Below are 57,671 nucleotides of genomic sequence, written 5' to 3' on the forward strand. Positions count from 1 at the left end.
CTAGTGGCAAACTGGTTTACAAAACAACCAACAAACAGGCTTCGGTTAGCTTACTTTATGAAACGCCTATTACAATAAACGAACCCTGGGACTGCATCGATTTTTGGACGTATGCCGCTCATTTCCCATGGGAACACCCCAAACCAAATCCGGCATTCAGGCACTATGCAATAATTGAAGGAGCCGATGGAACAATGCACGAACTGGATTTTTCGCAAAATGGTTTTGGAGGTTTAAATTACGAATATTGGTTTTTAAGCCATATTAAAATGAACCAGGAAATTGCAAGGCCTGCCAAATTCATCGGGATAAAACTTAAAGGCGACAATGCTATTCCGGGAGAAGTTGTTAACATCTTTTTGGGACCGATATACATTTATAACGAATTGTTGGAAGATTTGTCCTTCAAAGAATTTCCCGAGAAACTTCCTTTTCCTTTACGAAAAGAAACAATTTTACCTGTAAACAAAGAATCGGTTTTTAAGAATCGCCTTCAAAAAGACGGGACAATCTACCGCCTGAGCTATAAAGGCAAAGACATGAAACTTGAATATTCCGTTAATCCTGCTGCTGGAATTCTGAACGGAATTAAACTGGCCCCGGAAAACGGAGGTTACGATTTGTGCAAAGGGGCTGAAGTGAGCTTCACATCAGGGGAGCAGGCCGTTTGGACTGTAAAAAATGAAGTACAGCGCCACGACACACTCTTTGTCGATTTTACGGCTACTGTTAATACGCAGGAATATGATTTCTCCTGTTGGTACACCATCAACCAGAAATCATTAATTGTTGGCATTCACGAGATTTCGGAGGTAGGCCACGTTAAGGAGATAACCCTGGGAAAAACAGGAAAGCTCAAAAATGGCAAACTGGTTACTCTTCCTTTTATGCCATATAACTATTCCCGACATCCCAAATTGTTGTATGCCGATGATTTGTTCTTCTTTAAACAATTTGACTGGTATTACACAGATGCCTCTGTTTTTACAACAGACAATAGCTTAGCTGATGGCTGGGCTGACTACAACAAAGGTGTGGAATACACCCCAAAAACCGATGGCAAACGTAATCCGATAAGGGAAAAACTGTTCATTAATGTATCGAAAGATGTTCTTGAGGTTTTACCGACAATAGATAATCCGGCTTCGCCAATGCGTTCGTACCAGGCCAATCGTTTGTGGATGATTGATGGTAGTCCGGATTATGAAGCAAACAAAAAAAAGGTTAGAAAGTACCGGGCCTTGGGGCTCGAAAATGTTACTGTGCGTTACCACGAAGGCTTTTGGCGCGATAGTGGAGAAAGTTATACCTTCCGGAAAAATACGGCTCCGGGGAGAGGCGGAAACTACGCGGTAAAAGAGTTTGTAAAGGAAATAAAAGACCAGGATTGGCGGGTAGGCTTATATTCGAATTATACCGATTTTGCGCCTGTAAATAAAAACTGGAACCCCGACTGGATACTTCGTAATGCCGACGGAACCTGGAATATCAGCTGGTCGCGCTGTTACGCTCCCAAACCGATGGTTGCCTGGGAGCAGCAAGCCATATACGCTCCACACATTCATAAAACATTTGGTTCGAATCACAGCTATTGCGATGTGCATACGGCAGTTTCTCCAATGTCGCGGGTCGATTACGACTACCGGGTTCCCGGGGCTGGAACTTTCAGGCGTACTTTTGAATGTTTTGGGTTGTTATTATTGAATGAAAAAGAAGCTTACAGGGGGCCTGTTTATTCTGAGGGTGCCAACCATTGGTGGTATGCCGGACTTGTCGATGGCAATTATGGTAATTTTTCTCCGCGGATAAATACAATTCCGATACTGCCTGAATTTCAACTTTACAAAATACACCCTCTTGAAATGGATGCCGGAAACCTTCCTGTAGACGGGGCAGAATACCTTGCATACACCCTTGCATACGGGCATATCGGAAAATTGGATGGCGAAATATCGGAAATGATTAAACGCTACGCTTTTCTCCAGCCTCTTCAGGAGTATTACTCGATGATACCCGTAAAGCAAATAAGTTATTTTGATAATCGAAATAATGAATTCGATTCATCTCGATCAATAAAAAAAGGACTTAATGAGAAAGCCCGATTAAAAATCGAATATCAAAACGGATTTACGGTTTTCATTAATTTCTCTGACAGTGACTGGAGAATAAATGCAATGGATAAAACATTTACATTGCCTCATTTCGGAATACTTGCTTATACAAAAGACCATAAAACTTATGCTCTGTCCGGGCAATGCGATGATTTTGTTTCTTCAGATAAAAATTATCGAGTCGACTTTGCGGTAAGCCCAGAACAATATTATTTCGACACTTACGGAACAACCATTAAAACGGAAAACTTCGAAGCACAAGGGAAAATATTCTTTAAGAAAGAAAAATTCGGATGGGAAATTATACCTGCCGAAGACTTCGATTCTTTTTCGTTTAACAAAGAACTCGTTGGGTTGAAAAACCTGAATGCCATTATCGAAGGAGTTAACGTAGATGATTTGCCGGTTGAAGATGCAACGGTAACTTATAATGATAAATTGATAAACATGAAACACGTTAATAAATCAATTTTTAAATACCGGGTAGTGCCGGCAACAAATTCAATTGGAAACGCCGGTAAAAGCAAATAGAAAAATGTGATTCTAATATGTCAGAAGAATAAGAAAAGAATCGACCAAAAATTTTAATAAATAATTAGAAAGTGAAAAAAATAGAATTAGTTGTGACACTGCTATTATTTGTGTCACTTTGGGGTTCATGTGGGGAAAGAAACAAAGGAAAACATTTGTTTATACTCTCCGGACAATCCAATATGGCTGCCTTAAGGCCCGAAGAATCCTTTACGCCTGCGATTGAAAAGAAATTCGGTAAAGAAAATGTGATTATCATAAGGGATGCATTGTCTGGCCAACCAATCAGGCGTTGGTACAAAAACTGGAAACCTTTAACAGGCGATGAACCTCAGGCAAATCCCGATTTATACGACTCGTTAATGGTAAAAGTCAATACGGCAATAAGCAGTCAGGATATCAAAACTGTAACATTTATCTGGATGCAGGGAGAGCGGGACGCAAGAGAAAAATTGGGGGAAGTATATGAACGCAGCTTAACAGGGCTTTATCATCAACTTTCAGGTGATTTAAAAAGAAATGACATTAATTTTGTGATTGGGAGGTTAAGCGATTTCGACATGACCGATGAAAAATATCCCCACTGGACAATGATACGGGACATTGAGGTTAAAGTGGCTGAGTCGAATCCCCGCTTCGGATGGGTGAATACTGACGATCTTAATGACGGTTACAACCGTGCAGGGAAGGAGATAAACAACGATTTACACATGTCAGCAGAAGGGTATGTGATTATGGGCAAACGCTTTGCCGAAGAATCAATCAGGCTGATAAGAAAGAATAGATAACACCACTTGTTTCTCATAAGGGGTCAGGCTAATCACTCTAAAAAAGCATGAGATTATGTCTTGACCCCTGCATATTATCATGATTATGAGAGTTTGAAAATATTAACTATATATGGTAAAAGCCCTAAATTTGAAAGGCCGAAAATTTTCAATATAGATGAATTCATAAAATATAAAGATGAAAACAAAACAGTACGTCACTTTTCTGATAGGATTATTATTGGCGATTATTACAAATGCCCAACAGCCTAATTTCCTGTTTATTTTAACCGATGACCAAACATACAATGCAATCCATGCAATGGGAAACGGCGACATAAAAACTCCTAATATGGATAGGCTGGTTGAAGAGGGCGTAACGTTTACCAATTCCTTTAACCAGGGGTCGTGGTCGGGTGCGGTTTGCCTGGCAAGCCGTTGTATGCTGAACACGGGGCAGTCGGTATTTCGGGCGGCTCACAATTTTTCTTACTTGCCCAACTGGGGGAGAGTAGAAGGAGAGAAGACCAGCGTTCCGTTATGGGGCGAGGTATTAAGGGAGAATGGTTATGAAACATTCCTCTCGGGAAAGTGGCATCTTTCTGACACAGCGGTACTTAATAGTTTCGATTTTGCCCACGCCATTGGGGAAGGTATGTACGAAACTTTTGATAAAAACGGGGACAACCAACCCGGCTACCACCGCGAAAAGGCCGATGATACTCCCTGGAGGCCGTGGTCTCCTGAATTTACCGGACAGTGGACTCCTCATGTGAAAGATATTTTATATGACGAAAACGGACAGAAAAAGATAAGTGCCACTTACACGGTGCAGGAACATACTTCAGAATTGTATGCCGACAATGCAATAAACTACCTTCAAACCAGGGCGAAAAGCAGCGATAAACCGTTTTTTATGTACGTGGCTTTTAATGCCCCTCACGACCCACGCCAATCGCCCAAAGAGTTTGTTGATATGTATCCTCCGGCAACTATCACTATTCCGCAAAATTACCTGCCCGAACATCCTTTTGACCAGGGCGACAGCAAAATTCGCGATGAACAGATAGCTCCTTTTCCCCGCTCGAAAGATGCCGTGCAGTTACATCTAAGTGAATACTATGCTATTATAACACATGCCGACCGTGAAATCGGACGGATATTGAAAGCTTTAAAAGAGTCTGGTAAAGGGGGAAATACGTACGTAATTCTTACTTCTGACCATGGTTTAGCAGTAGGGCAGCATGGTTTAATGGGAAAACAAAACCAATACGACCATAGTGTGCGAATGCCCTTGGTTATTGCAGGCCCCGGACTTAAGCCGGGAAAAAAGGTTGAAGAAATGGTGTACATGCAGAGTATGTTTGCCACAACCTGCGACCTGGCTGGGATTAAAATTCCGGAAACAGTTGATTTTAAAAGCCTCAAACCATTAATGACCATGGAGCAGGCAAAAGGGGAGGATTATATTTTGGGGGCTTACAAGGATTTACAAAGAATGGTACGTTCTCAAAAGTTCAAATTGATTGTTTATCCGAAAGTTGGAAAAATTCAATTGTTTGATGTGGCCAACGATCCTCTGGAAATGAATGACCTGGCGAACGAACCAACCTTTCGTTCAGTTAAAAAGAAACTGATTACAAAACTCAAAAAACAGCAAAAGGAAATGGGTGACCCACTGGATTTAAAGCCTTACTTTCCGGATAGCTTTTAACTTAATCCCTCGTAAATCAAAATCTCATTAAAATGGTAAGAATTAAAATTCAATTTCTTGGTTTCATGATAATCGCCCTGGCTTTTGCATGTACCAACAAACAAAGTCCTCAGTCTGAACTTAACCTTTGGTACAATCAACCTGCCGACGCCTCGGTTGCCGATGATCCCGATGGTTGGAAAGATGACCCGGAATGGTTAAATGCATTACCATTAGGCAATGGTTCTTTGGGGGCAATGGTGTTTGGCGATGTGAACAAAGAACGCATCCAGCTAAGTGAAGAAAGCATGTGGTCGGGCAGTCCGGCCGATAATGACAATCCCGAGGCTCATAAACATTTGGGGAAAATACGTCAGCTTTTGTTTGATGGAAAGTATAAGGAAGCAACAGAGCTGACCAATAAAACCCAGGTGTGCAAAGGAGTTGGAACCGGTCTGGGTAATGGAGCCGATGTTCCTTTTGGGTGTTTTCAGACATTGGGAAACCTTTGGATTGACAATGGGAAAGACTCTCCCTACGATAATTATTACCGCGAACTGGATTTAACAGATGCAGTTGTCAGGGTCTCCTATTCTCAGGATGGAGTAAATTACCAACGCGAAATATTTACCAGCCAGCCCGATCAGGTAATGGTAGCCCGTTTTACTGCTGACAAACCGGGGCAAATATCGTTTTCATGTACCCTCGACCGCCCCGAACGTTTTCATACCTATTCAGAAAACGGACAGCTTATTATGAAGGGCGCTTTAAATGATGGAAAAGGAGGCGAAAACCTTAAGTATATAGCAAGGCTAAAGGCGGTTAACAAAAACGGGGACGTGAAATATTCCGGCTCGAAACTCATTGTAGAAAATGCAGATGAGGTAACTCTTTTCTTAACTGCTTCTACAAATTATGTCCTCAAATACCCTTCATACACAGGCAGAAATTGTGAATTACTAACGCTTGAAAATATCGAAAAAGCCATTAGCAGGCCGTATCAAAATTTGTTGCAAGCACACCTGACCGAATACCAGCAATATTTTAGCCGGGTGAGCCTGGATTTAACTCCTGGAAAATTGGAGCCAATTCCTACCAATGAACGCCTGGCAATGTTTCGTAAGAGTAAATCAGACCCACATTTAGACGAATTGTTGTTTCAGTACGGCCGTTATTTGTTGATATCATCTTCGCGTCCTGGTACACTTCCGGCAAACCTGCAGGGAGTTTGGGCCAACAAAATTCAAACTCCCTGGAATGGCGACTACCATACCGATGTGAATGTACAAATGAATTACTGGCCTGCTGAAGTAACTAATCTTTCAGAAATGCACCTTCCGCTATTCGATTTAATAGAGGAAATGGCAAAACCCGGCAAAAAAACGGCATCTGTTCAGTACCAGATGGATGGGTGGGTGGTTCACCCGGTTTCCAATGTGTGGGGATATACTTCGCCCGGTGAGGAGGCCAGTTGGGGACTGCATTCGGGAGGTGGTGCCTGGATTAGTACTCACATATTTGAACACTATGCTTTTACACTTGATAAGGAGTTTCTGAAAAGGATGTATCCCGTATTGGAAGGTTCTGTGCAGTTTTACATGGACTGGCTGACCGAAGACCCTAAAACAGGCAAGTTGGTGTCTGGCCCGGCAGTGTCGCCTGAAAATACTTTTGAAGCACCAGACGGCAGCCTTTGCCAAATCAGTATGGGCCCTACCCATGACCAGCAAGTGATTTGGCAGTTGTTTTCCGATTATATTGAGGCTTCGCAAATCCTAGGTGTTCAGAATGAATTTACAGGTCAGGTTATTAATGCCAGGGAAAGATTGGCCGGAAGTAAAGTCGGCTCTGATGGTCGGTTAATGGAATGGCCCGAGGAATTTCCAGAAACGGAGCCCGGTCATCGGCATATTTCCCATTTATTTGCGCTGCATCCCGGGGCACAGATTAACAGGAAAGATACACCTGAATTGATGAAAGCTGCCCGCAAATCGTTGGATTACCGGATTGCCAATGGCGGCGGTTACACCGGTTGGAGCGCTGCCTGGTTAATAAGCCAGTATGCCAGGTTAAACGATGGAGAAATGGCAAAACAAAGTTTAAACACTGTTCTTGCAAAGAGTATATCGAATAACCTGTTTGGGCAGCACCCGCCTTTTCAGATGGATGCTAATTTTGGAGCTACGGCGGGAATCGCCGAAATGTTGATACAAAGTCACGCAGGGGCAATTCACCTTTTGCCGGCAATACCCAACGAATGGTCCTCAGGGGAAGTAAAAGGACTAGTTGCCAGAAATGGTTTTGAGATTGATATGGCATGGGAAAATAACGAACTGACAAAAGCTGTTGTCTATTCAAAATACGGGGCTGAGTGTAAAATTAATTATAAAGGAAAAACCTTGGATTTCAATATTAAAAAAGGCGAAAAGAAAGAATTGACTGTGTCTGATTTTGAATCTTGAAAATGATTTCAAACAGTCTCAACATTTTTAAACGGAGTTTATTGAATGCTTTTTTGCAGGAGGCAGAAGGGTAAATATCTCGATTATTCTCCGGATTTAGGTGCGGATTTTCAGGTGCTGTTAATAACTCTCTTTTTCATTACAAACGGATTCCTTGTATCTTCGCAACACTTATGATTGTTTGTATTGCAGAGAAACCAAGTGTCGCCAAAGAAATTGCCCAGGTGATTGGGGCAGGTTCCCGGAAAGATGGTTATTTCGAAGGAAATGGTTACCAGGTAACCTGGACCTTTGGACATTTTTGTACGTTGTGGCCGCCCGAGGATTATAAAGCCCAGTGGAAACGCTGGGACTTACATACCCTGCCCATGTTGCCCAAACATTTCGAAACCAAAGTAATGAAGGGCGATGGCGGGGTGACCAAGCAATTTAATACGATTAAGAAATTACTGAGTAAAACCGAACTGGTGATTAACTGCGGTGATGCCGGGCAGGAAGGGGAGCTTATTCAGCGCTGGGTGATGAAAGAAGCCGGTTACAAAGGCGAGGTGAAACGTTTGTGGATTTCGTCGCTGACCAACGAGGCCATAAAAACCGGGTTTCAAAAGCTACAGCCTGCAACTAATTTTGATAACCTGTTTTACGCCGGCAGTTCACGTGCCATTGGTGATTGGTTGCTCGGAATGAATGCCACCCGGTTGTACACCCTGAAATACGGCGGTTACAAGCAGGTATTGTCCATTGGGAGGGTGCAAACGCCAACGCTGGCCATGCTGGTAACCCGTCATTACGAAATCGAAAATTTTAAACCGCAGCCATACTGGGAGTTACAAACCACTTATCGCGATACGGTTTTTAGCAACACCGAAGGAAAATTCTTCAAAAAAGAAGACGGTGAAAAATTGTTGAACCAGGTGTTGGGCAAAGATTTGTTTATCACCGATGTGGAAAAGAAAGACGGAAAAGAATATGCGCCCAAGCTATTTGACCTGACCAGTTTACAGGTGTATTGCAATACTCGTTTTGGATTGACTGCTGACGAAACCTTAAAAATTATTCAGCGGCTGTACGAAATGAAAGCCGTTACTTATCCGCGTGTTGATACCACGTTTTTGCCCAACGATTTATATCCTAAAATACCCGGAATTTTAAAAGGACTGAAAGGGTACACGCAATTTACCGGGAAGCTTTTGGAGAAAAAGATCAGGAAATCGGCCAGTGTTTTTAACGATAAAAAAGTTACCGATCACCACGCCATAATTCCGACAGGTGAAGAGAAATTGCTGGGTGGCAACGAGAAAAATGTTTACGACTCTATTACGCGCCGTTTTCTGGCGGTGTTTTACCCCGATTGCACTGTAGCCAAAACACAGGTAAAAGCCGAAGTAGACACGGTGCAGTTTGTGGCTAACGGCAAGCAAATTCTACAACCGGGCTGGCGCGTTGTGTTTCAGGATGAAAATAGCAAAAGCGGCGATGGCGACACAATTCTTCCTGTATTCGAAACGGGAGAACACGGTCCGCACGAGCCCGCCTTTACCGAGAAAGAAACCAAGCCGCCGCGTTATTACACCGAGGCATCATTGTTACGTGCTATGGAAACTGCCGGTAAAAATGTGGACGATGAGGAGTTGCGCGATTTGATGAAAGGCAATGGAATTGGGCGCCCTTCAACACGAGCGGCCATTATTGAAACCTTGTTTAGGCGAAAATATATTGAGCGGAAGAAAAAGCAAATTCATCCCACAAAAATGGGAGTTCAGTTGATTGATACCATTCAGAATGAGCTGCTGAAGTCGGCCGAATTAACCGGGCAGTGGGAGAAGCGTTTGCGTGAAATTGAGCAGGGGGAATACAGTGCATCGACGTTTATTTACGAAATGAAACGGATGGTTTACGATTTGGTGGTGGAAGTGCTCAGCGATAGAACAACGGTGAGGCTGGCTGCTCCCGAGTCGAAATCAAAGAAACCGGCAGCAAAGAAAAAAACGACAAATGCCACTGCCGGTAATGAAATGAAATGCCCAAAATGTTCAGAAGGGCAAATTCTGAAAGGGAAAAATGCCTACGGATGCAGCCGGTGGAAAGATGGTTGCGATTTCAGGCTTCCCTTTGTTTTTCTGGAGAAAAAGCTTACCGAAAAGCAAGTGGCCCGACTGCTTGCAAAGGGTGCTACCACAAAATTAAAAGGCTTTAAAATGGGCGACAAAAAAGTGGATGGAGTACTGAAGCTCACTGCTGATTTTAACGTGGAGTTTGTAAATAAAACTCCGGTAAAAAAGAAAGTAATTGATTCGACACCCAAATGTCCGAAATGTGGCGGCACTATTCTAAAAGGAAAAACAGCTTATGGTTGCAGCAACTGGAAACAAGGTTGCGATTTTAAAATTACATTCGATACCATTCGCGAAAAAGCCGCCGGAAGAAAGCTAACCAGGGAACTGGTATCGGAAATTATTGCTTCCTGAGGAAATAATATTTTTAATCTCAAAAGAAAACGAAATGGTTTTGCTCGCATTAAGAGTCGGGTTGTAAATTCAGAATATCTGTATTTGTTTTGTGAAGAATAAAAACAATTGTCTTTTGCAGGCGAGTTTTGAAAAATATCAATAAGTTTACCTAAAATTTAAAACAATATTAAAATGACTTCCAATAGAAGAACCTTTCTCAAAAACATTGGACTGGGAACGGGTGCAGCAGCAGCTGCGCCAATGTTAACTTCTTTTAGCGCTGGAACAAAAGAAGAAGCAAAATACATTCGAAAATCAGCCGAACGTGCTCCCAAAATGGCTTTCAATATGTGTGGGTATGCTGCACCTAAACTTGATAAGGTGCGGGTTGGTTTTGTGGGAATTGGCGACCGTGGCTCAGGTGCCGTAAAACGTATGACTCACATCGAAGGTGTTGAAATTGTTGCACTTTGCGATGTTCGACAGGCGGCTGTTGATGGTGCTCAGAAGATTCTAAATGACGCCGGACTTCCTAAAGCGAAAGAATACACTGGTAGTGAAACTGCTTTTGAGAAATTATGCGCAGATGGAATTTGCGACCTTATTTATACCGCTACACCCTGGGAATGGCACGTGCCAGTGGGAATTGCAGCCATGGAGGGTGGCGCTCATGCTGCGCTGGAAGTTTCGGCAGCAAAAACCATGGACGAGTGCTGGCAAATGGTAGAGACTTCAGAAAGAACAAAAAGGCATTGTGTGATTCTTGAGAATTGCTGTTACGACTTCTTTGAATTATTAACCTTAAATATGGTACGGCAAGGCGTTTTTGGCGATTTAATTCACGGTGAAGGAGCTTATATTCACGACCTCGATTACTGGCATTTTAATAAGCCAAAAGATGCTAAAATGACGGACGGCGCATATTATAAAATGTGGCGTTTACATGAAAATAAACGAAAAGCTAATGTTTATCCTACGCACGGTTTGGGGCCGATTTGCCAGGCAATGAATATTAATCGTGGCGATAAAATGGATTATCTGACTGCGATGATCTCTGACGATTTTACGTTGAAAAGCAGGATTGAGGAAAAAGCAAAGGAAGATCCTTTTTTTGAACAGTTTTTGGGTTGGGATATGCGTGGAAATATGGATATGCAAATGATTAAAACATCTAAAGGCCGGACGATAATGATTCAGCATGACATTTCATCTCCCAGACCCTATTCAAGAATACACATGCTTAGCGGCACTAAATGCTTCGCGCAGAAATATCCGATTCAGCAAATTGCTTTTGGACATGCTGTGGCCGATGAAGCCCAGATGAAAGAACTACAGGAAAAATACACACCTGAAATAGTTCGCAGAGTTGGCGAAATGGCAAAACAAGTTGGAGGCCATGGCGGAATGGACTTTATTATGGATTGGCGGTTGATTGACTTACTGCGCAACGGATTACCTATGGATATGGACGTATATGATGCAGCTGCCTGGAGCAGTATTACTCCACTAAGTGAATGGTCGATTGCAAATGGTTCAAAACCTATTGAAATTCCTGACTTTACCCGCGGTGCATGGAAAACAAATAAACCTTTAAGTCTAAGTATGGAAGTTGGGGGAACAACAGGCGTTAGAAACATTAACAAAGTAGATTCCAAAGGACAACTGAATGTTAATTAAAAAGGCAGAAAAATAGTAAACATAACAACTTTTTCTGTTCTGAAGCGTGAATTATCCAATCAGTGATTGTATATGTAATTAGCGCATGTTAAGGGGTGTGCAGTCTCGTTATCCAGTAGTTTTTACACGAATGGGTAAGTTAGCATTAGAGCTAGCAATTGCTGATTGGGTAATTTTTTAATTGAGTTTATCGGTTTTGGGTGTGTCACTTTGGCTATAATCTGATAGGTATATGTCAATTCCTTTTTCAATTTTGTTTTCTAAAGCTTCTACTTTTGCTGGAATTTTGGTTGTTTGAAGAGCGTTCGGGAAATTTAGATAAACTGTTTCAACAGAAAATCTAATGTTTTTTCTATTTCTATATGAAGATAACCTATTTATGTAGTCCTCTGCAATTTAGGAATAGGGTTCAGTAAGCCAAATTGAATCTGTTCCGAATGGAATTTGGAGGTTTATTTTTAATCCTTTTATTCCGGATATTTGGAACTTATATAAATATCTCAAGTTAATTTGATAAGAAACTCTATTTTTTCTTGGAACTTTCCTGTTAAAAAAAATCCTGTAATTCATCGAATTACAGGATTTTTGTGCCCAGTAAAGGACTCGAACCTTCACATCCAAATGGATACTAGTCCCTGAAACTAGCGCGTCTACCAATTCCGCCAACTGGGCATTTGCTGAAAGAACTCATTAAGCTGCGATTCGTATTGTCGCACTTGCTTAAATTCGCGGTGCAAATATATAAAAAAACGCCACTGTCAGCGCAATTTCTGACGAATTTTTTATTGCATGTTGATTTGTTCTCCAACAGTATGCTTTTCGCAGTATTTGCACTTCAGCGCAATGGGAGAAGTACTTATTACATCGAAGCAGGTCGTTATTTTTTCGTGGTTGGTTATACACTTCGGGTTGAAGCACTTAACAATTCCAGTAATTACTTTCGGAATCTCAACAACTTTCTTTTCAACAACACCGTAGTCCCTGATGATATTTAGTTTGGCATGGGGAGCAATCAATGCAATTTTGTTTATTTCGTCGTCCTCAAAAAATTTATCAGACACTTTAATAATTGCCTTGCTTCCTAATTTTTCACTTTCGAGGTTGGTGCCGAATGTTATTTGGTTGGGAATTTTATTTAATCCGAGTATTGAAATTACTTTAAACAGGTTCTGTGCCGGAATATGATCGATAACAGTACCTTCTTTAATGGCACTTACTTTTAATTTGAGTTTTTTCTTTTTTTCGTCACTCATGGCTTTTTATTTAAGGTTCATGCTATGTGAAATGATGGCTTCGCGGGTAAAAACCCCGTTGCGGGCTTGTGTAAAATAATATGCCTTTTCGTTTTGGTCTACGTCGGTATGAATTTCGTTTACCCTGGGCAGCGGATGCAAAATGCGCATATTGGGTTTCGTATTTTTTAGCATTGCATTTCGCAGGATATAAACGTTTTTTACCTGTTCGTACTCCATCGGATCAGAAAAGCGTTCTTTCTGTACGCGGGTCATGTATATAATATCGGCTTCGCTGATGATGTCGGTAAATTCGCGGTGTTCAAAAAAACGAATTCCTTTTTCGCGGAGAAACATTTTGTATTCCTGCGGCATTTGCAGCTCAGGCGGAGCAATAAAATTGAAAATTGGATTTTCAAACTCAGACATGGCCATGAGCAGTGAGTGTACTGTGCGTCCGTATTTCAGGTCGCCCACCATAAAAATGTTGAGGTTGTCTAACGTGCCCTGGGTTTTTTTGATGGAATACATGTCGAGCAGGGTTTGGGTAGGATGCTGGTTTGCTCCGTCTCCTGCATTAATAACCGGTACAGGCGAAACTTCGGCTGCATAGCGGGCGGCTCCTTCCAGTGGGTGACGCATTACAATAAGGTCGGCATAGTTACTCACCATTTTAATGGTGTCGTGCAGGGTTTCACCTTTCGAGGTACTTGAACTGCCCGGGTCGGCAATGCCGATAATTCGCCCGCCCAGCCTGCTGATGGCCGTTTCAAAACTTAGCCTTGTGCGTGTTGACGGCTCAAAAAAAAGGGAAGCAACTACCTTCCCCTGCAGCAAATCCTGATTTGGATTGGCTTCAAACTCTGCCGCGAGTTTCATTATCCTCAGGTATTCGTCCTTCGAATAATCGGTAATGGAAATTAAATCTCGTTTCATTGTATTTATGTATTGAATGTCAAATTCTTGCGTTCAAAAAAAAGCCAATATTTTAAAAAAATAAAATATTGGCCTTTCGTTGGCTGAAAAAGTATTAAGTCTTTTTCTTTGAAATAAATGCCGGAGCAAACAAATATTCGTTTTATATAGCGTCGTAAATAAAAAATCGTTGATTTTCGGCAGGATTTGCCGCTACAGTAATGGTGTCGATGAATCTGTAGGCATTGCATAATGTGCCAAAATTACAATGAATTCTGTAATTGTGTGTTAAATGCAGTACTTTTTTTCACCTGATTTATTAACAGCTCAGGCATTGTTTCCTCCTGAAATTTCAACGCCGTAAAAATTTTCAAAAATTTCTGAAATCCTGGTTGCCTCTGATTTTCTGACGGTAAAGTCGAGCTCACAAGTCAGCTCGAAGCGGGTGTTGGTAATGTTCAGGTTTTCCTGTTTTATTATTTGCATCACTTCGTTCATCTCTTTGTAGGTGAATTTTAGTGTGAATATTTTTTCGATGGTGCGGGTTTCAATTTTTGCGTTTTTAATGGCTTCTGCAGCTGCAGTGCGGTAAGCGTTAATAAGCCCGCTTGTGCCGAGTAAAATTCCCCCAAAATAACGAACCACCACAATTAATACATTTGTTAATTCGAAGCTTAGTAGTTGCCCCAGAATTGGCTTTCCTGCGGTGGACGAAGGTTCTCCGTCGTCGTTCGCCCTAAAGGCAATTTCTTCGGTCCCGAGCCTCCATGCATAGCAATGATGTCGGGCGCTGTGGTGCTCCTTTTTTATACGGGTTAATAATTCTTTTATGTCATCTTCGTTTTTGACCGGAAAAGCGTAAGCAAAAAATTTGCTCCCCTTGTCTTTAAAAAGACCTTCGCTTTTCACTTTTATGGTTTTGTATGTGTCATCCATTACAACAGAAAAAATAAACTTATTAGAGCCAGAATCAGCCCGGCCAGGTTTGTTCGGTTCAGATTTTCTTTAAAGATAAAAAATCCTGCCAATGCAGACATGGCTACAACAGACATATTGTTTACGGCAAAAACCATTGAGCTTTCTAACTGGCTTTTGTTTAACGCATTCAGAATAAAGTAAAGCGAGCCGAAGTTTACAATCCCAAGTAACATTCCAAGCAGGACTGTGGGACGGTTAAAATCAGTCTTCCTGATTTTTGGAAAAGAAATGACGACGCCGGCAATAAAGGCTACCAAAAAAACGAAGGTTGAAAATACTGCCGAATGCTGTTCGTTTAGTCGCGTAGCCTGCACAAATTTTATGAGAATATCAATTAATCCGCTTCCGGCAAAAATGAAAAGAGGAAAGTAGAACCAAAGTGTTTTGGTTTGCCTGAACCCTTTTTTGTAGATTGTTAGCAGCACCGCAATTAGTGCCAGTGCAATTCCAATTTGCTTTTGGGGTGTTAGCGGTTCGTGAAACCACCAGATGGAAAAGAGGACAGGAAAAACAAGCGATAACTTATTGGCGAGGGTGGTAATTGTTACTCCGGCTTTTTGTGATGATTTTCCAATTAGAAAAAACATGCCGATGTACAAAATGCCAAGAACTATTCCGTGCAGAAACCACGAATTACTTTGTGAGAATGCCTGGAGGTTGAAGTTCATCAGCAAGCTGAAACCAAGTAATGTTGCTGTCAGGTAGTTGATGGTGATGAGGTGCTGCAGCGGGCAGGAGTAATTTTTTGCCCATCTGAAAATGATATAAATGGCTGTGGAAGAAATAATACTTGCTGCAAGAAATATCATAACCAGGTACCATTAAAAAAAGAAACCAGGTAAAAACCTGGTTTTTATTTTTTATAGAGTGAGTTTCTTCTCAATGTCTTCAACGTACTGTCTGAAGTTTTTGTCGGTGTCTTTCAGATTATTTACGGTTTTGCATGCATGCAGCACCGTAGCATGGTCTTTATTCCCGATTTGAGCTCCAATGCTTGCCAGTGAATATTTGGTGAGCGTTTTGGAGAAATACATGGTAATTTGCCTTGCCTGTACAATTTCCCGCTTCCGGGTTTTTGTCTGAAGCGATTCTACCGGCATGTTAAAGTAGTCGCAAACAACTTTCGAAATGTATTCGATGGAGAGTTCGCGCCTCGAGTTTTTCACCAGCTTGTTAATCAGCTTGGCGGTAAGGTCGAGTGTAATTTCCCGTTTGTTGAGCATCGACTGGGCTAGTAACGATACCAGCGCACCTTCCAGTTCTCTTACATTATTAGTAACGTGCGAGGCAATGTATTCCATTACTTCTTCGGTAAGGTCAATTCCGTCTTTGTAAACTTTTCGCCGCAGAATTTCCATCCGCGTTTCAAAATCAGGCGTTTGCAAATCGGCAGTCAGTCCCCATTTAAATCGCGATAACAGGCGCTGCTCCATTCCTTTCAGTTCAATGGGCGGCTTATCCGAAGTTAAAATTAACTGTTTGCCGGTTTGGTGCAGGTGATTGAAAATGTGGAAGAATGTTTCCTGCGTTTTTTCTTTCCCTGCAAATTCCTGAACGTCATCCAGAATCAGTACGTCAATCATCTGGTAAAAATGCAGAAAATCGTTTCTGTTGTTGTTCCTGGTAGCCTCGGTAAACTGCGTCTGAAATTTGTTGGCGTTTACATAAAGTACCACTTTGTCGGGCATTTGTTCTTTTACTTCAATGCCGATGGCTTGTGCCAGGTGAGTTTTTCCCAACCCGGAGTTTCCATAAATCATTAACGGATTAAATGCTGTTCCCCCGGGATTCCGGGCTACTGCAAATCCTGCGCTTCGTGCCAACCGGTTGCAATCTCCTTCAACAAAGTTGTCAAACGTGTTGTCTGCCTTTAGTTGTGGGTCTATCTGCAATTTTTGAATTCCCGGTATGATGAAAGGATTTTTTATGGATTTCTTTTCATCGGCTTTTAGCGGAATGGTGAGTGGCTTATTTTGGATTCTCGTGTTGTTGTTTGTAGGGTAGCTTACCGTGTAAGGGGTATCGCCGTTGTCTTGCGAGCTTCCGTTCGCAGGCCCCATTACAACATTATATTCCAATTTTGCCCCATTGCCCAGCACCATCCGAAGTGTTTTCCGTAAAATATCGATAAACTGCTCCTCCAGGTACTCATAGAAAAAAGCACTCGGTACCTGTATCGTTAACACTTTGTTCTCGATTCTTACGGGTTTAATTGGTTCAAACCATGTCTTGTAACTGCTTCCGGGAACATTATCTCTAATAATATCGAGGCATTTCTCCCATGCAGTTTGATGTTCGCTGTTCATTTTTATATTTGCCGGATTTTGAGGTTCTACAAATTCCTTTTTTTAATTCCCGAAAGCAAAAGTTGCGAAAAAAAAGTTTAAAAAAAAACTTAACGCCCCTTGATTTTTACGAAAATCAGTTATTGTTATCGTTATGAGGGGATTAATAAACATGTTTTTTTTCTTTTTTTTAATGTGTTGAAAATCAGTCGATTCTGTTTAATATTTTGATTAGTAGTCAGCTATCTGGTTGGTAGTGGTGGGGTTGGGGTTTTCATAAGTTTTTCTATTAACAAATAAACGTTAATTACTTTAACGATTTTAGCGCTCTTTCTAATTTTATTAACCGTCCGTTCTTAAAAGCAACGATAGATGCATCCGGAAATTTTTTCAGCGCTTTTTCATGCAATTTTACGATTTCGGTAAAAGAGCTGGTTGAGCCGACTAGATAACTGTATGCTTCGCTTGCAATGTACTCTTCAATTTCGCCGAGTCCTTTAAACCGATCGGTGTCTGTTGAGATGGGAGTTTCCGTTGAGACAAGATGTACTTTGAAAATAATTTTGCCGGTAACGTCTCCGGTAGCATTAACGTAAACCTTTCGTCCCAGGTCGAGGGCCGAAAATTTGAGGTAGCGTTCGGGATTTACCCTGATGTCGTTCATTAAAAGGTTAAGGTTGTCGGCCAGCAGGCTGACTGAAGCATAAAGCTGGTCGTCGTTGAGCAGTAATCCTGCTGTGTTATCGGTGCTTTCTAGTTGTACTAATATATTGTTGACTTTTGCCGTGGCATCGGCAATACTTTGCACTATTGGCGAAAGAGGCAGCCGGGCGAGTGTGTCGCTGATGGCGGAGATATTACTGAGGGTGTTTTCGAAATTGTCCATGCTGCTGTTAAGTGCAGTAATAATGGTGTCCAGGTTTGTGATTATTCGTTCTACGTTTCCTTTCTTTGTGGATACAATCTCCTGCAGGTCGGCAGTTGTTTTTTCAATGTTGTAAACGGTTTGGTTAATATTCTTGAAACTTTCGGAAAGGTTCTTTCTGGCATCTTCATTAAAAATAACGGTAAGAACCGTGATTGCAGAATCGAGAGTGCCCAGCAATTCTTCGGCTTTGTTTTTTATGGGGAGAACCTGCATGCTAACCTGTTCTTTCAGGTCGTCCTCCACATCGCCCGGAATAGTGTCGTTTGCCGAATAAAATTCACTTCCGGTTCCCAGATTTATTTTAATGATCCGGGTTCCCATCAGGTCGCTGCTCACAATTTGTGCTACAGTATTTTTCGGTAATTTAATGGAAGAATCGATGGTGAAAGTAACCAACAACCGTCCACTGTGGTCGGGCAAAAAGCTTATTTTTTTTACCTGTCCTATTTTGTAACCGCTCAGTAATACATCGTTCGATGCCGAGAGTCCGTCTATTCTGTTGTAAACAACGTGATATTGATCTATCTTTTTAAATATGTCATTTCCTTTCAGGTAACTAAGTCCCCATATCAGAATAGTAACAGAGAGTACGATTAAAATTCCAAGCTTTGTATATTTAGAAACTTTCATTTTCGAGCTTTATTTGTTAGAAACAAAAAGTCACGTAAAATTAGGCATTCCTGCAATAATTGCCCAAAAAATACCAGTAAAAACCGGTATGTGTATTTTATAGTTTCCGGACAACCGTTTCTACCGGAACCAGGTTGTCGTTCTCGAAAGCGACAACAAAAGCCCCGCTGTATTTCTTTTTCAGCCTTTTTTGTTCTTCTCTGGCTTGTTGAACATCGTTGAATCTGCCACAAAAATAACGGTAGGTTTTCCCTTTTTTTTGCATGAAAACGTTATGTTCTCCCTTGAAATTTTTTGCGCTGGGTTCAACATTGTTTGACAACGAGGCAATCTGAACAGAGAAATATATGTTGGTTGAATTTTGCGAGGTTGTTTCCACGTTATTGTCGGGAGAATTGTTGGAAATAGGGGAGTTTCTGCCGGATGTTTCGGTTACCATATTGAAACTGCTCCGCGCCTCCACCTTCTTTTTGTATTCTTTAAATGCTTTAAATATTGCCGATGCCAGGTGTTCCTGTCCCGATTTACTCTGAAGAAATTGTCTTTCTGCCGGATGATTCAGAAAACCCGTTTCAATTAAAACACTGGGCATGGTGGTTTGCCTGAGTACCAGAAATCCGGCCTGTTTAACACTTCTGTCAATTCGTTTGGCATGAATCCGGAATTGATCCTGAACCGCCGATGCCAGCATGGCGCTTTGTTCCATGTATTCATCCTGTACCAGTTCAAACATAATGTACGATTCAGAAGAGTTCGGGTCGAATCCTTCGTATGTGGTGTGGTAGTCGTCTTCCAGAAGAATCACGGCGTTTTCTTTTTTAGCTACTTCCAGGTTGTCTTCGGTGCGGTGTTGCCCTAAAATATAAGTTTCAGTTCCTTGCACCACGCCCCGCGCAACAGCATTTACGTGGATCGAAATAAAAAGGTCGGCACTATTTTTATTAGCAATTGCAGCCCGCCGGTACAGCGGAACAAAAACATCGCGGTTTCGGGTATAAATAACATTTACATCGGGGAAAGAAGCCTGAATGTAATTTCCGAGCTTCAGCGCAATGTCCAAAACAATATCTTTTTCTTTTGCATTTCCGTATGCAGCTCCCGAATCCTTGCCTCCGTGCCCGGGGTCAATCACCACTGTTTTAATAGTTGACCCGGGGCCTCCCGGTTTTGCATGCGCTGCAATGCTTCCTAAAATCCAATAGCTTGTAAAAAGGAGCAGCAGCCAGGTATACTTCTTTCTCTTTTTCATGTTGTTTCCCGTTTCTGAAGCAAAAATAGAAATATTAGAATTATTTTGCATTTATTAGGGTGCAGGTATAACCCTTATTTTTATTTTTGCACGTCGAGCCAACAGGTTAAGCATTAAAGTCAGAAAACATTTTGTACAAATTAATAGTAACATACCTTTTAGCTGCTGTATTGCCCCTGATAGTTTTAAGCCAGGAAAAAGAGCGTGTGCTAAGTAAGCCGGAAATTACCGTGCTTGATACTGCCGACTTTTCGCCTGTTTTTAAGGATTCGCTTAATAACTACTACTTTGCAGCAGATTCCATCTCCAGTGATACAATTTCAGGTAGCCAGCCCGATTCGCTCGTGCAGGAAAAACCACCGGTAATTGAAGCGCCCATTGATTACAATGCGGAGGATTCTATTATTGGATCTTTCGACGGACAGAAAGTCTATTTATATAATAATGCCAAGGTAACTTATCAGCAAATTGAGCTTACCGCTTATTATATTGAACTCGATTTGGAAACCAAAGAAGTTTATGCTGAAGGAATTCAGGACTCTACAGGAACATTGGTGCAAAAACCTATATTTAAAGACGGGAATGATGAGTTCGAGTCTAAAACGCTGCGCTATAATTTCGAAACTGAAAAAGGAATTATTACCGATGTGGTGACTGAGCAGGGGGAGGGATTTGTGCACAGCCACCGCACCAAAAAAATATCGAGGGACGCATTTGTGCTGAAAGACGGGAAATATACAACCTGCGATGCCGAACATCCGCACTTTTATTTGCATCTGACCAAAGCAAAGGTGATTTCGAATAATAAGATTATTACCGGTCCGGCGTACATGGTGCTCGAAGATTTCCCCATTTATTTCCCGCGACTTCCGTTTGGGTATTTCCCAAATACTCCAACCTACTCGTCGGGTATTCTTATTCCTACTTACGGTGAAGAAAATAACCGGGGGTTCTTCCTGCGCGACGGAGGTTACTACTGGGCCGCCAGCGAATATTTTGACTTTGCTGTTCGTGGCGATATTTATTCCAAGGGCTCGTGGGGAGCAAAACTGCACACCAATTACCGGAAAAGATATAAATACAACGGCGGGTTTGATTTTAGGTATAATGTAAATGTTTACGGTGAAAAAGGAGATGAGGATTACACTCCTTCTCCACAATTTGCCATTACCTGGAGCCACAGCCAGGATGCGAAAGCAAATCCGAACCAGACCTTTTCTGCCAGCGTGAATTTTTCAACCAGTGGTTTCGACAAGCAAAACTCTATTTCAGCAGAAAATTACCTTCGCAGCCAAAAATCGTCAAGTATTTCGTTCTCGAAAAAGTTTGAAAATACACCGTATAACTTGTCTGTTAACATGCGGCATTCGCAAAACTCTGTCGACTCTTCTCTTACTCTTTCGCTTCCGGAAATGACTTTTAGTATGGCGAAAATTTATCCGTTGCGTAAAAAGGTTCGTTCGGGTGCGCTAAAATGGTACGAAAAGTTCGGAATAAACTATACGGGTAATTTGCGAAATTCGATTACGGCACACGAATCAGAAATTTTGAAAAAATCGTTTACACGCGATTGGAAAAATGGTATCCGGCATAATATACCCATTTCGTTACCCAGCTTTAACCTGCTGAATCACATTAATTTTAGCCCGGGTTTTAGTTACAACGAAAAGTGGTACTTCAAAAAATACGACTATACCTATGTGGAGGGAGCGGAATTTGACAACCCCAGTTCAGTTCCGCAATCTGTTAGAATTGATACTCTGACAGGGTTGAACCGGGTTTACGACTATTCTTACAGTGTAAGTGCTTCAACGAATATTTACGGAATGTTTTTGCCCCGAAATCCACAATCGAAAATCCGGGGAATTCGTCATAAAATGACACCATCGGTTAGTTTTAGCTACCGTCCGGATTTTGGAGCCGAAAAGTTTGGGTATTGGCAAGAGGTTCAGGTTGATGAAACCGGGAAAAGCACCTACCTGGATGTGAATAACGGTGGTATATACGGAGGTTCTCCAGGAAGGGGGGCGTCGGGCGCTGTTTCTTTTTCGCTGAACAACAACCTGGAAGCAAAAGTGCTGGATACGGCAAAGGATACTACTAAAACCGATGAGGAGCAAAAGTTTAAGAAAGTGAAAATAATTGACAACCTGAGTATGTCAACATCCTACAACCTGATTGCCGATTCGTTAAATCTTTCTCCCATAAATTTAAGGGCGCGTACAACAGTGGCTGGTGTAAGTATTAACATGGGCGGGGTACTTGATCCGTATATGGTGAATGAAGATGGTGTTAAAATTCATAAATATGTTTGGAATGAAAAGTCGGGGTTGGGAAAACTGGGCCGGCTAACCCGTGCAAACCTTTCGTTTGGAATGAATTTCAGATCGAAAAAAGGCGAGAAAGAAGCGGAACGGAATAAGGATTTAATAGACAACGAGAAAGTGTTGCCGGGCGATTACAGTCAGTATTCTGATTTTAATATTCCCTGGGATTTTGGGTTCGATTACAGTTTTAATTACTCCGGCCCCAGAAAACCCTCCGAAAAAGGGAAAATAACCCAGACCATTGGAGTGCGTGGAAATCTGAATCTTACCGACAAGTGGCGAATTAGCGCCAATACCAATTACGATATTATGGCCGGCGAATTTTCGTTTACCACTTTTAATGTGAACCGCGATTTGCACTGCTGGTCAATGGCCTTTAACTTTGTTCCTTTCGGATACATGAAAAGCTACAGTTTTACTATTAATGCAAAATCATCGATGCTGAAGGACCTCAAAATTCAGAAACGCCAAAGTCATTACGATAACTTCTAACACTGATAACCATGAAACGAATTATTTCCACAAACAAAGCGCCTAAAGCCGTCGGCCCCTATAGCCAGGCAGTTGAAGCAAACGGTATGTTGTATGTTGCCGGCCAGGTTCCGCTCGACCCGGAAACCATGCAGGTTGTTGATGGCGGTATTAAAGAACAGACCCGCCGTGTAATGGAAAATATTGGAGTCATTTTGCAAGCTGCCGGCTACGATTTTTCCGACGTGGTGAAATCTACCTGTCTGCTTTCCGACATGGGGCATTTTAAAGATATGAATGAAATTTACGGCCAGTACTATCCCGAGAATCCGCCGGCACGTGCTGCCTTCGCCGTAAAAGATCTTCCGCTGGGTGTTTTAGTCGAAATTGAAACAATTGCCGTAAAGTAATTGTGGAAATACACTTATCGCGGTGTTTTTTTTGTTCCCCGGATGTTATTTCTTTCGCTTGTTTTTTAGTCTTCTGAAAATAGCGTAAATGGCAATTATCGCCACTGCTAGAATAATGTACAGAACCGGGTTTTCAACGGGTTCGGGTACAGTGGGAGGATAGAATTCCGGCGATTGTGCCTGTGCTGTTTTCTCCCACGAAAGAAGGAGTACTATTAGAAGGAATCCCGGATATTTCATGTCGCTGTTTTTTATAGATTCTTTTTAGTAGAAGCAATTTCCCTATGTCTTTGTTCAATCCCAACAACTTTCGAAATAAACGGAAAATATAAAGCATAGCAATCGTCAATGGTAAGAATGCGAGGAAGCTTGTCCGGATTATTGCCACCCCATTGCTTCTTCTAGATGTTGAAGTGTATTCGTTTTGAAAATAGAAACAAATGGAAAGCAAAAGGGTAGTGGTGTTTGCCGGTTTCTGGATTTTGTTTTGGGTAGGGGACAAAAAAACCCGGATTGAAAACCCGGGCTTTTTAAATATTGTAATAATGGCTTATTCGCCAACTACTTCAAATTCGAGATCAACAATAACATCTTTGTAAAGTTTGATCTTAGCAACGTAAGTACCAACTTCTTTTATGCTGTCTGCTGGCAGGGAAATTTGTTTGCGTTCAATTTCGAAGCCTTTTTTGTTGATAGCTTCAGAAACCTGAATGGTATTTACTGAACCGAAAATTTTACCTGCTGAGCTTACTTTTGCTCCGATTGATACTTTTTTGTTCGCCAGTTTTTCGGCAATTGCAAGTGCTTCGTCCCTTAAGCGGGCTTCTTTGTGTGCACGCTGCCTGATGTTTTCTTCCAAAACTTTTTTTGCAGATACAGTGGCGACAACTGCTTTTTTCTGAGGGATAAGGAAGTTACGGGCATAGCCGTCTTTTACGTTTACAATGTCGTCTTTGCTTCCCAGTCTCTCGACATCCTGTATTAAAATAATTTCCATTTCGTACCTCCTTTTTATTTCAACATATCAGTTACATACGGCAACAAAGCAATCTGGCGGGCACGTTTGATAGCCTGTCCAACTTTGCGCTGGTATTTCAAAGAGGTCCCGGTAATGCGGCGGGGTAAAATTTTACCCTGTTCGTTCAGAAACCTTTTCAGGAATTCCGGGTCTTTGTAATCTACGTATTTGATCCCGTTTTTCTTGAAACGGCAATATTTTTTCTTCTTAATTTCTACTGACGGTGGAGTCAGGTATCTGATTTCGCTTGAATTCTGTGCCATTTTTTATGCCTCCTTTTCTGTTTTTTCTTTTTGAAGCCTTTTCCTTTTTTCACTGTACTCAACAGCATGTTTGTCGAGTTTTACGGTCATAAAACGAATGACGCGTTCTTCACGGCGGAATTCGATTTCCAGTTTGGAAATGAACTCAGGGTTGGCTTTGAATTCAAATAAATGAAAAAAGCCTGTAGATTTTTTCTGAATGGGGTAAGCCAGTTTTTTCATTCCCCAGTCCTCTTCATGGATCATTTCACCTCCGTTGGAAGCGATGATGTCCTTGAATTTTTTTACCGTTTCCTTTACCTGTGGCTCAGATAAAACGGGAGTACAAATGAAAACGGTTTCGTACTGATTCAACATAAACATCAAAATTTTAATTAAACAATTTTAATTTTTCGAGGCGCAAAAGTAGGAATAAATTCATAGATTTCAAACAGTTTGGGCGTTTTTGAAGAATATTAATCAAAAGGAAACAAAACCATAAAAAAAAGAGATGCACCACGGTACATCTCTTGTGAAACAGATAGCCGGTTTTATTCTTTTTTATAATGGAATATTTCCGTGTTTTTTGGGTGGGTTGGTTTTTCGTTTGTTTCGTGTCATTTCCAACGCGCCAATTATTTTTTTGCGGGTGTCTCTGGGATGTATAATTTCGTCAATATAACCCAGTGATGCTGCTTTGTATGGATTGGCAAATTTCTCGCGGTACTCTTCCACTGCCTTTGCTTTTTCTTCTGCGCTGTTGTTCCGGTAGAGTATATTAATGGCGCCCTCGGGCCCCATAACTGCAATTTCGGCGGTGGGATATGCCAGATTTACATCGGCGCCAATGTGCTTGCTCGACATTACGTCGTATGCTCCACCGTAAGCCTTTCTGGTAATGAGAGTAACCTTAGCCACAGTTGCTTCAGAAAATGCATAAAGCAATTTAGCACCGTGTTTTATAATTCCGCCGAACTCTTGCGCAGTGCCGGGTAAAAATCCGGGAACGTCAACAAAAGTAACCAGCGGAATATTGAAAGCATCGCAGAAGCGCACAAAACGGGCAGCTTTTGCCGACGAATTGATGTCGAGCACGCCGGCCAGGTGTGCCGGCTGGTTTGCTACAATTCCAACGGGTTGTCCGGCGAAACGAGCAAATCCGCAGATTATATTTTTTGCATACTGGGGCTGCACTTCCAAAAAGTGATTGTTGTCGATTACACTTTGGATGATCTCGTGCATGTCGTACGGTTTGTTGGGGTCGGCAGGAACCAGTTCCTGAAGTTTTTCTTCAACCCGATCCGACGGGTCAATGGTAGATTTTACTGGCGGATCTTCCATGTTGTTGGCAGGTAAAAAGCTGAAGAGTTCCCGAATCATCATCAGGGTTTGTTCTTCATCGTCGCCGGTAAAATGGGCAACTCCGCTTTTGGTGCTGTGGGTTTGTGCTCCGCCCAGCTCTTCTTTGCTAACATCTTCGTGGGTAACGGTTTTTATTACTTCGGGCCCGGTAACAAACATGTGGCTTTTTTCATTCACCATAAAAATGAAATCGGTGAGGGCAGGGGAGTAAACTGCTCCGCCGGCACATGGGCCGAGTATTGCCGAAATTTGCGGGATGACTCCCGATGCGGTAACGTTGTTGTAAAAAATGTCGGCATATCCGGCAAGGCTTTCCACGCCTTCCTGTATGCGGGCGCCGCCTGAGTCGTTTAGCCCGATAACCGGTGCTCCCATTTGCAACGCCATGTTTTGGATTTTTACAATCTTATCGGCATTGGTGCGGCTTAACGAACCTCCAAAAACGGTGAAGTCCTGGGCAAATACATAAACCAGCCTGCTGTTTATTTTCCCGTACCCGGTAATTACGCCATCGCCAAGGAATTTTTTTTCCTGCATCCCAAAATCGTGGTTTCGGTGGGTAACCAGTTTGTCAATTTCATTGAAAGTTCCCGGGTCGAGCAATTGTAATATTCGCTCGCGTGCTGTTTTTTTGCCTGTTTTGTGTTGTTTCCCGATACGTTCTTCTCCTCCTCCCAGCTCGGCCTGTGAATTGAAATTATCGAGTTGGTTGTATTTGTCTTCTATGTTCATGTCTGAATGTATTTATTCGATTTCAATAAGAATTTGATTTCCTTCGACGGTGTCGCCATCTTTTACATTTACTTTTTTTACGATGCCGTCAATGGGAGCTTTGTATTCACTTTCCATTTTCATTGCAGCAATAATTATGGCATTCTCTCCTTTCTGAATAGCATCGCCTTCTTTCACCAGCACTTTAACTACTTTTCCCGGCATGGGCGACGAAATATTTTTTTCGTTGCTGGCTGTGCCGTTCGACCCCCTGTTGATGAGGTAGCGCGTTTCGGCATCAATAATTTCTAAATCGAAAGTATTGTACAATGTGTGGGCTGTGTACTTTTTCGGGTGATTTTGCGGAACCAGTTCAATGTTGTAAGAACGCCCGCTTTCAATAATGGAGAATGTTCCTCCCGGAGTGTGCAGCAAATCAACCTGGTAGACTTTGCCATCCACGTCCAGTTCAAGAAGATTTCCGTTTTGTTTGAGCAGGTTTACCCAAACAGTTCTATTGTCAATTTTTATTTCAACTGCCATGTTAATCAATTAAAAGTGGTTGATGTAAGGAACTTTTTTCCATCTGCTCTGAGCCGGGGCAAATCCCTGGTTAACTTCCTGCACTCTGTTTATTTTGCTCAGGTAGTCGATGTATGCAGCAATGGCAACCATGTCGTTACAATTGTCGCACGGGTCTTTGGCAAGCAGCAACTCTTTGTTTTTTTCGATGAAGTGTGTGTCGTATTTTCCATCGATGAAATCCGGAGTATTCATAATGCGCTCCAGAAATTTGATGGACGTTTTTACACCGGTAATTTTGTATTCGTACAACGCTCTTCGCACCCTTCTGATGGCTTCGTCGCGATTAGCGCCCCAAACAATAAGTTTTGAAATCATCGGGTCGTAGTAAATCGGAATTTCGTATCCTTCGTACACGTATCCGTCAGTTCGTACTCCAAGTCCGAGCGGCTCTGTAATTTTGTAGATTTTTCCGGCGCTGGGCATAAAATTATTATCGGGGTCTTCGGCATAAATCCGGCATTCGATGGCATGTCCCCGTTGGAAAAGTTTTTCCTGCTGAATTTCCAGCGGATGGCCTTCGGCTGTTTTTATTTGTTGTTTCACCAAATCTACTCCGGTCACGCGTTCGGTTATGGGATGTTCCACCTGGAGGCGCGTGTTCATTTCCAGAAAATAGTAGTTCAGGTCGTCGTCAACCAAAAATTCAATGGTTCCGGCGCCGGTGTAATTTACCGCTTTGGCGGCATCAACGGCAGCACGCCCCATTTCTGATCGCAACTCCGGAGTCATTAATGGCGAGGGTGTTTCTTCAATCATTTTCTGGTGACGGCGTTGCACAGAACATTCGCGTTCGAAAAGGTGAACAGCATTTCCGTGCTGGTCTCCCAAGATTTGAAACTCAATGTGATGGGGCGAAGTAATGTATTTTTCAATGTAAACAGAGTCGTCTCCAAAAGCTGATTTTGCTTCGGAACGTGCTGCCCGTACGGCAGAAACAATGTCTTCTTTGGTATGCACAAGCCGCATTCCTTTTCCTCCACCGCCGGCAGAGGCTTTAATCATTACCGGGAGTCCGATCTCTTTTATTGCGTTAAGCGCTTCTTCTTCGGAATTGATGCTTCCTTCGGTTCCCGGAACTACGGGAATACCTGCTTTTATCATCGTTTCCCGCGCTTTTATTTTATCGCCCATTTGGTCGATAACTTCCGGAGAGGGCCCTATGAAAATAATACCCTCTTCGTTGCATCGCCGGGCAAATTTTGCATTTTCAGAAAGAAATCCGTACCCGGGATGGATGGCGTCGGCATTGCAATTTTTAGCAACTTCAATTATTTTTTCAATGTTCAGGTAACTGTCGCCCGATGGGGCTTTACCAATGTAGTAGGCTTCGTCTGCGTATCTGACATGCTGCGAAGTCCGGTCGGCTTCCGAAAAAACGGCAACCGACGAAATATCCATTTCCCTGCATGTTCGCATAATACGGATAGCGATTTCTCCACGATTGGCTATCAGAATTTTTTTGATGTGATTCATTGTTAAAAATTTCAATTTTTAAAAACACAACTATAAATAACTTGGCTGTTAAAAAAATGTTTAATCTGTCTTTTTCTCTTTTATTGCGAGGTCGAAATTACTTTTAGGGTGTTCCTGTGCAAATTGGTACGTGTTAATGTTTGCTAAACGGCTCAAATTAGACTTAAAAAGCCGGTATTTATTTGAATCATGGAAGGAGCAGTTCAAAAAATACTAAAAACGCGTAAAATATTTTTTTGTTCAATTGGTTCTGTTATTTTTAAGCCATATTTTTACCCTGAATGATGCGCATATTCTTATTGACTAATTTAGCCATAATTGTTTTTGTAGCAGGAACAAAGGCACAGAGTTTAAACTATACCCTGTCTGATGATTCGCTGGTTAACTACCACGCAAGCCAGAAAAAAATATATTATGCCACCCGTACCGAATTGAAACCCAGAATTGATGGGGAGTTGGATGATTTGTGCTGGGAGGAGATTGGCACCTGGCAAGGTGATTTTATTCAGCAACAGCCTAACCAGGCAAAGGAGCCTTCGCAACAAACCAAACTGAAAATTTTGTATGATGATACCTATTTGTATATGGGAATTATTTGTTACGATGACGAGCCTGAAAAAATACGTTCGATTTTGGGGCGGCGCGACGAAAACATGGGCGACATGGCAGGCATTGCCCTGGATAGTTATTTCGATAAACAGTCGGCATTTGAGTTTAATGTTACGGCAGCCGGGCAAAAGGTGGATTTGATGCACCTGGGCGAATACGGCTGGGATTTTAACTGGGATGCGGTGTGGGATGGAAAAGCCTCGGTGGGCGATTCTGCCTGGTATGTTGAAATGCGTGTTCCCTTTAGCCAACTGAGGTACGCAAATAAAGAAGAGCACATCTGGGGAATGCATGTGTGGCGCTGGATTGATCGCTTAAAAGAGGAAGATCAGTGGAAACTGATCCCGGTGGATGCACCGGCAATGGTCTATATTTTTGGTGAACTGCACGGAATAAAAGATATTCCCTACAAAAGAAATTTTGAATTGCTCCCTTACGCCAAGTCGAAATACGTTTCCGGCGCAGAAAAAAATCCAACCGCCGGATTCGGGCTTGACGGGAAAATTGGTGTGACTTCTGATTTTACCTTAGATTACACGATAAACCCCGATTTTGGACAGGTGGAGGCTGACCCGTCTGTTTTGAACCTTACTTCTTACGAAGTTTTTTATGATGAAAAGCGACCTTTCTTTCTGGAAGGAAACAGCATTTTGGAATACGAAGCCGGCAGCGACCTGCTTTTTTACTCGCGGCGTATTGGCGCTGCTCCCGGATATTATCCCGATTACGGGATGGACGAAACCCTTACAATGCCGGATCAAACGTCCATTTTAAATGCACTGAAACTTACGGGAAAAAACCGGTCGGGCTTGTCGTTGGGAGTGATCAACAGCATGACTGCCCGGGAAAATGCTATTATTACTTCCGATAACCAGGAGCGGAAAGAGGCTGTGGAGCCGTTTACCAATTTTTTTATTGGAAGGGTGAAGCAGGATTTTAACAATGGCTCCACCGTTTTGGGCGGAATGGTAACTTCCACAATCCGAAACATTAAAGACGCACATCTGGAGTACCTGCCCGAAAGCTCGTTGGTTAGTGGCCTCGACTTTCAGCACAACTGGCTGAACCGGAAATACTTTGTGGATTTTAAGGGGTTTTATTCTAAAGTTTCAGGGAGCGAAGAAGCAATTTCTTTGCTTCAGTTGGATTCGAGGCACTATTTTCAGCGTTCCGATGCCGGCCACCTCAGCTTTAATGAGAACCTCACTTCTATGCAGGGGTGGGGAGGAGAGCTGAAAGGCGGAAAACGCAGCGGTAAATTCAGGTTGGTCGGTTCGCTTGATTGGCGTTCTCCCGGGGTGGAGCTGAACGATGTGGGGTATCTCCGGCAGGCGGATTATGTAACGCAAAAGCTGTCGTCGGTATACTGGGTGAGCAAACCTAAAGGGATTTTGAACAGTTACTATTTTGAACTGGATCAGCGACAGAACTGGAGTTACGGTGGCGAAAACCTGGGTGGCGATTTGATGGGGCACGTGCGGCTTCAGTTTAAAAATTTGTGGAAACTCGATTTGGTGGCCGACCGTTCTTTTTACGAGGTAGACACCCGAAAACTGTGGGGTGGCCCGTCGCTCAGAATAGACGGGGAAATTTCGGGCGAAGTTTTTTTGCAGACCAATTCCAGCAAAGATTTGTTTTTTGCAGGAGGAGTGGAGTTGATGAAAAATGACGACAAGGTTTCATCCGGGAATTACTACACGTTTTATGTGCAGTGGCAGATTGGAAGCCGGTTTACGCTTTCATCAATGAATAAGCTAAATGTTGTAACCGACAATAATCAGTATGTTACCAGAACCATATTGAACGATGCCACGAATTACATCGTGGGCAAAATCGACCGAAAAACAATTTCGTCTACGCTCAGGGCTGAGTTTTTTGTTACACCCGAGCTTTCATTTCAATATTACGGAAATCCTTACGCTTCTGTTGGAAAGTATTCTGATTACAGAATTGTAGCCGATTCTAAATCAACAAATATAGACCAACGATTTTTGCCCTTGTTTGTACGAAATTTTGACAGCGGAGAAAGCTGGTTGTACACTGCAACCGATAATCCGGTGTTAAACCTGTCATCGAGAAATCCGGACTTTAATTTTCAGGAATTTCGCTCAAATTTCGTTGCGCGCTGGGAGTACAAAACAGGCTCCACCATTTATTTTGTGTGGACAAACACCCGTTCGCGGTACGAGCAATTTTACGAACCATCGGTTTTCCAAAGTCTTAAAGGTTTAAACAAAGTGACGGCCGAAAACGCGTTCATGCTGAAGGTGAGCTTCTGGTTTTCCATTTGAGGCAATAGTGTATCTTTGGCGGCATGAATTTGTCGCAATACATACCTTTTTACCGGCGAAACCTGCATCTGGCTATCCCGGTTGTTTTATCACAGATCGGGCAAGTATCTGTATCTCTTGTTGATAATATGATGGTGGGACACGTGGGCACCCTCGAACTTGCTGCTTCTGCATTTGCAAACAATGTGTTTATAATCGGTATGTTTTTCGGAATGGGAGTTACCATTGGCCTGACGCCACTGGTGGGTAAAGCATTCGGCAATAACGAGTCAGGGGAAGTTGTGAAGCTGTTGAAGAACGGAGTATTTACTCATTTGATTGCTGCTTTTGTGCTTTCTGCAATAATGTTTGGTACTTACTTTTTATTGCCGTATATGGGGCAAACTGCTTACGTGCAGGAGCTTGCTGGCCCTTATTATTTGCTGCTGTGTGCGTCCTACCTTCCGTTTATGCTTTTTTTCTCGGTTAAACAGTTTTTCGAAGGAATCGGGAATACCAAAATTGCGATGCAAATCACACTTATTTCCAATGTAATTAACATCGGTGTAAACTATGTATTAATATTCGGGAAACTGGGCTTCCCGGAAATGGGGCTGATGGGAGCCGGTATCGGAACCCTTGTTTCACGCATTGCAATGCCTTTGTTGTTTTTTATCTACATCGTCAACATTTCAAGGTTTAAACAATATTTTATACTTGCTCGTTTGCAACAATTCTCGAAAAAGCGGATTGTTTCAATTTTGAAGATTGGAATTCCGATTGGTTTTCAGATAATTGTAGAAGGTCTGACTTTCAGCCTGGGAGCAATTATGATGGGATGGCTGGGAGAAATTCCGTTGGCAGCGCACCAGGTTGCAATCGGTCTGGCCAGCTTTTCTTACATGATTTCGTTGGGTATTTCGCAGGCAACAACAATACGGGTTAGCCATCAATTGGGGCAAAACGATTATAAGTCTTTGCGGATGGCGGCCTTTGCTTCAACGCATTTGGTACTGCTGTTTATGATGTGCATGGGGGCACTGTTTGTGTTAACCAGAAACTATTTGCCGTTGATTTTTACTACCGATGCAGACGTGATTGCAATTGCCTCCCGATTGCTGATTGTTGCTGCTATTTTTCAGATGTTTGACGGGTTGCAGGTTATTATGCTTAGTACATTACGTGGTATGGCAGATGTGAAAATTCCAATGTTGATGGCTTTTGCCGCGTACATGCTGGTTGGGTTACCCACAAGCTATTTGTTCGCGTTTGTGTTAAATTCAGGGCCTCAGGGAATCTGGTACGGATACCTTGTGGGGCTGGGAACAGCAGGCATTCTATTCTTCTTTCGTTTCAAATATAAACTTCGGGGCAGGGCATAAAAAAACGGGTTATCAATGGTGGCGATAACCCGATTGTTCATAGTTTAGTTTAGTTAGACCTGGAAAAATATTGGTTTAACAGAGAAAAGGTAGTGTTTCAAATAACATTCAATTTACATTGAATTAAGACTGTGCTAATATAACACAAAATTGGGTTAAATGTGAAATAAAATTAAAAAAATATTAATAAGTGTTAACGGAGTTTTGTGTCCTTTTGTTTAATCTTGTGGCTAGTAGTGTCTTATGTGTATTTCGCATGTTTTTGGAAAAAGCAAGAATTTTTTTTGATGTCATTCTTTTTGGTCAAATTTCGAAAACTTCTGAGAAGGGATAAACCGGTTTTCCCCGGAGAAGAAGTGTCGGAAGATATTTTCAGATGAATTTATTATGAATCCGGCCTGTTTTTTAAAGTTTTTTTTAAGGAAAACACGATTCAAAAAAGGAGGAAAGGTTTTTCCGAAACCGGGGTTTTTAAAGTGTTTTGGTGGTTTTAAGTGGTTTTAATGCAAAAAAGGCAAAAATGAAGAAAGTTGTTTTAACCGGAATTCGTGAGATGGAAATGATTTCCGCTCCTGTCCCCCAAATAGCGAATGCTGACGACGTAAAAATTAAACTGGTTTCCATTGGAGTGTGCGGCTCTGATATTCATTACTATTCCGAAGGAAAAATCGGAACTCAGGTTGTTAAGTACCCGTTTGCGGTGGGGCACGAGTGCTCGGGTACTATTGTGGAAGTTGGCAGCAAAGTTACCAATGTGAAGGTGGGTGACCTGGTGGTGGTTGATCCTTCTGTGCATTGCGGGCACTGCGACCAGTGTTTGTCAGGGAGGCCGCACACGTGCAGAAACAACAGGTTTTTAGGATGCCCGGGGCAGTTGGAAGGATGCCTTTCGGAGTATATTGTGATGCCTTCGTTTACATGCTTCCCTGTTACGGGAAAGCTGAATCCGGTTCAGGCGGCACTGATTGAACCGTTTACAATCGGCGTTTATTCGGTTAAGCTGGCTGAAATTAAAAACAGACAAACATCGGTTGGAATTTTCGGCGCCGGCCCAATCGGCTTAAGTATTTTGCTCAAACTGCTGGCCGATGAAGTAACCAATGTGGGCATGATTGAACCGCTGGAATATCGGTTGGAAAAAGCAAAGGAAATTGGCGTGAGGTATGTTGTTAATCCGGAGAAGCAGAATGTAAAAACGGAAGTGGAGAAGTTTGAGGAGTTGCTGGTTGATGTGGTTTTCGATGCCAGCGGCGAACAGGCGGCTGTGACTAATGCCGTAAAAATTCTTAAGCCCGGAGGAAGACTGGTGCTGGTGGGCATTCCGCCATCGGCAGAATATACTTTCGATATGGATTTAATGCGAAGAAAAGAGCTTTCGATTGTAAATGTGCGCCGTCAGAACCATTGCGTTGAAGAGGCTATCGAATTGGTTGTTTCGGGTAAGGCCGACGTGGAGAAAATGGTAACGCATCATTTTCCGCCGGAAAAAACAAGCACCGCCTTCGATATCGTTGAAGGATACAAAGACGGTGCAATTAAAGCGATGATTGATTTCTGATTAATCAATATCTTTTTCTATCCATCCCGACCGGTCTGGCGGTGCAGGAGTGGTTACTTTTTTAGCCGGTTTTTCTTTCAGTTGTTTTAGCAGAACTTCCACTGCTTTTTCAATGGACGGGTCTTCTCCTTTTGCCAACTGTTCGGGGCGGTCTGTTACTTCAATGTCGGGGTAAACGCCAACACCTTCAATTATCCATTGGCCATTTTCGTCGTAAACGCCAAAGCGGGGAACCGAAATTGCAGTTCCGTCGATGAGGGAAGCGTTGCCCGAAATCCCTACCAATCCGCCCCAAGTACGTGTACCAATCAGTGTTCCCAGTCCTTTTTTTCTGAAAAAGTAAGGGAACGCATCGCCGCCGGAAGATGAGTACCCGTTAATGAGCATCACCTTTGGACCGTCGTGCGCAACACCGGGCGTGCGCATTGGATTTAATCCGTTTCGTTGCCAGTAGCTGATTGTTTTTCGCTCAAGCAGCTCGGCCATTACAGCCGGAATAAAACCTCCGCCATTGTATCGGTCGTCAATAATCAGCGCTTCTTTGTCGTGGTAGGCGTACATCCCGAGGAACAATTCGCGGTTTCCTTCCAGTGCTGTGTTCGGAACGTGGATGTATCCGATTCGTCCGTTCGACAGTTTGTCAACCAAGGCACGCCGTTCGTTTACCCAGGTCAGGTACATCAGTTCCAGTTCGCTTTTTACAGGTTCAATAGCCGAAGTGCGCGGGTTGTCGCCTTCTGCGTTGGCAGAAACTGTAAGTTCAGTGCGCTTTCCGGCAAGATTTTCCAGAAAAATGTAGAGGTTGTCGTCAGTGGTAATTTCTTTTCCGTTGATAGACAGAATGTAATCGCCTTCTTTTACATCCACTCCCGGAGCCGTTAACGGCGAGCGGCGTGAAGCATTCCAGTTTTCGCTGTCGTAAATTTTTTCGATTTTGTATTTGCCTGCTTTTGCATCGGCCTCAATTTTTGCTCCGAGCAAACCGCCGTCAATGTGTTTTACTTTTTCGAAATCGCCCCAGTTGACGTATGCGTGGCCGGTGTTCGATTCCGAAACCATTTCGCTTAAAATGTGATCAAGGTCGGCGCGGTGACCTACGTATGGAAGCCATTCTCTGTAGTTTTTCTTTATCGATTTCCAGTCTACGCCATGCAGATTATCTACGTAAAAATAGTCTCTAAATATTCGCCAACCGTCGTTGAATACCTGTTCCCATTCTTTTTTAGGGTCTATTTTCATCTCCATGTTTTCGAGGTTGAGTTTCCCGTCGTCGGGTTTAACTCCCGGTTTAATGGCAGTAATGCCAAAGCCGTCGTTGGAGCGGTAGAGCATCATTTTTTTGTCTGCAGATACCGTAAACTGATAAATCTTATTTGCTATCTCCTTGCTTTTTTCCTCTTTGATATCATACATTTCCATTTTCCCGCTGTTGATGTAAAGCAGGCCGCCTTCTACCGGCACGAGGTTACGGTAGTTTCCGGTACTGGGAGAAAGTGCTACAATCCGGTTGTTAATGCCTTCAAAATCGATAGATACACTAACTTCTTTTTCTTCTTGTTTTTTGTCGTCTTCTTTCTTTTCAACTTCGTCGTTTTTAACCGGTTCTTCATCGTTTTTGTCTTTGTTCAGTTCCGGACCGTCGGCTTTTAAAATTGCTGCATAAATGCGTGTTGCATTGTTGTACAGGTAGTTGAACTCAAAACTTGAAAAGCTAAGGTTGAAATCGCGATTGGACAAAAAGAAAATATAGTTTCCGTCATCGGAAAAAACAGGAGAGAAATTGCTGAACGTAGCATCTGTAAGCTGGTATTTTTTCGCTTCGGGTATATTGTACACCCAAATTGCCGGCTGCCCGTTGGCAGATTCTTTGGAATAAACAATCCATTTCGAATCGGGAGAGAATGAGTAATCCCTGATTTCTGATTCGGTAGCATGGTCGGCAATTGTCTCTTTTTTTGTTTCGATGTTAACCAATTTGAGGTTTAACGTACGGTCGGAATAAACCAGGTATTTGCTGTCGGGCGACCATTCGCTTTGGTATTTCCATGCGGCAGAGCCCTTGGTCAGTTGTACCGGCTTGGCGCCTTTTTGGTTTTCCAGCAGGTAAACTTCGTACTCGCCAGTGGCATCGGAGAAGTAGGCAATGTATTTTCCGTTGGGCGACCATGCCGGGTAAATTTCGCGGACTCCCTGTGTTTGCGACAAGTTTTCCACAGAGCCGTTTTCTGCCGGAACAGAAAAAATGTCTCCCCGCGCATCGAATAATGCTCGCTTGCCGGTAGAAGATATGGCAAAACTGTGGATGTTTTCTTTTACATTTTTGAAGTAGGAAACCAGGTTGGGGTTGTCGAAATGGATATTTACCGATATTTTTTCGGTTTTGCCAGTTTGCATATTCAGTTTGTACAGGTATCCGTCATTTTCAAATGCCAGTTGCCCGTTTTGCCCCGACGGCCAAAGCACATCCATTTTTGTGAACCGGGTGATTTGCTCGGTTTGTTTTGTAGAAGTATCGTAGCTGAAAATGTTGAATTTCAGGTTTCGGTCTGAAGCGAAATAAATTTTATCGCCATGCCACACAGGCCACTGGTCAGAACCCGGAAAATCGGTTATTTGTTCCGATGTGTTTTTTTCGAGATCGTAAATCCAAAGTTCGGTTGCCCGTCCTCCTTTGTATCTTTTCCACGAGCGGAATTCGCGATCGACCGGAGTAAAACAGATTTTTTTTGCATCGGGCGAAAAAGTAGCAATCCCCCCGTTTACAATCGGAAGCGGCTTTTCAAACCCGCCTTCAATGTTCACGGTAAAATACTTGCCGTTGCGTTCGCCAAATTCTGTACGGTTGGAACGGAACAGAATATTTTTGCTGTCGGGAGTCCATCCGAGAACTACATTATCGAACCCGCCACGCGGCGGCATCAGTCCTACGGAATTGTACCAGGTTAGTTGTTTGGAAACTCCTCCCTCCGAAGGCATAACAAAAACCTGCCTGTTTCCGGCATACTCACCAGAAAAGGCGATCCATTTACCGTCGGGCGATATTTTTGGGAAAAGTTCCATCCCTTCGTGGGAAGTCAGCCTTTTGGCATCTCCTCCGTTAGAATTTACCGTCCAGATATCTCCGGCATACACAAATGCTACCAGGTTCCCGTTAATGTCGGGGTAACGCATCAGCCTGGAGTTTTCGGCAGCTTGTGTTGAATGTATTGCTGTGCCTGCAACGAGGAGAGCAGCAATTACAAATTGTTTTATTTTTTTCATAGTACTGAATAATTAATCAAATAATTTTCGAGAGGCACAATATACAAATTTGGGTAGGGAATGGAAAATACATTTGGCAGGGAAAAAGAAACGGTTTATTTGGTCTGAACGCCCGGTTTTTCCCGTTTTTAGTTAGTCCACTTTATACAAATTTTTGCCTGAAATCAGCCCCTTTTTTGCCTTTTATCGAGATTAATTTTTTGTTACATGCAGTTGAAATTTCGGCCTTAGTTTTAACTTTGTGCGCACGATAGGAGAAATAATAAACTCATATTCATGGCTGAAGTGTTAAAGATGCTTTCAGGTTTTTGAAAAAGAATATGCAGTTGCAAAGTAAAATCGGGTATTTTTTATGAGCACTTTGTCCGGCGAAATAATAGAACTTGTACACAGCAAACAGGAAGCCGCGTTTGAGGTGATGTTTAGCGTTTATTATCCCCGGCTGGTCTATTTTGCGAAGGAGTATGTTCCTTACGAAGATGCAAAAAGCCTTGTTCAGGATGCATTTATTACTTTTTGGGAAAAGAACCCCGATGTATCTACCGAGTCACAGTTGCAAAGTTATTTGTACACCATTGTAAAAAACAATTGTTTAATGCGTTTGCGGCACGAAAAAATAGAAAAAGGATACGTAAACGAGGCGGAGCTCAGGATTCAAAACCAGGTTTACTCCTCAGCGCTGCAACAATTGGATACTTCTGAAATTGCTTTTCAGGAGATTGAAACAATCATCGAAAAAACACTTTCTGATTTGCCGCCCCGCTGCAGAGAAGTGTTTGTGCTGAGCCGTTTGGAAGGCAAAAAAAACCATGAAGTGGCGCAGGAACTGAATATCTCGGTTAAAGCAGTGGAGGCGCAAATTACCAAAGCACTCAAGGTTTTTCGTATCGAACTCAGAGATTTTCTTCCGATCCTGGCCTACCTGCTAAGCACAAAATTGTAAGTGCTTTTTAGCGTTTTTGTGGTGTTGGGCAGTATGTGTTTTCTATAAAAAATTGATGCTTTTTTGTGAATTCGTTGATGGGATTTTCTGTTGAGCACCTTATGTTTTTTTAATGTGTCTTTTAGTTTATTAAAAAGTGAAATGTTGTATTGTAGTGTGTTATAGATGGTTTGCTCTCGTATTTTCGTGCGTCGTTTTCTATTTCAATTCAACATTAAAATAAAAAAGAAAAAAAATAGTTTCCGGCGTAGGGTATTTGCTTTTTCAATCATTTTATATCAGAGAAGAAGCTAAATGGAAAAGAAAGAAATCATAAACGAGTTAGTTAACAGAAAACCTCTACACCGGTCAAAAGGACTGTCGTCCTGGATTCAGCAATCTGCCGAAAATCAAAAAGAATACATTCGTTATAAAAATACCTGGGCATTACTTCAGCGCGGCGAAGAGATGAATAAAAAGTTTGTTGCTGAAGATTTAAAACTGGTAAAACGAAAAATCGGGCTGACTAAAAACAGGTTCGATTTTCGCCAGCTTTTAAATTACGCTGCAATACTTGTTTTTGTGTTTGTTGCCGGATATTTTGTGCGTTCACTTACTACCATGAAAGCGAACCGGCACGTGGTACTGAACGAAATTTCGGTTCCTAACGGAAACAGAAGTCTGGTGGTTTTCCCGGATGGAAGCAAAGCACTGTTGACAAACGGTTCTAAAATTACTTACCCCGGTAAATTTGCAGAAGACTCCAGGGATATCCGGTTGGAAGGCGAAGCCTTTTTTACTGTTAAGCACAATAAGAAGAGTCCGTTTTTCGTCAACATCGGCGCTAACCGGATTAAAGTGCTCGGCACCGAATTTTCGGTTTCTGCCTATCCCGAAGAAAACAGTGTGCGCGTTGATTTGGTTTCAGGACGGGTGCAGATGGATGTTGCCGAAGGAAACGGCAGGTACGAGTCGTACGTGTTAGAACCTCTGCACAGTTTAATTCTGGACAAAAAATCGGGAAAACTGAAAAAGCTACCCATTTCCGACAATTTCTACAAATATTGGCAAAAAGGCGAATACGATTTCAAAAATGAATCTTTTACCAGTCTGGCTAAAAAGATTGAGCGCATTTTCAGCGTAAAAATCATATTCGAAGACGATGCCATTGCAAACAGCACTTTTACAGGTGTATTCTACATTGATTCAAATATCTACACAATAATCGAAACATTCAGGCGGGCGTCGAACATCCCGTTTGAATATAAAATTGAGAAAGACAAGATCTATATAAAAACTATTAAATGAATGTGCCAATGAAAGAACCTTGAATTTAATCGAAAGCGGAAACTGCCCGCCAGCAATTTCCGCCTCTCAGGAAAACACGCGAATGTTTTCCGGTTTCTAAATTAATAACAAGCCTAAAAGGCTTAATTATCCACATTTAAAGAATCAAATGTATGAAAAAAAATAGAATTTTTAGGGGGGGTAGGGAAAACCTTCCTGTCACTAAATTTATAAGAATTATGAAATTGACAAGTTTGCTTTTCATATTTGCGCTCATCCAGGTTTCTGCTGAAACCTACTCGCAAACTGCAAGGTTGACGCTCAACATGGAAGATGCATCGTTGGCAACTCTTTTCGAAGAAATAGAAAAGACCTCTGATTTCCATTTTTTTTATGACAGCAGCAGTCTTGATTTGTCACAAAAAATGACGATAACGGTTGAAGACTCGAACATCGAAACAGTGTTGGATAAGCTGTTTGGCGAATCCGGGATCTCCTACGAAATTTATGACCGTTACATTATTCTGAAAGGCAAAGCCGGAAGTAATGCAAAAAATGGAGCAGCAGTTCAGCAACAGCACGCTGTTTCCGGCTCGGTTACCGACAAAGGGAAACAGCCTTTGCCCGGTGTAACAGTAATAATTAAAGGAACTTCGGACGGTACTGTTACTGATTTTGACGGAAACTACACGTTGAACAATGTTCCTGAAAATGCTACCCTTCAGTTTTCGTTTGTAGGGATGCGCACCCAGGAAGTAGAAGTAAGCGGCCAGAACGTTATCAATGTTCGGTTGGAAGAAGAAACCATTGGCATTGAAGAAGTGGTTGCCATTGGATACGGCACTCAGAAAAAAAGCGACCTTACCGGAGCAGTTGCTGCCGTAAGCGGCGATGAGCTGGCTACCAGTTCAAATATTTCTGTTGGTGGTGCTTTGCAGGGAAAACTTTCCGGATTGTCAATCATTAGTAAAAGTGGTTTTCCGGGATCAGAAACTTCAATCAACATCCGTGGAGTAGGCACATTCGGAAGTGGCGACAATCGCCCGTTGGTTGTAATTGATGGTATTCCGGTAGAAAACGGTTTTGAAACACTTAACCCCACCGATATCGAAAGTGTTAACGTATTAAAAGATGCTTCTTCGGCAGCCATTTATGGTTCGAGAGCAGCCAATGGTGTTATTCTGGTTACTACCAAAAAAGGTACTTCCGGAAAAGCCAAGGTAAATATCAATGCACACTACGGTATGCAATCGCCGTCTAATATTATTGACGTGCTTTCTGCAAAGGAATTTGTTTCTGCAATTCAGGAAATGGCAGCCAACAAAAAAGCCATTGACGGCGGAAATCCAACAACAAAATACGATGGCCTGAATCCGGCTGATTTCGGAAAAGGCACTGTTTGGAGCGATTATATTTATAAATCTGCACCAACTTACGATGTAAATGCAAGTATCAACGGCGGCAGCGAAAATATGCTGTATTACATGTCGGGCGAATTCTTAAGCCAGGACGGGATTGGAATTAACACCGGTTTCAAAAAAGGAACTTTAAGGGCGAATGTACAAGGAAACGTAAGCGACAAAGTTACCGTGGGTAACAACATTCACCTTGCTTATATGTACACCACAGGAAGTTCGGACAACCGCTACTCCGACGTTATTTTTAATGCTCCGATTACTGATGCTTACGACGAAGACGGCTCGTACGGAGAGCCTGGAAGCCTGACTGCTTCGAAAAATGCAATTGCAGAGGTAGCCTGGAGAACTCCGGAAAACAACAACTACCGGGTAATGGACAACTTCTTTCTGGAAATGAATTTTACCGATTGGTTGAAGTTCAGGTTCAACGGTGCAGTTGACATGGTTTACAATGAATACAGCCTGTTTTCTCCCTTATACAACGACGGCGGGCAAACCAACAGCGTGAACAGCCTGGTTAACGAACGCGAAAAAAACCTGATGTGGGTAACAGACTATCTGCTTTATGCTGATAAAAAATTCGGAGACCACACGTTGAACGCAATGGCTGGTTTTTCTCAACAGTTAATTTCTGTGGATAACCTTTACGGTGGAGTAAAAGATTTTGTTTCTGAAGTAGATAATATGCAGGTGATTGACGGCGGAACCAATTCTGTGGAACGCGACCTGAGCGGCGGCAAAAGTGAATTGGCGCTGGCATCGTACTTTGGCAGAATTAACTACGATTATAAACAGAAATACCTGTTCTCTTTCAACCTGAGGGCTGACGGCTCTTCACGTTTTAAAGGAGACAACCGTTGGGGAGTTTTCCCGTCTTTCTCCGGTGGATGGAGACTTTCAGAAGAAGACTTTTTTAGCTCAGCTATTGTCAATTCATTAAAATTGAGAGCATCCTGGGGGCAGTTGGGTAACCAGTCAATTGGCTCGTGGTATCCGACTATTGCACCGGTTGCAAAACAAAATGTTATTCTGGGTGCCGGCGGCAACAACCAGCAGCTTTATTCTGGTTACAGCCAGACTGTACTTGGAAATCCGAACCTGAAATGGGAAACAACTTCTGTTACCAATATCGGTTTCGACCTTGGTTTGTACAAAAACAAAATTTTCTTTACCGCTGATTATTTCATCAAAAACACCGACGGAATTTTACGCACAATGGTACTTCCGCTGTCTGTAGGTATGGGAGCGCCCAACGTAAATTATGCACAGGTACAAAACAGTGGGGTAGACCTTGATCTTACGTACAAAGGACAGGTAAACGACTTTTCATACTCCATTGCAGCAAATGCTTCTTTCCTGAAAAACCAGATTAAAAAGCTGAGCGAAGGAATTGATGAAGAAGTAATTTCAATTGGTTCGTACGGAGGTGTCACCATCAACCGCGTGGGAGAGCCTATCAGCGCATTGTACGGTTACAAAACCAATGGCTTGATAACTACCCCGGAACAAGCTCAGAAGATGAAAGACATGGGGCAGGGGAATGCCAAAGTAGGCCGCCTGGCTTATGTTGATGCAAACGGCGATAAAAAAATCGATGGCGACGACCGGGTAATTCTGGGAAGTTATATTCCGAAAGTAACACTGGGAACAACACTTTCTGCCAATTGGAGAAACTTCGATTTTAATGCTGTTTTTTCAGCAGTTTTGGGTCGGAAACAACACTCCCCAATGTCGTTCCAAAACCGTATGCCAAACAGAAATATGAGTCGCAAATGGTACGACAACCGCTGGGTCTTAGGTGAAGATGCCGAAGGAAAATATCCTGCAATAATTCAGTCGGAATCGTACGAAGAAATGACTGACCTGATGGTTTCAAATACTTCATTCATGAAAATGAGGTCAATCTCTCTCGGTTATTCCCACACTTTTAGCGATTTCAAAGCCCGGATGTATGTTACAGGCGAAAACCTGCTAACAGTTACCCACAAAGATTTTGATGGTTTCGACCCCGAAAACGGGAACAGCGTTGGCCATTACACCAATTGGGGGTACGATTATCCTACAGCTAAAATATTTATTGTTGGAGTTAATGTAGAATTTTAAAGAAATAAGAAAATGAAAAAGTTCAATATAGTAGTTTTCATTCTGTTTATCAGTATTCTTACGGGATGTATGGACGATTTTCTGGAAAGAAATCCATACGGAACCATTGATGAAAATACATTTTTTACGAAAGCAGAACATGCTGATTTAGCAGCAATGGCTTGCTACAAAAATTTGCAGAAACTCAACGGCCACTGGGCAGATGCTCAGTTGGAACTGGGAATGACTGGCGATTTTTCTTCTGCCGGTTTTAAAGACGCGCAACCGTTTTACGTGGGGTCTTTTAATCCAAACGAAAGCAACGTGGTAAAAGGCATCTGGAAACGGGCGTACGAAGGTATCGCTGTATGTAATAACAACATTGCCGGCGTTACAAACATGGATGAAAGCATTATCGATGCAGAAGATAAAAATCAGTACCTCGCTGAGATGAGGTTTATTCGTGCTTTCTGGTATTTCAGGTTGGTTCAGTTTTACGGAGATGTTCCGTTGCGCCTCGAACCGGTAACTGATCCTACAAACGATGATGTGGTACAGATGGCTGCAACTTCAAAAGAAAAAGTGCTTACCGATTTGGTTATTCCTGACCTTACTTTTGCCGCAAAAAATCTTCCCGAAAAATGGAACGATGCTTATTACAACCGCGCCACAGTGGGTGCGGCAGAAGCCTATTTGTTAGAAGTGAATGTGTACCTGGGGAACTACGACGAAGCAATTACTGCCGGTCAGGAAGTATTGAAACAGGGATATTCTCTTATCGAAAATCCCGGCAACGTGTTGCGTGTTGATTACGAAGCTTCTCCTGAAATAATTTTCTCGGTTGCGTTCGGAAACGGTGTTGAAACATACCGCGAGTACTACTTTGGAACAAAAGAAGACCTGGGAGAAGACGGACGTATTATGCGGGGAGATACTTATTCAGGAGACTATTTTTATCCTTCCGAAGAGTTTGTTGATTTCTTCCAGACAATTGATGGTAAATCCGTTGAAGAAGGCTCTGAATATTACGATGAAAATGTAACCTGGAAAAACAGGGATCCGCGTTTCGACTGTACTTTCTTTACCGAAATGGATGAAATTACCACTACCACCGGCGAAGTTTTCCAATGGAATCCCGAGTGGCTGGTAAATAAACCAACCGGATTCGATATTCAGAAAAGAGGGGTTTGGTATGGCGATAATACCTGGAACAAAAGAACAGACATTCATTTGATGAGGCTTCCGAGAGTTTACCTTTTAATGGCTGAAGCTTACGCCCAAAAGAACGATTTTGTGAATGCAGCAAAATATGTTGAACAGGTAAGAAGCCGCGCCCGCCGGTTTGCTTTGGATAACAGCAGCAAATATGTTCCCGAAGGCCTCGCTCCCGAGCAGGTTTTGCCGGCGCCAGCCATCGCTTCTGTAGAAGATGCAATGGCAGCCATAAATTACGAAGCAAGGGTTGAGTTTTTTGCCGAAGACTGCATCCGTTATTTCGACCTCAAACGTTGGGGCAAATTGTCGGAAGAATGGTCAAGGGTTGGTAACTTCCTGTGGAACGACAAATTGTACAACCTGCCAATTCCGTCAGACGAATTGAATGCTAATGAAAAGATAACACAAAACCATACAGGATGGGGTAATTAATGTAGTTTTAAATTTTTAACCTACATTGCAGGGAGCTCGGACAAATCAGCTCCCTGCTTTTTTAATATACATAATCATGTCAAAACACGCGTTTCTTCTTCTAATTTTTGTCACCGCATTTTTTGTGGGATATGGCCGTGGCAACGTCGAAAATGAACCCACGCTTTCCGATAAAAATTCATTTTCTATAATCGTATTACCCGATCCCCAGAGTTACACCAAGTTTGGTGTTAATCAGCCCATATTTGATTTGATGACCGCCTGGGTGGAAAACAATATTGACAAGCTGAATATTAAAGCAGTATTTTGCACGGGAGACCTGGTTGAGCAAAACGAATACCTGCTTCCCGACGGAATAAACGGAGACCAGACCTCCCGCGAACAATGGATTGCCGTTTCCCGGGCATTTGAAAAACTCGACAACAAAGTGCCATATATCATCAGCACCGGTAATCATGATTATGGGTATAAAAGATCGGAAAATGCGCTGACCCGCTTTCCCGAATATTTTCCGGTGGAACGCAATAATAAATGGGACAGTTGCCTGGTTAGTGTTTTTAATAACCGCCACGGAATGCCCACACTGGAAAATTCAGCTTATGTTTTCGAAAATGAAAACTGGGGAAAACTGCTTGTGATTACCACCGAATTTACTCCGCGCGACGAGGTGCTTAATTGGGCAAAAAACCTTTCTTCAGAAAAAAAATATCAGGATCATAAGGTGATATTTCTGACTCACTCATACCTCGATGGCGATGGCGAACGCATTGCAGAAGAAAGCTACAAACTTGCGCCGGCAAATTACGGCAACGACATTTGGGAAAAGCTGCTTTATCCGGCTTCAAATATTCGAATGCTCATTTGCGGGCACTATTGTACAATCGGAAGTTTTGAGGAAAATGTCAGCTCCCGCATCGATAGAAATAGTGATGGGAAAGAGGTTTTTCAAATGATGTTTAATGCACAGACCGAAGGTGGAGGCTGGCACGGCAACGGGGGCGACGGCTGGCTTCGTATTCTCGAATTTATGCCCGATGGAAAATCCATTCAGGTAAAAACCTATTCGCCGTTTTTCGGCATTTCTCCAACCACTAAAAAACACGCATGGAGAACAGAACCATGGGACGAATTTGTAATTGATTTGAACTAAAAATACCCAATAATATGAAGACTTTATTTTTTTTGCTTTTTAGCATTTTCGCTTTTCTTTCCGTTTCAGCAGTAAACATTATCCCTTACCCGTCGAAGGTTTCAGAATCTTCGGGCAAAGTGGTTCTCAAGAAAAAACTGGTTGTAAGTTATTCTGATGATCTTACTGCCGAAGGCATTTATTTGAGCCGGGTGCTCGAAAATGACTTTGCAATTACAACAAAAAACAACAAAAAAAGAGCGGTGGTTTTGCTGAAGAAAAATCCGTCGCTGCTAACCCGTCTTGGCGAAGAAGGTTACCTGCTGGATGCGAAAAACAATAAGGTTGTTATTCAGGCAGCCACCGGGCGTGGAGTTTTCTATGGTATTCAGACGCTGCGGCAGATTATTGAAAAAGGTTCGGGGTCAACCTGTTTTGTCAATGGCGTAGAAATTGAAGACAGCCCGCGCTTTAGCTGGAGGGCTTTTATGCTCGACGAAAGCCGTAACTTTAAAGGAATGAAAGTGGTTAAAGAGCTGCTCGATGAAATGGCGTTGCTGAAATTGAACACTTTTCACTGGCACTTAACCGACGACCAGGGCTGGCGCATCGAAATAGAAAAATATCCGTTGCTCACACAAATAGGTGCACGGCGCGATTCAACACAGTCGGGCGTTTGGCCTGGTGGTTGGAGCAGCACGGTTTACGACACTACGCCGCACGAAGGATTTTATACGAAACAGCAAATTCGCGAGATTCTGAAATATGCAAAAGAACGTCACATTCAGGTTATTCCCGAGATTGAAATGCCGGGGCATGCTTGTGCTGCAATTGCTTCGTACCCGTGGCTTGGCGTTTCTAAAAAGAAAATTAGTGTTCCGGCAAAATTTGGCGTTCATTACGATGTATTCGATTTTACCGACAGCCGCGTAGAAAACTTTTTAAAAGATGTACTCGACGAAATTTTCGAACTGTTTCCTGCGCCAATAGTTCACATTGGAGGAGACGAAGTGCGCCACGATCAGTGGGAGTCTTCCCCCGAGATAAACAAATTTATGCAGGAAAACGGCATCGAATCATACTCCGACTTGCAGGTGTGGTTCACCAACCGGATGTCGAAATACATCGAATCCAAAGGACACCGGATGATGGGATGGAACGACATTATGGGCGTGCAGTTGCACGAGTACAACAAAGAGGAACAAGTGAAAGAAAAACTTGCTCAAAGCGCCATTGTGCATTTTTGGAAAGGCGATTTGGATTTGGTAAAACAGGCTGTCTCTGCCGGGCACGAAATTGTAAATTCATACCACGAGTTTACATACCTGGATTATGATTACGAAAGAATTCCGCTCGAAAAGGCATACAGTTTTAACCCGGTTCCCGAAGGGCTTCCCGCCGGCTTGAATAATAAAATACTTGGTTTGGGATGCCAGATGTGGGGAGAGTGGATTCCTACCAAAGAATCGATGGAGCAGCGGGTTTTTCCGCGCATTGCAGCGTATGCCGAGGTGGGCTGGACATCAACAGAACAGAAAGATTACACCCGTTTTACAGAGGCGCTTCCTTTCTTTATTAATCGTTGGAAAAAGGCAGGAATTAATTACAACCAAGACGCTGAGTAACCCAGTGGGAATTGTTCTGTCTCGGAGTTTTTGTTCCCAAAAGGTTCAATTGAATTAACGGCAGAACGTAAATCGCTCAAACAATAAGGGCGCTTTTGATGCTGAAAAAGATGTTGAAAGGCGGGGCTCTGAATCATTAAAACAAATATTTTCAGGGATATGAAAAATTTTTTTATTGCAACAATAATTCTGGCAGGAGCACTTGCTTTGTTTTCCTGTTCAGAAAACGAAACGGAGAAGGTCACCGAAGCGGAGACTGACTTCACAAGGTTTGTTAACCCGTTTGTTGGAACCAGCAAAATGGGGCATGTTTATCCGGGAGCAACTGCTCCTTTTGGTATGGTGCAACTGAGCCCGCAAACCAATTTCGTGAAAATGTTTGACGAAAATGGTGACTACAATAAAGAGACGTACGAGTACTGCGCAGGGTATCAGTACCGCGACTCAACTATCATCGGTTTTTCGCACACCAACCTGAGTGGCACGGGCCACTCCGATTTGGGCGACTTTTTGGTAATGCCAACCACCGGCAGCCTGGTGCTCGATCCTTTGCCTGTTTCTGCCGGCGGAAAGGGATTTTATTCTGTTTTCTCTCACGAAAAAGAAGAGGCGTCTCCAGGGTTTTACAAAGTGGATTTGGACAGTTACAATATTAAGGCAGAGCTTACTGCAACAGAACGGGTCGGTTTTCATCAATATACTTTCCCGGAGTCCGACAGTGCCCACATTGTGCTCGATATGGTGTACAATATTTATTATCACAACAATAAAAATGTGTGGACTTTTATTCGGGTTGAAAACGATTCGCTGGTAACCGGATACCGTCAGACCAAAGGTTGGGGAAGAACCCGGAAAGTATTTTTTGCCATGAAGTTTTCCAAACCGTTTGAAAGTTACGGGCACAAAAAGTACGATGAAATTATTTATAACAGATTTTACGATCGCTTTAACGAGACCGAAAACTTTCCGGAAATGGCCGGAAAAAATCTGAGGGCTTACTTCAATTTTAAAACAAAAGAGGGCGAAAAAGTAAAAATAAAATTTGCCTTGTCGCCGGTTAGTGCGGCCGGAGCGCTTAAAAACCTCGATACGGAAATTCCTCACTGGGATTTCGACAAAACGCGCGAAGAAACCCGTTTGGCCTGGAACCGCGAACTTTCAAAAATAGAAGCAGAAACACTCACCAACGAGCAGAAGGTTACTTTTTACACAGCATTGTACCACGCGTGTCTTTCTCCAATTGTTTACGAAGATGCAGATGGCCAATACCGCGGGCTTGATCAGAATATCCACACCTCCGACGGTTTTGTCAATTACACTGTGTTTTCTCTTTGGGATACTTACCGCGCATTGCATCCTCTATTCAATATTATTCAGCCCCGGCGAAATAACGACATGATAAAATCGATGCTGGCGCACCAGGCTCAGAGTGTTCATCACATGTTGCCGGTTTGGAGCCATTATGCCAACGAAAACTGGTGTATGATTGGTTATCATGCTACCTCTGTAATTGCTGATGCTATGGTGAAAGGTGTGGGCGATTTTGACCACAAGCGGGCGCTGGATGCATCGGTGCAAACAGCAAGCGTGAGGTACTTCGACGGCTTGGGCGATTACATCGACTTTCATTTTGTTCCGGATGATAAATCTCATTCATCTGTTTCGAAAACACTGGAGTATGCATACAACGACTGGTGCATTGCCCAAATGGCAGGGCTGACCGGCGAAAAGGAGGTGGAAAAAACGTTCCTTTCGCGTTCAAAATATTACGAAAATGTGTACGACCCGGCAATTGGATTTATGCGGCCGAAGTTGGCAGACGGGACTTTCAGAAAAGACTTTAGTCCGCTGGATACCCACGGACAGGGATTTATTGAAGGGAATGCCTGGAATTACGGATTGTACGTGCCGCAAAATATTGATACGATGATTGCGATGATGGGAGGGAAGGAGCAGTTTAGCCGTCATTTGGATTCGCTGTTTACAATGCAGCTCGAAGATAAGTACATCGAAAAGAATGAAGACATCACCCGCGACGGAATTATCGGGAATTATGTGCATGGAAACGAGCCTGGGCATCACATTCCATACCTTTACAACTGGACCGGAAAACCCTACAAAACCCAGGAACGGGTGCGGATGATTATGGATTCGATGTATGGAGCCGGCGTGGAAGGGCTTTGTGGAAATGACGATGCAGGGCAAATGAGTGCGTGGTATGTTTTCAGTGCGCTGGGTTTTTATCCGGTTACTCCCGGTTCTGCCGAATATGCATTGGGAAGCCCGCTTGTAAAGCATGCAACCATCCATCTCGAAAACGGTAAAACCCTTGAAATAGTTGCCCGCAATCAGACTGCCGAAAACAAATATGTGAAATCAGTTTCTTTAAATGGGAAAGTTATTGAAGGGAATAATTTACAACATAACGACATTGTAAACGGCGGAACAATTGTGTTTGAAATGGCGGAACAACCGTAAAGTGAGATTTTGTTTTTAGGTTGCTGTTTAGCTTTTCAAAAGTGGCAGTTGCCCCGAATGCAAAAAGTTCGAACAAAAAAGGAAAATATCGGAGAACAATTTTGTTTTCTATGTTTTCCTTTTTTTCTTTTTTGCTGCCGGAAAAAGAACATTGTTCAGAATTAACCGGTACCCCGGAGAGTTGGGGAACAAATTCAGGTCAGTGGGAGGATCGCCAACCAGGTGGCGGTAATCTTCTGGGTCGTGGCCACCGTAAAATGTCCAGAAACCTTTTCCTTGTTCTCCGTGAATATAGCGGGCTTCGCTGGCGGGTTTGTTTTCTCCCAAAACCAGGACGTTGGGTTTTACCAGCTCCTTTCTGAAAGCGGTAGTCTGCCCCATAAAACCTTTTATCATGTTGCGGTGGTTTTGGCAAAGCATGGTAGGAATGGGATCCCATTTTGCTGAAAATTCGAAGAGCGTAAAATAGTCTGTTTCCCTGGAAACTCGCCTGGTGTTGGTAACGTCAATGTCTGAAAACTCATAAACATTGGGGTCGTTTTCCAGGTGGAAGTTCTCAAAAGCAAATGTTCTGGAGAAATCCAGATATTCCTGGGCGTGGGGATCAGCCGGGTCTCCGTCGAACATGGGGCCGCAAATGTCTAATCCGGTTGCTGCACGGGCAATATCGTAGGTGTCGGTGGCAGCGCACATGGCAAACAGGAATCCGCCATTTGCTACGTAGTTGTTGATTTCGCGCGTGACAAATGATTTCATCTCTGAGACTTTTAAGAACCCAAGTTTTTCGGCCATGGCTTTGTTAATTGATACTTCCTGCTGGTACCACGGCATGTGTTGGTATGTTCGCCAGAATTTGCCAAACTGGCCTGTAAAATCTTCGTGATGCAGGTGAAGCCAGTCGTATTCCGAAAGCTTTCCGTTTAGTATTTCTTCGTCGTAAATCTGGTCGTATTCAATTTCAGCATAAGTAAGCACCAGTGTTACTGCGTCGTCCCAGGGCTGTTTGTTGGGCGGCGTGTAAACGGCAATTTTAGGCGCTTTGTTCATGCTAACCGCATCCTGATTAACTTCAGGACGGGCAATTTCATTTAATATAGCGGAGGCCTGGGCGTCGGTAATGGTTTCGAAAGAGACCCCTCTGACAACACATTCGTTTTCAATATCAGAATGATGCTGCATGAGAAAGCTTCCTCCGCGGTAATTGAGCAGCCATTTTACTTCGATATCGCGCTGAAGCACCCAGTAGGCAATTCCATACGATTTCAGGTGGTTTCGTTGCGCATCGTCCATGGGAATGAGCAACTGAATGGCAAATGCCTGCGCAACAAAAATCCAAAAGCCGACTGTTAATATGATTTTGTTTCTCATTTACGTTTCCCTTTGTTTACGGTAACAATACAATTAGCAAAGGTAATAAGTTTAGAAGAAATCAGAACGGTATGTCGCTGTTCGCACCCGACTTGTCGAAGTCGCTGTTGGGAGATATTCCGGCGCCAACAGATTCTTCTTCGTCTTCGTTCATTTTTGAACTGAAAGTCTGTGAACCGCCGTCGCCTCCAAAACCATCTCCAAAGTTGGTTTCCATGTCGCTGAACTTGGCCAGTTCTTTTTTAAATGCCAGATGCACATCGGCGGTGGCACCGTTACGGTGCTTTGCAATAATAATTTCGGCCACGCCAATTAACGAGTTTCCGGATTCATCTTCTGTAATACCGAAATACTCCGGACGGTGGATGAATGTTACAATATCCGCATCCTGCTCAATCGCCCCCGATTCACGCAGGTCGGAAAGCTGCGGGCGTTTTCCTTCACGGGATTCAACCGAACGGTTTAGCTGCGAAAGCGCAAGAATAGGAATGTCCAACTCTTTTGCAATAGCTTTAAGCGAACGCGAAATGGTACTTACCTCCTGTTCACGACTTCCGCGGTTGTCAGAGCCGGCGGTCATCAACTGAAGGTAGTCGACAATAACCACCTGAATATCGTGTTGCATTTTTAACCGGCGGCATTTTGCCCTAAACTCAAAAATAGAAAGTGCAGGAGTATCGTCAATATAAATAGGCGCTTTTTCCAACGCAGAAATTTTCCGGTTCAGGTGTTCCCACTCGTAGTTCTCGAGCCGGCCGGTTTTCAGCTTGTCGTTGCCCAGTTCGGTTTCGGCAGCAATTAACCTGTTTACCAGCTGGATGGATGACATTTCCAGCGAGAAAATTGCAGTAGGCCTGTTGTGTTCTACCGCCATGTTACGTGCCATACTCAGTACGAATGCAGTTTTTCCCATTGACGGACGCGCGGCGATAATAACCAGGTCGGTTCGCTGCCAGCCCGAGGTAATACGGTCGAGCGACGTAAAACCCGATGGCACACCGCTCAACCCGTCTTTCTGCTGCCGGGCTTTTTCTATCTGCCGGATTGCTTCATTCAACACCGGCTTAATTGGCACGGTTTCCTTTTTGATATTTCGCTCAGCTACCTGAAAAAGGGATGATTCGGAGTAGTCAATCAGATCATCCACGTCCATTGTATCGTCGTACGCTTTTGTCTGTATTTCGGTACTAACCCGAATCAGTTCGCGCTGAATGTGTTTCTGGGCAATAATACGTGCGTGGAACTCCAGGTGAGCTGCCGAAGCAACCCTTCGTGTAAGTTGTGTAATGTACCCCGGGCCGCCAACTTCGTCCAGCTCGTTGCGGTCTTTTAGTTCCTGGGTAACCATAAGCAAGTCAACCGGTTTTTCGTTGGCCGACAGCTCTTTTATGGCTTCAAATATTTTTTGGTGCTCTTCTTTGTAAAAGCTTGAAGTATCGAGGAGGTCGGCAACTGTAACGTATGCGTCTCGTTCGAGCATTAGTGCACCCAAAACTGCTTCTTCTACTTCAACTGCCTGTGGTGGAAGTTTTCCGTATTGTGCGTTTATTTCGTCAATGGTCATTCCGGTTTGCCGCCGGTTTTGGTTAGTTGTGTTTCTCTTCTTTTCAGCAGCCATTTTCAGTCCTCGTTTTCCTGATAATATATTTTAAATTGAAGCAACTAAATTACAAATAATGCACAGGGCAGGTTGTGTTTTGCCCGATTAGTTGTCAACCAATTTTATTCACAAATGTTTATTGATGCGTACCCAGTTTATCCTCAATTACTTTGGTAATAACTTCCTGTAAAGTAATTCCCATGGCGTTAATTTGTTGGGGAATAAAGCTGGTAGCAGTCATCCCCGGTGTGGTGTTCGCCTCGAGAAAATAGAATTTTTTGTCTTTCAGAATGAAGTCGATTCGTACAATTCCAGAACACTGGCAGAGGTCATAAATCTCGGAACTGAGTTGCTGGCACTGTTCGTATAAATCTTCGGGAAGCCGGGCAGGTGTAATTTCCGCAGTGGCGCCCGGAGTATATTTTGCTTCGTAATCGAAAAATTCGTTTTTAGGAATCACTTCGGTTACCGGGAATACTATTTTTTTGCCTCCTGTTTTAACCAGTCCGCAAGTAAATTCGGCCCCGTCAATAAATTCTTCTATTAATGCTTCGGAGCTTTCTTCCCATGATTTTTCCACTGCCTCAATCAGTTTGTCTTCAGATTTTACTTTGGTTATTCCAAAGCTCGAACCTCCGGCATTGGGTTTAACAAAAAGGGGCAATCCTAAATTCTCAATAATTTCGGCACTGTTAATTTTTTCTCCTTTGCTAATTTTAATGGAACGTGCCATTGTTATCCCAAAACTTCTCAGGTAATTATTGCAGAACCATTTGTTAAAGGTGAGCGACGATGAATGAACATCGCACGACGAATAAGGGATGTTCAGCAAATCGAAATATCCCTGTAGAACTCCGTTTTCTCCGGGAGTGCCGTGAATAGTGATGTACGCATAATCGAATGCGGTTTTTTCTCCGTTTATTGTAAAACTGAAATCGGATTTGTCAACCGGGGCAATTTTATTTTCGCCCTGCATTACGTTCCAGTCCTGCCCGTGCATTTGCACCAGCCACGGAGTGAATTTTTGAGTGTCGACGGCAGCCAGAACGTTGGCGCCGCTTTTTACCGATACGAAAAACTCAGATGAGTCTCCGCCGGCAATAACCGCAATATTTGGTTTCTTAGTCATTTCTGTTCGCAATATAATTTTCCCACTTTTCAATTGTTGTTGTCATGTCTTCAGGTAGTTCTGAGTCGAACAACATTTTTTTGCCGGTTGTTGGATGCACAAAGCCCAGGGTTTTGGCATGCAGTGCCTGACGGGGCAGCAATTTAAAACAATTTTGAACAAATTGTTTGTACTTGCTAAAAGTTGTTCCCCTCAAAATTTGATCGCCTCCGTAGGTCGAATCGTTGAAAAGCGGATGGTTGATGTATTTCATGTGTACGCGAATCTGGTGTGTCCGTCCGGTTTCCAGGCGGCATTCTATCATGCTTACATACCCGATTCGTTTTAATACTTTGTAATGAGTTACTGCGTGTTTGCCGTAATCTCCTTCAGGAAACACGGTAAAAACCTGCCTGTTTTTCAGGCTTCTCCCGATGTTGCCGGTAATAGTTCCCTCGTCGTCGTTCGGGCTGCCCCAAACCAGTGCCTGGTAGCGCCTTTCAGTAGTTTTTTCGAAAAACTGCAGTGCCAGTTTACTTTTTGCACGTTCGGTTTTCGCCACAACCAGCAACCCCGAAGTATCTTTATCGATGCGGTGTACCAGCCCGGGGCGCGGATCCTCGCTGTTGAACAGCGGAAGATCTTTGAAATACCATGCCAGCGCATTTACCAAGGTGCCCGTATAATTTCCGTGCCCGGGGTGGACCACCATTCCGGGCTGCTTGTTTACTACAATAACCTGGTCGTCTTCGTAAACAATATTCAAAGGAATTTCTTCGGGGATGATTTTTAACTCACGACGTGGGTAGTCCATTAAAATTCGGATTTCGTCGTTGGGTTTTACCTTGTAGTTGGCTTTTACCGGAGTTTCGTTTGCCAGAATGTTTCCTGCTTCGGCGGCGGCCTGAATTCGGCTCCGGGAAGCATTGTCAATTCGGTTTGCCAAAAACTTGTCAATTCGAACAGGTGATTGTCCCGGGTCAACACTTAACCGGTAATGCTCGTACATTTCACCTTCTTCCGGCTCTACGTTTTCAGACAGGTATTCCATCATCTTAATTTCATTCGTTTTTAAATTGCTGTTTGCTTAAAACATCTGGTGTAAACGCACTTGTTTTTTACTTCTGTTGCTGTGTGAAAAAATACTGATTTTTCAACTTAATTTTTCCACCAACAGAAAAAAAGAGCGTTTTTGTCGATCAGAATTGCAGTGCCTCATCCATTTTTAACTGGTCAGCCGTTACCCAAAAATCCACCGATGAGCCAAGCAGAATACTGCTTGTTGCGCGGGGATTTGGACGCTGTCTCCAAATGCGGGCACTGAGCGAATCTTCTGAGGTAGTTATTGACTCGTCGTATATAATTACGCCTGTGTTAAGCATGGCTGCGGTTAATGCCGACTGGGCTTCTTCAACTGTGAGCCCAATAAGGTCGGGCAGGGGAGTAGTTTGGTTGCCAACCTGCCTTCCTACAATTAAGTTGACTGCAGTTCCTTTGGTCAACTGTTTTCCCGGTCTGATATTCGTCGAATCGATTTGAACGTTGAGAACCAGGTTGTCAAATTCTGACGGTTGATAAGAAATATTCCCAATTCTGAGTCCCGAGTTTTCAATAAGCACCTGGGCCTGCCGAAAAGAAATATCTGTTAATTGGGGCAGGGTAACCATTTCAGGCTGTGTTGAATTAATGGTCAGAAAAATGGTGCGGTTTTGCTTTACCCCGCGTTTCGGCCTTGGAACCTGGTCAACCACCGCGCCTGGCGCTGCATCGTCCAGAAACAGCGAATCCATCACTTGTACTTTCAGACTTAACTGTTGCGCTATTTTTTGCGCCTCAGCCGGTTTTAATCCCGTAAAATCGGGCACCGGAGTTGACTGTCCGTGGCGGGTGTAATTTCCTAGCCCGGTCATGGTAACAAAAATGATAGCTGCCAGCAAGACTACTGCAATAAGCAGGTTAATCAGAAATGCCCGGCTGGTAAGAAATCTGGTGAAACTCATATTTTTTTATCCTTACAAATTTTCCCAACAAAAGTAACGGAAAAACGAGAAAGTTCGTGTTTGCATAAACACGAAAAGGTAAAGAATAGTTATTCTTTACCTTTTCGGTCATTAGAATGTAAGGTATAAATTATCTTTTATGCCTCGGTTCGTCAGAAACTGTCAGCTTTTTACGGCCTTTGGCACGGCGAGATTTTAATACTTTTCTGCCGTTAGCGGTTGCCATTCTTTCCCTGAAACCGTGTTTGTTCCTTCTCTTTCTGTTTGATGGCTGAAATGTCCTTTTCATCTGGCTATATTTTTTCTTTTATTAAATGGTCTTAAATTTTCGGACTGCAAAAATAGTTGTTTTTTTATTTCTTCCAAACACAATGGAAAATTCTTTTGTTTTGACTGCTAATTTTCTTCTTTCTTAACAGTAAACCTGAATCCGATGCCATGCAGGTTCACAATTTTAACGTTGGGGTCGGGTTTAAAGTATTTGCGTAACCTGGAAATAAACACGTCGAGACTGCGCCCCAGAAAATAGTCGTTCGACCCCCACACCTTTTCCAGAATTTCATTTCGGTTCAGTACTTTGTTCACATTTCCAGAGAAGAGTTTAATCAGCTCCATCTCTTTTATGGTGAGTTTTCGTGCCTGCCCTTCGAACGACAATGTTAGCTCTTCGGGCAGAAAAACAAATCGGCCAATTTTTTTGACTTTTGATGTTTCCGGCTTCCCTCCGGCAATGTTATTGCTTCGTTTTAAGAAAATTTTAATTTTTAGCAGCAGCTCTTCCATACTAAATGGTTTTGGAATGTAATCGTCGCCGCCGATGGTAAGCCCGGTAATTTTGTCTTCGGTCATGGAGCGTGCAGTGAGAAAAATAATAGGAATGTTTTCGTCGGTTTTTCGGATGTGCTCCGCTACCTTAAAACCGTCTACTTTTGGTAGCATAACATCTAAAATAATAAGGTGATATTTGTTTCTCTCGTATTGTTCGATGGCCAGTTGTCCGTTTTCTGCAACATCCACCTGGTAATTATTTTGCTCCAGATTATCTTTAACGATAAAGCGCAGGGCATCGTCATCTTCTACCAATAAAAGTTTTACCGCCTCGTTCATATTTTTTTCGAAATTATCAGTGTAAATATACTGCCTCCCTCCGGATTATCATCTACTTTAATTTTCCATTTGTGGGCTTTCGCAATTTTCCGGACATAGTCGAGCCCCAAACCAAAACCTTTCACGTTGTGTACATTTCCGGTTGGTACTCGGTAAAAACGTGTAAATATTTTTTTTCGGTATTTTTTTGAAATGCCAATTCCGTTGTCTGTAAAATGAATCAGTAGTTTGTTTTTAAGTTGGTGTGTGTCAACGTGAATGATTGGTTTTTTTTCGCAATATTTTACGCTGTTTTCGAGAATGTTTAACACCA

At 42.8% G+C, this 57,671-nt stretch carries 41 protein-coding genes and 1 tRNA gene (2 of these 42 cut by a window edge); 18 read left to right on the forward strand and 24 right to left on the reverse strand.

Annotation, left to right across the window (positions count from 1 at the left end; genetic code table 11):
- The 6 genes from BUB08_RS03440 to BUB08_RS03465 all read left to right on the forward strand — a co-directional run.
- Positions 1-2,642, forward strand: partial view of a hypothetical protein gene (locus tag BUB08_RS03440; protein ID WP_072998991.1) — the 3' portion only. 241 nt of this gene lie to the left of the window's left edge; the window shows 2,642 of its 2,883 coding nt (coding positions 242-2,883); its start codon lies off the left edge, out of view; its stop codon occupies positions 2,640-2,642.
- A 71-nt stretch (positions 2,643-2,713) separates the two neighbouring features.
- Entirely contained in the window at positions 2,714-3,430 is a 717-nt protein-coding gene (locus tag BUB08_RS03445) for a sialate O-acetylesterase (RefSeq protein ID WP_083570561.1), read from the forward strand.
- A 178-nt stretch (positions 3,431-3,608) separates the two neighbouring features.
- The gene (locus BUB08_RS03450) at positions 3,609-5,123 is read left to right on the forward strand and encodes a sulfatase family protein (RefSeq protein WP_072998993.1); all 1,515 of its coding nucleotides are present in this window, start codon (positions 3,609-3,611) and stop codon (positions 5,121-5,123) included.
- A 32-nt stretch (positions 5,124-5,155) separates the two neighbouring features.
- Entirely contained in the window at positions 5,156-7,564 is a 2,409-nt protein-coding gene (locus tag BUB08_RS03455) for a glycoside hydrolase family 95 protein (RefSeq protein ID WP_072998994.1), read from the forward strand.
- 173 nt (positions 7,565-7,737) lie between these two features.
- The gene (locus BUB08_RS03460; RefSeq protein WP_072998996.1) at positions 7,738-10,032 is read left to right on the forward strand and encodes a type IA DNA topoisomerase; all 2,295 of its coding nucleotides are present in this window, start codon (positions 7,738-7,740) and stop codon (positions 10,030-10,032) included.
- A gap of 174 nt (positions 10,033-10,206) precedes the next feature.
- Positions 10,207-11,691, forward strand: a complete 1,485-nt coding sequence (locus tag BUB08_RS03465; RefSeq protein ID WP_072998997.1) for a Gfo/Idh/MocA family protein — start codon at positions 10,207-10,209, stop codon at positions 11,689-11,691.
- Between the two features lie 588 nt (positions 11,692-12,279).
- Here BUB08_RS03465 and BUB08_RS03470 read toward each other — a convergent pair.
- The 8 genes from BUB08_RS03470 to BUB08_RS03505 all read right to left on the reverse strand — a co-directional run bounded on the left by BUB08_RS03470 (position 12,280) and on the right by BUB08_RS03505 (position 19,908).
- A tRNA-Leu gene (locus BUB08_RS03470) sits at positions 12,280-12,363 on the reverse strand.
- A 110-nt stretch (positions 12,364-12,473) separates the two neighbouring features.
- Positions 12,474-12,944, reverse strand: coding sequence for an aspartate carbamoyltransferase regulatory subunit (pyrI, locus tag BUB08_RS03475; RefSeq protein ID WP_072998999.1), 471 nt, complete (start codon positions 12,942-12,944; stop codon positions 12,474-12,476).
- A 6-nt stretch (positions 12,945-12,950) separates the two neighbouring features.
- The gene (pyrB, locus tag BUB08_RS03480) at positions 12,951-13,859 is read right to left on the reverse strand and encodes an aspartate carbamoyltransferase (RefSeq protein WP_072999001.1); all 909 of its coding nucleotides are present in this window, start codon (positions 13,857-13,859) and stop codon (positions 12,951-12,953) included.
- Between the two features lie 306 nt (positions 13,860-14,165).
- A complete protein-coding gene (locus tag BUB08_RS03485; protein ID WP_072999003.1) occupies positions 14,166-14,774 on the reverse strand; it encodes a YigZ family protein in 609 nt (202 codons plus the stop codon).
- Complete coding sequence (locus tag BUB08_RS03490; RefSeq protein WP_072999005.1) at positions 14,774-15,625, reverse strand: EamA family transporter; 852 nt, start codon at positions 15,623-15,625, stop codon at positions 14,774-14,776. The genes BUB08_RS03485 and BUB08_RS03490 overlap by 1 nt, the downstream gene beginning before the upstream one ends.
- A gap of 51 nt (positions 15,626-15,676) precedes the next feature.
- Complete coding sequence (gene dnaA / locus BUB08_RS03495) at positions 15,677-17,122, reverse strand: chromosomal replication initiator protein DnaA (protein ID WP_072999006.1); 1,446 nt, start codon at positions 17,120-17,122, stop codon at positions 15,677-15,679.
- A gap of 286 nt (positions 17,123-17,408) precedes the next feature.
- The gene (locus BUB08_RS03500; RefSeq protein WP_072999008.1) at positions 17,409-18,659 is read right to left on the reverse strand and encodes an MlaD family protein; all 1,251 of its coding nucleotides are present in this window, start codon (positions 18,657-18,659) and stop codon (positions 17,409-17,411) included.
- Positions 18,660-18,756: 97 nt separating this feature from the next.
- Positions 18,757-19,908, reverse strand: coding sequence for an N-acetylmuramoyl-L-alanine amidase (locus BUB08_RS03505; protein ID WP_072999010.1), 1,152 nt, complete (start codon positions 19,906-19,908; stop codon positions 18,757-18,759).
- 131 nt (positions 19,909-20,039) lie between these two features.
- On the opposite strand from BUB08_RS03505, the gene BUB08_RS03510 reads away from it, so the two are divergent.
- Together BUB08_RS03510 and BUB08_RS03515 are read left to right on the forward strand one after the other, a co-directional pair.
- A complete protein-coding gene (locus tag BUB08_RS03510) occupies positions 20,040-22,727 on the forward strand; it encodes a putative LPS assembly protein LptD (protein ID WP_139249607.1) in 2,688 nt (895 codons plus the stop codon).
- 11 nt (positions 22,728-22,738) lie between these two features.
- Positions 22,739-23,116 carry a RidA family protein gene (locus tag BUB08_RS03515; RefSeq protein ID WP_072999012.1) on the forward strand — a complete coding sequence of 126 codons (378 nt, stop codon included), beginning with the start codon at positions 22,739-22,741 and terminating at the stop codon, positions 23,114-23,116.
- A 45-nt stretch (positions 23,117-23,161) separates the two neighbouring features.
- Here BUB08_RS03515 and BUB08_RS03520 read toward each other — a convergent pair whose 3' ends face one another.
- The 7 genes from BUB08_RS03520 to accC all read right to left on the reverse strand — a co-directional run bounded on the left by BUB08_RS03520 (position 23,162) and on the right by accC (position 28,507).
- The gene (locus tag BUB08_RS03520; protein ID WP_072999014.1) at positions 23,162-23,356 is read right to left on the reverse strand and encodes a hypothetical protein; all 195 of its coding nucleotides are present in this window, start codon (positions 23,354-23,356) and stop codon (positions 23,162-23,164) included.
- 310 nt (positions 23,357-23,666) lie between these two features.
- Positions 23,667-24,113 (reverse strand): 50S ribosomal protein L9, encoded by a 447-nt coding sequence (gene rplI / locus BUB08_RS03525; RefSeq protein ID WP_072999015.1) that lies wholly within the window; start codon positions 24,111-24,113, stop codon positions 23,667-23,669.
- Between the two features lie 14 nt (positions 24,114-24,127).
- On the reverse strand, positions 24,128-24,397 hold the full coding sequence (gene rpsR / locus BUB08_RS03530) for a 30S ribosomal protein S18 (RefSeq protein WP_072999017.1): 270 nt from the start codon (positions 24,395-24,397) through the stop codon (positions 24,128-24,130).
- A gap of 3 nt (positions 24,398-24,400) precedes the next feature.
- Complete coding sequence (rpsF, locus tag BUB08_RS03535) at positions 24,401-24,754, reverse strand: 30S ribosomal protein S6 (RefSeq protein WP_139249608.1); 354 nt, start codon at positions 24,752-24,754, stop codon at positions 24,401-24,403.
- A gap of 183 nt (positions 24,755-24,937) precedes the next feature.
- The gene (locus BUB08_RS03540; protein ID WP_072999019.1) at positions 24,938-26,470 is read right to left on the reverse strand and encodes an acyl-CoA carboxylase subunit beta; all 1,533 of its coding nucleotides are present in this window, start codon (positions 26,468-26,470) and stop codon (positions 24,938-24,940) included.
- 12 nt (positions 26,471-26,482) lie between these two features.
- Positions 26,483-26,992: a biotin/lipoyl-containing protein gene (locus tag BUB08_RS03545; protein WP_072999824.1), complete on the reverse strand. Its 510-nt coding sequence runs from the start codon at positions 26,990-26,992 to the stop codon at positions 26,483-26,485.
- 9 nt (positions 26,993-27,001) lie between these two features.
- Positions 27,002-28,507, reverse strand: coding sequence for an acetyl-CoA carboxylase biotin carboxylase subunit (accC, locus tag BUB08_RS03550; protein WP_072999021.1), 1,506 nt, complete (start codon positions 28,505-28,507; stop codon positions 27,002-27,004).
- 281 nt (positions 28,508-28,788) lie between these two features.
- On the opposite strand from accC, the gene BUB08_RS03555 reads away from it, so the two are divergent.
- The 3 genes from BUB08_RS03555 to BUB08_RS03565 all read left to right on the forward strand — a co-directional run bounded on the left by BUB08_RS03555 (position 28,789) and on the right by BUB08_RS03565 (position 34,326).
- Positions 28,789-31,407 carry a DUF5916 domain-containing protein gene (locus tag BUB08_RS03555; protein WP_072999023.1) on the forward strand — a complete coding sequence of 873 codons (2,619 nt, stop codon included), beginning with the start codon at positions 28,789-28,791 and terminating at the stop codon, positions 31,405-31,407.
- 23 nt (positions 31,408-31,430) lie between these two features.
- The gene (locus BUB08_RS03560; protein ID WP_072999025.1) at positions 31,431-32,768 is read left to right on the forward strand and encodes an MATE family efflux transporter; all 1,338 of its coding nucleotides are present in this window, start codon (positions 31,431-31,433) and stop codon (positions 32,766-32,768) included.
- Between the two features lie 520 nt (positions 32,769-33,288).
- Entirely contained in the window at positions 33,289-34,326 is a 1,038-nt protein-coding gene (locus tag BUB08_RS03565) for a zinc-dependent alcohol dehydrogenase (protein WP_072999826.1), read from the forward strand.
- Here BUB08_RS03565 and BUB08_RS03570 read toward each other — a convergent pair whose 3' ends face one another.
- On the reverse strand, positions 34,327-37,587 hold the full coding sequence (locus BUB08_RS03570) for a S41 family peptidase (protein WP_072999027.1): 3,261 nt from the start codon (positions 37,585-37,587) through the stop codon (positions 34,327-34,329). It lies immediately after the preceding gene.
- A gap of 352 nt (positions 37,588-37,939) precedes the next feature.
- Between BUB08_RS03570 and BUB08_RS03575 the strand changes: the two genes are divergently transcribed.
- The 7 genes from BUB08_RS03575 to BUB08_RS03605 all read left to right on the forward strand — a co-directional run bounded on the left by BUB08_RS03575 (position 37,940) and on the right by BUB08_RS03605 (position 50,175).
- The gene (locus tag BUB08_RS03575; RefSeq protein ID WP_072999029.1) at positions 37,940-38,530 is read left to right on the forward strand and encodes an RNA polymerase sigma-70 factor; all 591 of its coding nucleotides are present in this window, start codon (positions 37,940-37,942) and stop codon (positions 38,528-38,530) included.
- Positions 38,531-38,824: 294 nt separating this feature from the next.
- Positions 38,825-39,817: a FecR family protein gene (locus BUB08_RS03580; protein WP_072999031.1), complete on the forward strand. Its 993-nt coding sequence runs from the start codon at positions 38,825-38,827 to the stop codon at positions 39,815-39,817.
- A 218-nt stretch (positions 39,818-40,035) separates the two neighbouring features.
- Positions 40,036-43,317: a TonB-dependent receptor gene (locus tag BUB08_RS03585; protein WP_072999033.1), complete on the forward strand. Its 3,282-nt coding sequence runs from the start codon at positions 40,036-40,038 to the stop codon at positions 43,315-43,317.
- A 12-nt stretch (positions 43,318-43,329) separates the two neighbouring features.
- Positions 43,330-44,943, forward strand: coding sequence for a RagB/SusD family nutrient uptake outer membrane protein (locus tag BUB08_RS03590; protein ID WP_072999035.1), 1,614 nt, complete (start codon positions 43,330-43,332; stop codon positions 44,941-44,943).
- Positions 44,944-45,019: 76 nt separating this feature from the next.
- Positions 45,020-46,093, forward strand: a complete 1,074-nt coding sequence (locus BUB08_RS03595; protein WP_072999037.1) for a metallophosphoesterase — start codon at positions 45,020-45,022, stop codon at positions 46,091-46,093.
- 14 nt (positions 46,094-46,107) lie between these two features.
- Positions 46,108-47,697, forward strand: coding sequence for a beta-N-acetylhexosaminidase (locus BUB08_RS03600; RefSeq protein ID WP_072999039.1), 1,590 nt, complete (start codon positions 46,108-46,110; stop codon positions 47,695-47,697).
- Positions 47,698-47,856: 159 nt separating this feature from the next.
- The gene (locus BUB08_RS03605; RefSeq protein WP_072999041.1) at positions 47,857-50,175 is read left to right on the forward strand and encodes a GH92 family glycosyl hydrolase; all 2,319 of its coding nucleotides are present in this window, start codon (positions 47,857-47,859) and stop codon (positions 50,173-50,175) included.
- Positions 50,176-50,283: 108 nt separating this feature from the next.
- Here the strand turns inward: BUB08_RS03605 and BUB08_RS03610 are convergent, their stop codons facing one another.
- The 8 genes from BUB08_RS03610 to BUB08_RS03645 form a co-directional block, all read right to left on the reverse strand.
- Complete coding sequence (locus tag BUB08_RS03610; RefSeq protein ID WP_072999042.1) at positions 50,284-51,543, reverse strand: asparagine synthetase B; 1,260 nt, start codon at positions 51,541-51,543, stop codon at positions 50,284-50,286.
- 61 nt (positions 51,544-51,604) lie between these two features.
- Positions 51,605-53,161 carry a replicative DNA helicase gene (gene dnaB / locus BUB08_RS03615; protein ID WP_072999044.1) on the reverse strand — a complete coding sequence of 519 codons (1,557 nt, stop codon included), beginning with the start codon at positions 53,159-53,161 and terminating at the stop codon, positions 51,605-51,607.
- Positions 53,162-53,279: 118 nt separating this feature from the next.
- Positions 53,280-54,272: a D-alanine--D-alanine ligase gene (locus BUB08_RS03620; RefSeq protein ID WP_072999046.1), complete on the reverse strand. Its 993-nt coding sequence runs from the start codon at positions 54,270-54,272 to the stop codon at positions 53,280-53,282.
- Positions 54,265-55,305: an RluA family pseudouridine synthase gene (locus tag BUB08_RS03625; RefSeq protein ID WP_072999048.1), complete on the reverse strand. Its 1,041-nt coding sequence runs from the start codon at positions 55,303-55,305 to the stop codon at positions 54,265-54,267. Before BUB08_RS03625 ends, BUB08_RS03620 begins: the two co-directional genes overlap by 8 nt.
- Positions 55,306-55,450: 145 nt before the next feature.
- Complete coding sequence (locus BUB08_RS03630; protein ID WP_072999049.1) at positions 55,451-56,251, reverse strand: PASTA domain-containing protein; 801 nt, start codon at positions 56,249-56,251, stop codon at positions 55,451-55,453.
- Between the two features lie 130 nt (positions 56,252-56,381).
- A complete protein-coding gene (gene rpmH, locus BUB08_RS03635; RefSeq protein WP_072999050.1) occupies positions 56,382-56,540 on the reverse strand; it encodes a 50S ribosomal protein L34 in 159 nt (52 codons plus the stop codon).
- A gap of 107 nt (positions 56,541-56,647) precedes the next feature.
- Positions 56,648-57,358, reverse strand: a complete 711-nt coding sequence (locus BUB08_RS03640; protein WP_072999052.1) for a response regulator transcription factor — start codon at positions 57,356-57,358, stop codon at positions 56,648-56,650.
- Positions 57,355-57,671: the 3' portion of a sensor histidine kinase gene (locus BUB08_RS03645; protein ID WP_072999054.1), read on the reverse strand. The gene runs 958 nt beyond the window's last position; 317 of the gene's 1,275 nt are visible here — the last part of the coding sequence; its start codon lies beyond the right edge, outside the window; it ends in the stop codon at positions 57,355-57,357. Before BUB08_RS03645 ends, BUB08_RS03640 begins: the two co-directional genes overlap by 4 nt.

Source organism: Mariniphaga anaerophila (assembly GCF_900129025.1).
Lineage (GTDB): Bacteria > Bacteroidota > Bacteroidia > Bacteroidales > Prolixibacteraceae > Mariniphaga > Mariniphaga anaerophila.

Bases quoted from the DNA above. Each gene is read 5' to 3' on its own strand.
- BUB08_RS03560 (WP_072999025.1), top strand. From the start codon at position 31,431: ATGAATTTGTCGCAATACATACCTTTTTACCGGCGAAACCTGCATCTG.
- rpmH (WP_072999050.1), bottom strand. From the start codon at position 56,540: ATGAAAAGGACATTTCAGCCATCAAACAGAAAGAGAAGGAACAAACAC.
- BUB08_RS03520 (WP_072999014.1), bottom strand. From the start codon at position 23,356: ATGAAATATCCGGGATTCCTTCTAATAGTACTCCTTCTTTCGTGGGAG.
- BUB08_RS03630 (WP_072999049.1), bottom strand. From the start codon at position 56,251: ATGAGTTTCACCAGATTTCTTACCAGCCGGGCATTTCTGATTAACCTG.
- BUB08_RS03515 (WP_072999012.1), top strand. From the start codon at position 22,739: ATGAAACGAATTATTTCCACAAACAAAGCGCCTAAAGCCGTCGGCCCC.
- dnaA (WP_072999006.1), bottom strand. From the start codon at position 17,122: ATGAACAGCGAACATCAAACTGCATGGGAGAAATGCCTCGATATTATT.
- BUB08_RS03580 (WP_072999031.1), top strand. From the start codon at position 38,825: ATGGAAAAGAAAGAAATCATAAACGAGTTAGTTAACAGAAAACCTCTA.
- BUB08_RS03585 (WP_072999033.1), top strand. From the start codon at position 40,036: ATGAAATTGACAAGTTTGCTTTTCATATTTGCGCTCATCCAGGTTTCT.
- BUB08_RS03610 (WP_072999042.1), bottom strand. From the start codon at position 51,543: ATGAGAAACAAAATCATATTAACAGTCGGCTTTTGGATTTTTGTTGCG.
- BUB08_RS03500 (WP_072999008.1), bottom strand. From the start codon at position 18,659: ATGAAAGTTTCTAAATATACAAAGCTTGGAATTTTAATCGTACTCTCT.
- BUB08_RS03640 (WP_072999052.1), bottom strand. From the start codon at position 57,358: ATGAACGAGGCGGTAAAACTTTTATTGGTAGAAGATGACGATGCCCTG.
- BUB08_RS03455 (WP_072998994.1), top strand. From the start codon at position 5,156: ATGGTAAGAATTAAAATTCAATTTCTTGGTTTCATGATAATCGCCCTG.
- rpsR (WP_072999017.1), bottom strand. From the start codon at position 24,397: ATGGCACAGAATTCAAGCGAAATCAGATACCTGACTCCACCGTCAGTA.
- rplI (WP_072999015.1), bottom strand. From the start codon at position 24,113: ATGGAAATTATTTTAATACAGGATGTCGAGAGACTGGGAAGCAAAGAC.
- BUB08_RS03600 (WP_072999039.1), top strand. From the start codon at position 46,108: ATGAAGACTTTATTTTTTTTGCTTTTTAGCATTTTCGCTTTTCTTTCC.
- pyrI (WP_072998999.1), bottom strand. From the start codon at position 12,944: ATGAGTGACGAAAAAAAGAAAAAACTCAAATTAAAAGTAAGTGCCATT.
- BUB08_RS03620 (WP_072999046.1), bottom strand. From the start codon at position 54,272: ATGACTAAGAAACCAAATATTGCGGTTATTGCCGGCGGAGACTCATCT.
- BUB08_RS03545 (WP_072999824.1), bottom strand. From the start codon at position 26,992: ATGGCAGTTGAAATAAAAATTGACAATAGAACTGTTTGGGTAAACCTG.
- BUB08_RS03595 (WP_072999037.1), top strand. From the start codon at position 45,020: ATGTCAAAACACGCGTTTCTTCTTCTAATTTTTGTCACCGCATTTTTT.
- accC (WP_072999021.1), bottom strand. From the start codon at position 28,507: ATGAATCACATCAAAAAAATTCTGATAGCCAATCGTGGAGAAATCGCT.
- BUB08_RS03590 (WP_072999035.1), top strand. From the start codon at position 43,330: ATGAAAAAGTTCAATATAGTAGTTTTCATTCTGTTTATCAGTATTCTT.
- BUB08_RS03605 (WP_072999041.1), top strand. From the start codon at position 47,857: ATGAAAAATTTTTTTATTGCAACAATAATTCTGGCAGGAGCACTTGCT.
- BUB08_RS03625 (WP_072999048.1), bottom strand. From the start codon at position 55,305: ATGATGGAATACCTGTCTGAAAACGTAGAGCCGGAAGAAGGTGAAATG.
- BUB08_RS03540 (WP_072999019.1), bottom strand. From the start codon at position 26,470: ATGAACATAGAAGACAAATACAACCAACTCGATAATTTCAATTCACAG.
- BUB08_RS03565 (WP_072999826.1), top strand. From the start codon at position 33,289: ATGAAGAAAGTTGTTTTAACCGGAATTCGTGAGATGGAAATGATTTCC.
- BUB08_RS03505 (WP_072999010.1), bottom strand. From the start codon at position 19,908: ATGAAAAAGAGAAAGAAGTATACCTGGCTGCTGCTCCTTTTTACAAGC.
- pyrB (WP_072999001.1), bottom strand. From the start codon at position 13,859: ATGAAACGAGATTTAATTTCCATTACCGATTATTCGAAGGACGAATAC.
- BUB08_RS03460 (WP_072998996.1), top strand. From the start codon at position 7,738: ATGATTGTTTGTATTGCAGAGAAACCAAGTGTCGCCAAAGAAATTGCC.
- BUB08_RS03485 (WP_072999003.1), bottom strand. From the start codon at position 14,774: ATGGATGACACATACAAAACCATAAAAGTGAAAAGCGAAGGTCTTTTT.
- rpsF (WP_139249608.1), bottom strand. From the start codon at position 24,754: ATGTTGAATCAGTACGAAACCGTTTTCATTTGTACTCCCGTTTTATCT.
- BUB08_RS03450 (WP_072998993.1), top strand. From the start codon at position 3,609: ATGAAAACAAAACAGTACGTCACTTTTCTGATAGGATTATTATTGGCG.
- BUB08_RS03575 (WP_072999029.1), top strand. From the start codon at position 37,940: ATGAGCACTTTGTCCGGCGAAATAATAGAACTTGTACACAGCAAACAG.
- dnaB (WP_072999044.1), bottom strand. From the start codon at position 53,161: ATGGCTGCTGAAAAGAAGAGAAACACAACTAACCAAAACCGGCGGCAA.
- BUB08_RS03465 (WP_072998997.1), top strand. From the start codon at position 10,207: ATGACTTCCAATAGAAGAACCTTTCTCAAAAACATTGGACTGGGAACG.
- BUB08_RS03555 (WP_072999023.1), top strand. From the start codon at position 28,789: ATGATGCGCATATTCTTATTGACTAATTTAGCCATAATTGTTTTTGTA.
- BUB08_RS03490 (WP_072999005.1), bottom strand. From the start codon at position 15,625: ATGATATTTCTTGCAGCAAGTATTATTTCTTCCACAGCCATTTATATC.
- BUB08_RS03570 (WP_072999027.1), bottom strand. From the start codon at position 37,587: ATGAAAAAAATAAAACAATTTGTAATTGCTGCTCTCCTCGTTGCAGGC.